The organism is Microvirga massiliensis, from assembly GCF_001006805.1.
Lineage (GTDB): Bacteria > Pseudomonadota > Alphaproteobacteria > Rhizobiales > Beijerinckiaceae > Microvirga > Microvirga massiliensis.
Genome location: NZ_LN811359.1, coordinates 103,080 through 157,847 on the forward strand (window position 1 = coordinate 103,080; position 54,768 = coordinate 157,847).

Sequence of the window (54,768 nt, forward strand, 5' to 3'; positions counted from 1 at the left end):
GCCTACGCCGATCATCTGAACGGCAAGCTCGTCCTTTGGCTTGGCAACGGGAGCTGAGCTTTGTTGAGGCTTCAGGATTACATTCATTGTATGTGCCGCCCATTCAAGTCTTTGACGTCATTATCAGCATCAAGCCGACAGGCTTGGCGCTTTAAGTAGAAACGTGATCGACAACACATCTCAACCCGACGCTCTCTGCAGTCGTACTGACGTACTTATTGCGCCAAGTGGAGAGCGCGCAGTATCAGTCGTCAGCAGTCCCATGGACGTCGATTCTACGGCCCGTCGTTCATTTGGCATCCGTAACCGCCCAAAACACCTATCTTAGGTGATTTTTCCAAGTGAGGCACGCCCCGAGGGGCGTATTCCTCACGAGGCGAAATGGCGAATCCTCAGGGAAGTGCCGCGACCTCTAGTTCAGTTCCCATTTTGCTCGAAGCGCGGAGATTCGGCCAGACAAATGCTGCGCTTCTAACCAGTTGTTGAGGAAGTTAAGGAGGTGATACTCGCCGGGCCGGACGGAGTATGCACGGCGGGCCTGGTTGATCTCGCGATCCGGCTCCAGAAGACGGACAGGGGCCTCAGGATTCGTTCGAATGAAGCGTCGGGCGCTGTTGGAGTCAGCAACGTTGGCCTCTGCTCGCTTGTTAGCGACTTCCAGGACAGGGGCTACCTGGTTGTCGGTCGTCAAAACCCGGACCTTTGCATTGGGGAAGCGCGCCCGCGCCGTCCGTTCGTTTGTCGTCCCCCCCAAAACCGAGAACGTAACATTGGCTTGATTCAAGTCCTCGTGCTTCTGATAGGGGGAGTCTCGGTGAACTAGAATCAACTCGCCAGACGTGATGTAGGTTGTTGTGAAAACCACGGACTGAGCACGCTCGGGCGAGGCGTAGGTCGACGCCATGAGAACGTCGTACTGATTGGAAAGGAGACCATTGATGATGGTCGCCCACGAGGCGTCGACCATCTGAAGCTTCACTCCGAGTGACTGAGCGAGATCATTGGCCATGTCGACGTTAAATCCCTCCCACGCGTTCGTGGCAGGATTCTTAATTGCAAAGGGCGCCGAGTCCGCAATGCCCACGCGCAGGACTCCCTCCGACTTTATGCGCTTGATAGCCTGATCCTGCTGGGCCAAAGCTTCATGCGTGCCAGGACTGAACATCGCTAAAGTCACTATGGCGACGAGTACACTTAGTCTGCGAAACATCACTCTTTTTCCTCTGTTGGACTGCAACTTCACTACTAACGTGCGAGACGCCCTCGACTATGCATCAGATGCCTTGCGAACACGCTGAACGGAAAGATGATCAGAAAGAAGAACACGCCTATGGCGGTGAAGAACTCAAGATAGCGGAACGTCTGCCCACCAAGCGTGAACGCGCTGTGCGCTACTTCCATGACGCCTATAACCGATAGAAGTGTGGACTGCTTGAGGAGTTCAGTTGTATAATTGACGATTGGTGCAAGCATTTGCCTCAGCGCTTGCGGCAGCACGACACACCCCCAGAGCGGGATAGCAGATAAGCCGAGTGCCATTGCACCCTCCCGTTGGCCCTTGGGGACCGCCTGAATTCCTGCCCGAAAGATTTCACCGAGGTTCGCGCCGGCCGCCAATGCGAGTGCGAGCACACCCGTGAGAAGCGCAGAAAGATTGACATTGATGAGTTGAGGAAGGCAAAAGTACACCCAGAAAATGAGGACCATTTCCGGGATATTACGGAAGCAGTTCACATAGGCACGGCCCACGATAGCGGCCCACCGCTTCTCTGAAAGGTTGAGCGAAGCGATTAGCAACCCAATCACCGCTCCCAGCCCGAGCACGATTAAGACTATCCAAAAGGTGTTCAAGAGCCCCAGGAGAAGATCCGGCCAATAGCGACTAAGCACCGTCCAGTCAAAGAACATCACGAGATCCTATCGTTCGGCATGACGAAGACGTTTTTCCAGACGCCTCGCTAGTAGGTCTAAGGAGATCCCAATGGCAAAGTAGACCAAGGCTGCGAACGTGAATATCTCGATTGTTCTGAATGTGTAATTGCTGATGCGGTTTACGACCTGCAGGAACTCGCCGATCGACAGGACCGACACGATGGTTGTGCCTTTCAGAACGCTGACTGTCATGTTGACGAGGGGCGGAATCATTATCTTGAGGGCCTGCGGAAGAACGACCAGTCGAAAGCACAGCCACTTCGTTAGACCAATCGCCTCGCTCGCCTCCCACTGACTGCGCGGAACAGCGGCGATGCCGGCCCTCACGATCTCGGTAAAGTATGCGCCCGCGCTGAGTGTAAGTGTGAGCAGACCACTTTGACTTGGCGTCATGGGTACTCCAGTTAGCGTCGGCAGCGCGAAGTGCACCCACATAAGCTGGATGAGCAGTGGGGTATTTCGGAACGTCTCGACATACGCTGTTACCAGCCACACCATAGGGCGGCCCGCAATGCGCTCCGAAACTGCTAGGATCACTCCAAGGATGATGCCCGCCGTTGACGCAGCCGCCGTGAGCCAGAGCGTGATAAAGAGCGCATCGAGCAACGCGGACCGATAGGTCCAAATGATCTCCAGATGCAGGTTGTTAAGAACGCTCATCTGCTGAGATCTTTCACGCGAGGTAGCGGAATACACCGACAGCCGACGCAAGCACGGCTCGGGCGGTGGGGCCGCCGAATGCGCAAAGATCAGCCCCAGCAGTGAGATTATCAGGGCCGGGTATGGCGGTCTCTGGGGATCGAGGATGTCGGCTTGCCCACCCGCACCTTATAGATCGCGGCAAGCCCTGCAACTGTATTTGAATGAATCGCGCATTCAAAGTGCCCATTTGGCGCTGCCCCTCTTGTACCGTCACCGGCTTCGGCCAAGCTGACCACTTTCGAGTGCTATTGTCGAGCGCTCCGATTGGGCGAGTTCGCATGTCGCGAACTCTCCCGTGATCTCGCTCGTCCGACTATGTCGCCGTCTCATACCAGGTCAAGATCCTCCAGCTTCCAGCCAATGCTGGAGAACTCCCGCCCACAAATTGTGTCCGCCAGATGGGTAAGCGCATCTAGAGTGGGTGTGACCACCCCTTTTACGCGCCCGAGTTCCGCGATTATGGCAAATCCATACCGGACATTCTCCACGGTGTAGCGGTGGAACAACCGATCCGGGCCAGTCAGCAGGGCGAACCCGTCGTACCCGCCACTCGTGTCTCTAAAATTTGCCCCTTCGACGCTCGTCGGATGCTCGTATACCTCCTCAGGGTAAGGAGCTATATCGACGCCCCAGGCGCGGCCGACTTCGATGAATTCGTAGTGTGCGGCTCGAACGGTCCGGCGCACTCCGCTCGTCATGCCATCCCTGAACAGCGCGAAGTTTCCCTGCATCGCCTCGATCGCACCAACGTTGAGAAGCGGCCCGATTCCGAGAACAAGCATGCTTGAGTTGCGCAGCGCAACCTCGATTGCACTCTTCACGATCGTGATGTTCGGAAAAGTGGACTGTAATGGTTGGAGGCTCTCCCTTGTGCTCTCATGCGGGATCCCCGTCGCAAACATCTTTAGGGCACGAAAGGCGATCCTAACTTGTCTCTCCCCAATTCTCCGACAGCCGTAGGGAAGAGTATTGACCTCCGCGATCTTTGCGTCCTCTGCGGCCATTCCCGCCTGACGGGCTAACTTCTTGAACCGTAGGGAGCCAAGTCGCCCCGCCCACAGGACAATCGTGCAGTCGGGCCCGAGCCTCGGCAGCAGCATTCGAAAGTAGACCTCTTGCGCCGATACCGGCACTACGAGGTGAATGAGATTGGCGCCTTCCAGAGCCTCATCCAGGTCGTCGCCGACTTTCCGGAGAATCGCCGTTTGCTCCCTGCCCTGGGCATCGACAAGGGTCAGCCGAGGCGTCCTCTGCAGTTCCGAGATCGAAAAGCTGAAATCGGGGTGCTCATAAAGACGAACATCGTGCCCCTGCAGCGCGAGGTCGCCCGCGAGTGCAAGCCCACCATTACCGGCCCCCAGAACGGCACTCGACGAGCCGGCGCGAGATGAAACCGTCATGTCTATGCAACCCCCCTTTTGTCCTGCCAGGCTTCGCCTCGCGATGTGGCCGCGCCCTTGCTCTTGGACATGTCCGCCACAATCGAGTGCGCGTTCGCTATGACGTGCGCTCGCACGATCCGTTCTGCCTCTTCGGTTTGCTGGTTGCGCAGCGGCTCAAGAAAGCGCCAGTGCTCGTGACCGGCGAGCTCCGGGTCGCCATGGGCCACACTGTACATGAGCAGGTAGGGCTTGACCCGGGTCCTGAGCCTGCTGATCTGGGCACAGAGCTCCTGGCGCCCGCTTATCCCGCACAGATAATCGTGCACGGCATCATGCCGCTCAATCCATCGGGTGCGATCCGACTTGGCCCTCTCCATTTGCTGAACGAGGAAATCGAGCTCCTCGATATGCGATTTCGTCGCGCGCGTCGCCGCAATTCCGGCTGCCAATCCTTCGAGAACCGAACGGATCTCGAAGAGCTCGAGAATATCTTCAAGCGAAAGATTGGTGACCGTCGCACCACGGTTGAGACGAATGGTTACCAAGCCCTCCGAATCGAGTTGACGCAACGCGTCACGCACTGGCATGCGGCTGATGTCGAGTTGCTGTGCGATCGACTCGGTCTTGAGCCAAGATCCAGCCGTGAACTTCCCCGAAAGAATACCTTCCCGGATAAAGTTGTAAGCCAGCTGCTGCGGTGTCGCGTCATCTCTATACATGATTTCTTCAACTTGCTTTTGGCGGCCTGGCCATCCTCAACGTGCGAATAGGCGACCCAGCCGAACGACTTTGTCTGTGTTTCCGATCTTGTTCAGCGCGGACCAGAAGAGCGTCTGGTTCTGGGTCAAGATCGGGATCCCAAGCTCTTGTTCCAGTGGCTCGATCGACTCGAATGTCGGCACGTCCGTCGACAGGATGAGCAGAGCCTCAGCCCCGCTCAGATCGAGATTGTCGACGGCGCCCCGGAGCTGCTCCGGCGTGATCATTGGCGTTTTCAACATGTCCATGAAGTCGAATGTCGTGTCCGCCGTCATCTTGAACCCGTGGCGCGCAAAGAAAGGTCCGGCGAGTGCCTGCAGGTTCTGCGGGTAGGGAGAGATCATCGCAAACTTCTTGATCCCGAGGTGGCGGAGGGCATCGTGCAACGCGGTCCAGCCGGTGACGCAAGGGACCTTGTATTGGGCTGTGATCTCCCGAGTGCGTCGGTCGTTCCAATCCGGCTCCATGATGAAGCTGACCACCATGTCGGCGATCATGATGACGTCCACGACCGTTGCCATGAGCTCGGCGGCGGAGCGGCTGATCTCCGCTTCCATTCCCTTGAGAGCGTCGGCCGTGACGTCGCCCTTCAACATCAGACGACTTGCATAGAGCGCGGATCCTGCAGGCATCCGACTCCAAAGCTCCGGCTCGAGAGTTGAGTTATTGCCTGGAACCATCACGCCGAGACGGTGCTTGATCGAGTACATTGTTCTACCCCCTGAGATAATTAGGCTTCGAGATTGAATATAGGCGCGGTGATCCCGTCCTTGGACAGAAGCGTTCCGGCGAGATAGAGGTCCTGCACGGCATTCCCCAAGGACTTGAACACCGTGATCTCGGATGAGTCCCTTCGCGCGGGAATGTCTCCAGCGAACATTGATCCAATCTCGCCTCTGATACGGTCCCTCGAGAGCACGCCGCTTTGGAGGGGAATGCGGATGTCGCCGGCCCGCTCCAGACCTGCGCTCATCGAGTCGAGGTAGAAGATGGCGCGCCCGGCCACCTGATCGTCGATCTCCCGCCATTCCGGGCGAAATGCGCCAGCAATATTGATATGAACACCCGGCCGAACCTTGCTCCCGTCGAAGACCGGCTCAGTAGCCGATGTTACAGTCGTGATCACGTCGGCCACGGAAGCCGCCTCGTCCGGGCTAACATCGTGGTCGATCTGCATTTCGGCGAATGCTCTGTCGTTACGCAGTCTGGCTGCCAGCGCTTCGACCCGGGCTGACGTGCGGCCGACAAGGATCACGCGCTCGAAATTCCGCACCCGACATAGGAGCCGAACCGAGGGCTCAGCCAGCTTGCCGGCTCCATAGACCGCGAGCGTTCGCACCTGCTTGGGCGCCAGCGCATCGGTGGCGGCTGCAAGTCCCGCAGCGGTCCGGAAATCGGTAAACCAGTCGGATGAGAGAAGCCCGACCGGAGTTACGCTCTGCGCGTCGATCACGAGGATCATGGAAACGGTGTGCAACCCGCTTGGATGACTTTCATCGGGACGGTTTGCGATCAGCTTGAACCCCAAATATTTGTCGGCCACGAGACCGGGCATTATGAAGAAGACACCCCCGCCGGGAAGCGGAATTTCCGTACGGAGCGGCACGGTGGCTGATCCGGAGGACAACAGGCGGAACGCCTCAGCCGAGGCACGAATGGCCTCATCAGGATCGATCAGATTGCGAACTTCACTTTCTGACAGCAGTTTCATCAAACACCTTGCCCCGCTTCAAACAACTTGCCCACCGCCCTGGCCATGACACGGCATCCGCGGATAATATCCGCATCACTCGTATTCTCAGCGATGTCGTGACTCCGCCCGCCGATGCTCGGCACGAACAACATGATTGAAGGGATGGCACGTGCCATGACCATGGCATCGTGACCTGCTCCGCTCGGCATCACCATGAATTCTTCTCCGAGTTCGTCGGCGGCATCTCGGAGGAGAGATTGCAGGTGAGCGTCCATGCTCACCGGATCCACCCCGCCAATCGATTCGACCGTGAAATCGATTCCCGAGGCCTGACCTGCGGTGCGCACCGCCTGACGGACTTCCGCCTCAATGCGCCTCAGCACGGCAGGCTCAAGATCGCGAAACTCGAACACCAGAGAGGCTTCTGCCGGAACGACGTTTGCCGCACCTGGCCGGAATTCGACGACGCCGATGTTCCAGACCGATTCAGGCTCCGCCCAGCGAGGCATCCCGTCCAGCAGGACCAAGCTGAGCCTCAGCAGCGCGGCACCGGCATCGCGGCGCATGTTCATCGGCGTCGTGCCGGCATGATCGGCTTGGCCACGCGCCGAAATCCGGAATCGGCGAATACCGACGATGCCCGTCACAATGCCAATCCCCTGGCCTGACGCTTCGAGCCGTGGGCCCTGTTCGATATGCGCTTCCAAAAACGCCGCGTACCTCCCGGCGTCGAGTCTTACCTCAGCGGGAGGAAGGTCTGCATCGCGCAGCACATCACGCAGGCGTCGGCCATCGGCGCTGACGGCCGTCTCGACGTCCGCCTGTTTCAGGGTGCCGCAGAACGACTTGCTTCCGAGACAGGGCACAAAAGTGCCCTCTTCGTCTTGGAACGACACCACATCGACCGGACCGACCCCCGCCGCGGTAGCGGCTCGGGCGATCTCAAGCCCGTAGATGACGCCCAACGCACCATCGAGCCATCCACCTTTTGGAACGGAATCGGTATGCGAGCCGATCAGCACGGCCCGACCTGCTCCAGGAGCCCGGCCATAGACTGTCCCGAACCGATCGAGCCGTGCCTCCAGTCCGGCTTCCTCCAGGCGCATGCTCAGCCAACGACGGGCGGCAAGATCCGGTTCGGACAATGCAGTCCGATCGACGCCGGTCGAATACTTGCCAAACTCGGCCAGCCGGCGCAAATCCTGCAGGAGCCGATTTCCATCGATTTCAATCATGAATTGGACATTCCTTGTCTGATAGCGCTGGCGGACCGCTCGCACTCGATCAGGAGGCAGGTGCCGTCAGGCCCAGCAGTTTGCCGACCGTAGCGTTCCAGGCGTTGACGCATTCCGCTCCGCATGTCTTCGCCCATCGTGGCAGAATGGTCTTTTTCAGTGCGTCACGCCTGGAAGCCGTGTCGGTCTCGGTCACCTCGACCACCTTCATGCGCCCGGGCGGACCAAGCGGGCATTCGCCCCGGCCAGTGAGGCAAGCCAGCCCGACTTCAGATTCTTTCGCGTGAGCGGCAAGCAGCTTATCTTTGAGCCTCTGGAACTCTTCGGTCAGGAAGGCCTGCAGTTCGGGCGACATCTTCCGCCAGTCACGAAGGTTGGCAAAATAACCGACGATCTGCCAGTTGACCGGAAGAGGATATAGGTAGTTTGCGGCTTCGTGCCAGCCGGTTTTGTATCCGGCGGAGGTGCTCGTCAGCCCACAATCGACCACACCGGTCTGCAGTGCGGTCTGAACCTCGCCGAAGGCGATGTTGACGTCGTTGCCACCATAGTGCTGAACGAAATCGGCCTGCGTCGTGTTCGACACCCGCACTTTGCGTCCCTTTAGATCCGCAAGGCTCTTGAGCTCATTCCTGCAATAGAGGACCTGCGGAGGAAGGGGATAAAGGGCCAGCACCTTGATCCCATAATTCTTCTCGTAAAACTTCGAGAACTCCGGCTGGAATGTTGCAATCACCTTCTGCGCATCCTCAAACGAATCGGATAGCAGAGCGAGATCCAGACCGGAGTTTATTTTCACGTCTCCGGTGTTGTAGGAGAGGATCATGTTGCTGATCGGTGCGACGCCCTGGCGGAGGAGATGGAACATCTCGGGCCCCTTGAGACCCATTTCATTCCAGGGCGTGATCTCGACGGTCACTTTTCCACTGGAATCCGCCGGAAGCTGCTTCGACCAGAAGTCGACTTCAACATCTTTCCAAGAAGGCTGAGCACTGTTAGCGCCGATGATCTTCAGTTTGGTTTGTGGAAGATCAAGCGCCATGGCCGGAACGGACACAAAAGTCGATATGAGAAGCAGGGATAGCATACGTTTCATGACTTTCTCCCTTTGATAAAGCTATTCCAGGCTCTTTACATTCTGAGGTCGCTGTACAGGTGCGGCAGCCATAACGCGATGCTGGGGAAGGCGATCAGCAGACCGATGAGGATGATCATCGCGGCAAGGAGCGGGACCGACCCGCGAATGACATCCATAATAGGGCCGGGACCACGCACCGTCTGGATGACGTAAAGATTGATTCCAACCGGTGGCGTGATCATCGCCGCCTCGAGCAGGATCGTGAACACGACGCCGAACCAGATCGGATCATAGCCGGCATGCGTGATGATCGGCAGAACGATCGGAGTGGTCGCGACCACCATGGTCAGCGTTTCCATGAAACAGCCGAGGAAAAGATAGAACGCGACGATCAGTATAATGAGCTGCAGGGGCGACAGCTCCCACATCTGGACAACCGCGGTCACCTTCGTCGTGAAACCGGTGCTCACCAGCACGAAGTTCAGGATGAACGCCGCAATCACGATGAGGCCGATCATCCCGGTTACGGCCATGGTCCGGATGCAGGCCGTCGCGAGCACGTCCCAGTTGAGCCTGCGCCGGGACGCGGCGAGGATCAGCGATGCGATCAGGCCCAGAGAGGCCGCCTCGGTCGGTGTGGTGAAGCCGACATAGATTGAGCCGACGACAATCAGAAACAACCCGATTGGAGGAACGAGAAATCGCAGTTCATGGACAGCATCCCGCCAGACGAACCGCTCTTTCTTGCCGCTCAGTTCCGGTCGAGCAACGCAAAGGCCGAGAACGACAAGTGAAAAACTGCTTGCGAGAAGAATGCCAGGGATCAGCGCCGCCAAATAAAGCAGGACGACCGAGCTCTCCGAGACGACCGCATAGACGATCATGGGAATGCTGGGCGGGATCAGGATGCCGAGCGTGCCACCGGCCGCCAAGGTGCCCAGGAAGAGAGATGGGCTATACTGCTTCTCACGGATGAGCGGCACCGACATCGTGCCAATCGTCGCCGCAGTGGCGACGCTCGAGCCGGAAGTGGCTGCGAACATGGCGCAAGATGCGATGTTGCTGTGCATCAAGCCGCCGGGAAGCCAGCTCAGCCACTTGCCGAGTGCTCGGTACATATCCTGAGATACGCCGGACAGCAGAAGCAACTCGCCCATGAGAATGAACATGGGCACTGCAGTGAGAATGAAATCCGAGCTTGCCGACCAGGCCACCTGCCCCAACGCGTTGATCAGCGGAAAGGGGCTGAAGAACTCGGATAGCACGTAGGTGATGGTGCCGAGCGAAACGGCCACAGCGATTCCGCCCGACAGAAGGACAATCATCAGGAGCAGGACAGTAAGTACCATGATGCGCGCCCCTCAGATTTCCGTTTGATCGAGATCAATGCCGATCTCGGCGTGGATACGGGCGAACTTCCGGCGAACAAGGTCCCCCAGCACCCGAACCGTGAGAGCAAGAGCGCAGAAGGCGAACCAAAGAAGCCCGGCTGCCCACACGCCTTGAGGGATGACCAGCGGCACCGCCAGGCTGGAAGTCGAGCTGGCCCCGATCTCCCAACTGCTTATCGCGGCGATCGTGCCATGGTACGCGAGAGCCAGCGCCAAGAGGAGCATCAGCAGTAGGTTCACGACATCGAAGACAGTCTGCACCCAGAGTGGGAACATCCGATAGATGGCATCGATCCGGATGTGCTTGCGGTCGAGGAGCGCGTAGCCAAACGAAAAGGCCATGGCTGCCGCGAAGGCATAGGTCGTCAGCTCGAAACTTCGGAAGGGGACGATGCTGAACAGATTGCGGACGATCACGTCGAGCGAAACGAGAGCCGCGCTCCCGAGCATCACCAGCCCGCCCAGCAGCGCGAAAGCTCGCGAGATCCTGAAGACGCCCCCGGGGTTTCCGGTCATTGTCGGCTCGTCGGGCGTCATGGCGTTCATCCGATAGCACCTCTGAGCCGCCTCAGGGCCTCCCTGAAGCGAGAATCCTCGACCGTGAAGGCGACCCGAATGAACCCGTCGCTTTGCGGCCCGAACGTGATGCCGGGAACCGCGGCAACGCTCTGCTCCTGCAGGAGGCGCTTCGCGAAAGCGAGCGATCTCTCGCCCGACGCTCCAATAGCGATGAAGCCGTAAAACGCACCCTGCGGGACGACCGGGAGAGCACTGCTGTCGTCGAATACCTCGACCAGGATATCGCGTCGGCGCCGGTAGATGTCGCAGAAGCGACCGATAACGGACTGATCGCCGGCCAGAGCCGCCTCGGCCGCTGCTTGGCTCGGAGCAGATGGACAGGAGGTCACCGGTTCCTGAATTGCGCCGGCCACGGCGGCGACCGTCGGCGGACAGACGAGATAGCCAAGCCGCCAGCCCGTCATCGCATATGATTTGGAGAACCCTGAAACCACAATGACTCGGTCATCCGGAGCCACCTCGAGGGCACTGACATGCTCGCCCTCGAAGACGAAGTCCTCGTAGACCTCATCGCTGATGAGATAGAGGCCATGCCGCACCGCAAGGCGGCCGATCTCCTCCATGATCTTGCGTGGGAAGACGGCGCCAGTCGGGTTTCCTGGCGTGCTGATGACGATGGCTTTGGTTCTTGGCCCGATCAGACGTTCCATGGCCGCCGGGTCGGGCAGGAAGCCCTGCCCGGCCGGCTGGGCATAACGGACCGCCCGTGCACCGGAGAGATGCACGATGCTCTCATAATTGGGCCAGCCAGGATCCGGCAGCAAAACCTCGTCACCCGGATCCACGACGGCGAAGATGGCCGAGAAGAGAGCTCCGATGGCCCCGGTCGTGACAGCGACGCGGTCGGGCTCCACGCCACGCCCGAACTTGGCACCAACCCGACCCGCGATGGCCGCGCGCAGGCGCTGAGTTCCGGAATTCGGAGTATAGCGGGTCGCGCCCGCCCGCACGGCGCGGAAGGCTTCGTCGACGATCCAGTCAGGAGTGCCGAATTCCGGCTCTCCGACTTCAAGATGAAAGACGTCGCTTCTCCCGGCGGCCAACATCATGATTTCTCGGATTGCTGATCGCGGCATTGTCGTGGCGCGATCAGCGAGGGGCCGAACTCGCGCGATGTCCAGAACTGTCATCTTCATGCTCCCCGATGCGTCAGGCTTGGAACAGGCGTCCCAAGCTCTTCAAGCGGGCCGTGTTCTTGCACAACCGCAAGCCATGCCAGAGCAAGGTCTGGTTCGAGGTCAGGACGGGAAGTCCCGTTTCGTCCTCGAGGGCAGCAATGACCGAGAAAGTGGGCAGGTCGGTTGCCAGAAGGACGATCGCCTCTGCCTTCGCGAGCGACATATCGGCCACGAGGGCACGGACGGCGTCAGGCTTCACCTTTGGCACATCCGTCATGGCAAGAATGTTGAGAGTGGCATCGGCCGTGACCGAAAAGCCAGCCTTCTCGAAGAACGGACGGCAAGTCGCGTGGATGCCGTTCGGATAGGGCGTGCCCAGCGCGAAGGACCTCACACCCAGTTGCTGGAGAGCAGCACGCAGAGCCGTCCAGCAGGTATAAACCGGGACCCCTGCTTGTGCCGAGATCTCTCGAGCCCGACGGTCGTTCCAGTCGGCGTCCATGATGAAGGTGGTGACCATGTCCGCATAGGCGATGACGTCAACAACCGTTGCTGTCAGTTCATCCACCGCGCGCTCGACATTGGTCTCCATGAGCTTGACCGCTTGCGCGGTCAGATCGCCCCGCGCCAGGATTCGGGTCGCGTAGGCTGCCGTATCCTCAGGCATTTGCGACCAGATCTCTGGCTCAAGGGTCGAGTTGTTGGCAGGGACGATGATCCCCAGCCGACCATTGCGACCAAACATTCGCTCACTCCCGTCTTCAGCTGCTTCGTTCAATGCCTGCGGCATCACCGATTGGCGTCGAAGGCCGCCTTGGCCTCGGTCGGATTGCAGAAGCGAGCCCCGTTCTTCGCGACGTGATCCATGAAGCGCCGGAACCGCTCGAGCACGTCCGGACGCCCCATCGAGCTCGAGTGGAAGAGCAGGTGGACGAATTGCGGCTGTCCGCTTGCCGCCGCCCGGCCACGGATCGTTGCCCAAACCCGCTTCAGGTCCTCGAGGGTGGATTCGTCCGTATAGAGTTGGTTCACGGGCTCTGAGCCGATCCCATCGACGCCGAGCGGAATCTCGAGGACCTTCGAGGTCTCGCCGTTTCTGGGCGCAGCCAAGTGGTTGGCCCGATTCAGGTAGAAGGCCGAGAATGGTGCGCCTGTCCACACGGCGTCCCATGCCGGCTGGTTGAAGCCTGGAGCTGCGGAGAAATCAATAAGGACGTCCAGGGACTCCAGGAAGGGCGTGAGATAACTCATATAAGCAAAGTGACCGCCACGGTACGAGGTTGCCTCGATGCCGGCAGCGTTCAGATCAGCGTTCCGATCCAGGATCATCCGCTTCATGTGATCCTGTTCGGCGTTGCGGGTTCCCTTGCCTGCGATCTCCTCGTGCGTGTGAAGGCAGATCTCGCCACCGGCCGCAATGGCCCGGCGATAGTGGCTAAGGAATGGCTCCTCGTAAAAGGCGCGACGGCAATAGGTGCCACTGTGTACCGAATAGACGACCTTTCCGTCGGACAAGTTGCGGAATTCGTCGACGCAGCGGTCGACCTCCTCGGCACACTGCTCGACTGGTGGCGGTTCAGCCAAGTATCCTTTCTTCGCATCCATCGGTGCGAACTGAACCCAGTTCACATCGACGAGCGGAACCAAATACACAAACTCACCCATTGTTTCCTCCAAAGGATCTAATTGTCAGATTGCGCCGCGCTCACGCGCCGTGGCGGCCGGACAGTTGTCCACCATCGACCAGAAGTGTCGTGCCAGTGACGAACGACGCCTCATCGGAAGCCAGGAACAACGCTGCCGCGACGACCTCTTCCGCCCGCCCCGGACGCCCGAGAGGCTGGGTCTTGATGATTGCGGCTCGCGCTTCCGGCGGCACGGTCGAATTCATCGGCGTATCAATGAAGCCGGGACAAACGGCATTCACGCGGATCCCGTGGGGTGCGTAGTCGAGCGCAATCTGCTTGGTGAGATTGTGCACTGCACCCTTCGCAGCGCAGTAGGCCGGATAATCGGGCCTTCCATAGAAGCCAAACGTGCCGCCCGTGTTGACGATAGCACCACGCCCGCGGCTCATCATGTGCGGCAGCACGTACTTGCAGCCCAGAAAGACGCTCTTGAGGTTGGTTGCCAGCACCAGATCCCAGTCTTCCTCGGAGAGGTCTGTGGCCCGGGCGGGGCGATTAATTCCCGCATGGTTATAAAGGATATCGATCTGCCCGAATCCTTCGACGCCAACATGAATCATCTTTTGAACATCGGCCGACTTGGACACATCGACTTCGACCGAGATGGCTGAGCCGCCGTTCTTCTTGATCGCTTCGACGGTGGCTGCGGCAGACGATGGATTGCGGTCGGCGACCACGATCCGGGCTCCCTCACGGGCAAACGTCTCCGCCGCGGTCCGTCCGATTCCCGACCCCGCTCCGGTAATGACGGCAACCTTGTCCTTTAGTCTCACAACGGCACCCCGCGCTTGTGTGCTGACACGTATTTTTGTATCCATTTATCCGAGAAGCCGTCAAGGGAGGTAGGAGCATGATCTCGCAGTTCGCCGGGGCCCAGGGACCGCACCGGCATTTCGATCTCGTCGTTGCTGGTGGCACGGTGATCACAGCCTCTCACAGGGAGCGCCTCACCATCGGGATTCGTGACGGCCAAGTGACTGCATTGCTGGATCCGAAGGTCGACTGGCAGGCGAATCACGTGATCGACGCCAGAGGCTTGTTCGTTTTGCCGGGAGCCGTTGACGCGCACGTCCACTTCCGCGAGCCAGGTCTCGTCAGAAAGGAGGGCTTCGTTTCCGGGACGCGAGCGGCGGCAGCCGGCGGCGTGACCACGGTCATGGTGATGCCCACTGATCAACCCTGGACGTTCACCCCGCAAGATTTCAAGGAAAAGCGCACCCTGCTTTCCGGGCAGGCCCACGTTGATGTTGCGCTGCAGGCGGCACTCGCAGGCGATTTGAGCAACATCGATTCGGTAGAGGAGCTCGTCGCGGCGGGAGCGATTTCGTTCGAGCTCTTCCTGGGGGATGTCCCACCTGCCTACGTGATCGGCGACAACGGAAAATTGCTCGAGGCCTTCGCCCGGGTCACAGCCGCCGGCTCCGTGGTCGGCGTCAGCCCAGCTGACGACGGCGTGATTGGCCTGCGCATGCAGCGCATTTCCAGAGAAGGAGGACGCGATCTCGCAGCCTTCTTCAGGTCCCGTCCTCCAGAGAGCGAGGTGATGGGCGTCGCACGTGCCTGCGTGATGGCCGAGGCCACGGGCGCCAGGGTTCATTTGCGCCAGATGAGCACCCGCCCTGCAATCGCGCTCCTGCGCGATTTCCGCAGGCGGGCAAACGGCCTCTCGGCAGAGGTGACACCGCACAACCTGCTCTTCTCGGACACGAGCGTCGCGGCGCTCGGACCCTATGCTAAGGTTGCTCCGCCTCTGCGCGAGGAGGACCACCGAATCGCAGCATGGGAAGGTCTTGCCGACGGCACCCTCGACATCGTAGCCACCGATCACGCGCCGCACCTCGAGAGCGAGAAGGAGGCCGGGCGCGACGACATCTGGAAGGCACCGGGCGGCTTCCCCGGCGTGCAGACGCTCGTTCCTCTAATGCTGAATTCGGCAGCTGCCGGCGATCTGAGCTATCAGGACGTGGTGCGCTTGGTCAGCGAGAATCCTGCCAGGCTGTTCGGCTTATTTCCCAGAAAGGGCACTATCGCGGTGGGAGCCGATGCGGATCTCATCATCGTAGATCCACAGCGAGAATCCATCATCCGCAATGAGGACCAGCACAGCAGGGCCCGCGTGACGCCATTTGCCGGCCGTCGGGTCCGCGGTGCCGTGACCACGACGCTGCTGCGCGGGTCCGTCATCATGCAGGACGGCGTAGTAGCGGATACGGCCAGCGGTCAATTCGTTGCACCTGACCGGGGCCAGTCTCAACATTGCTGACTTACGCTGGTGATGATCCTGCCCCGGCAAGCGCCCTCCCCAACATGAGCGACCTGACCTCAACGGTATTGCGGCCCGATCAGGAGCGATCCAGGATGAATCAAACCTGGTCTCAGTGACAGTGGTGATCATGGCTGCCTCCTCCCTTGGCTCGACGGAAGTGCCCCGGACCGAAGCGATGACTACGGCGGAGTCTGGATTCGTCGAGCTCGACGATGTTTCACTCCGATATGGCGGCACAGCAGGCGTCCTCGCGCTCGAGAACGTATCGCTGAAGGTTGCACAGGGAGAGTTCGTCGCCGTAGTCGGGCCGTCTGGCTGCGGAAAGTCAACGCTCATGAAAGTGATGAGCGGCCTCTGGCCTCCGTCCAGAGGCCGAGCGATCGTGGCTGGCCACGTCGTGACGAGACCCCTCTCGATCGTCGGGATGGCCTTTCAAAACGCAAGCCTGCTCCCCTGGCGTACGACCCTCAACAATGTCATGCTGCCCCTCGAGATAGTCCAGCCGCATCGCAGCGCGATAAAACGCCGGCGCGAGGAATACGAGAGCAAAGCTCGCGAACTGCTTCACATCGTCGGTCTTGAGGAATTCGCGAGCCACTTGCCTTGGCAGCTTTCAGGAGGAATGCAGCAGAGAGCCTCTCTCTGTCGCGCGCTCGTCCACGAGCCAGCGCTCTTGATGCTCGATGAGCCGTTCGGCGCGCTCGACATGTTTACGCGTGAGGAGCTTTGGAGTGTCTTGCAAGACGTGTGGATGGCACGGCGTCCAACAGTCATCTTGGTCACCCATGACATTCGCGAAGCCGTGTTCCTGGCCGACAGGGTGTTCGTGATGAGCGCTCGGCCCGGTCGAATCGTTGCCGAGCAGGTCGTTCCATTACCACGGCCGCGCACATTAGAGGACACATTCAATCCCGAGTTCACTGCGCTGGTTCATGACCTGCGTGAGCATATCGGTCACGCAAGATCGCAGGGGCGCGAATTGCCATGAGATACCCTCTCGGCTCTGCAGATCATCGCCGCAGGCAGGCAATCGTAAGGCAACCCAGCACAAGCGGGATTGCTGGCCACCTACGGCTTGGGATGCGAGCGCCGCGTCTCTTGCACTTGCCGAAACTCGAATTCCTTATCGATGACGAAGGTGGGAGGGACGTAAGCCCCACTTCCGGAGGCACAGCAGCATGTATCTAGAGCTACAATTGGGAGGGAGCAGACCAATGATAAGACACATACTCCACCGTTTCGCTGCAGTCGCGGCCGGCGTCGTGCTAGCCCTGAGCGCAGTGTCCGGCGCAACCGCTCAGCAGAAGAACGTCCGCTTTGTTCTGGACTGGGCGTTCCAAGGTCACCAAGCGCCGTTCACGATCCCTGTCGACGACGGCACGTTCGCAAAACTCGGGCTCAATATAACAGTGGATCGTGGCATCGGCTCCGGCGACACGGTCGCTAAGGTCGCAAGCGGCGCCTATGACATTGGCCTCGCCGATGTCTACTCGATGGTTCGCTTTAACGCGGCCAATCCCACCAAGAAACTCATCGGCGTCATGATGGTGCACGACAAGTCGGGCCTGTCGGCTGCGTCCATGAAGTCAAGCGGCCTGAACGCGCCAAAGGACCTCAACGGCAAACGGATGGCGTCACCCGTGGGCGATGCTAGCAGACAGTTATTCCCGCTCTTCGCGGAAGTGAACGGCATTGACCAAAGTTCGATCGTCTGGAGCAATGTGAGTCCCGAACTTCGGGAGCCGATGCTGGTCCGCGGTGAGGTGGATGCCGTCGCCGGACACGTGACGACCGTTTTGAGCAACATTCGCGCCATGGGTGCCGATCCCGCGAATGTGCTCGTCATGCCATATGCGGACTATGGTGTACCGCTCTACGGACATGTTCTTTGTGTAAGCCCTGAATACGCTGAGAAGAACCCGGAGATCGTTAGGAACTTCATTCGTGGAGTTGTTCACGGCTTCAATGTTATGCTGAAGGATCCTGATGCGGCTATAGCGTCCATCAAAAAGCGCGACCCTCTCATCAATGATGAGATCGAGAAAGGGCGTATCAAGCTCTCGAACGACGTGATGTTCATAACCCCGAACGTGCTCGAGAACGGGATGAGCAACGTGGATATGACCCGCCTCTCGGAAACGCTCGTCAGAGTAGCGCAGCCGTTCGAGATGAGAACGCCTGCAAAAGCAGATGACGTCTATACCCCGAAGTATCTGCCACCTCGAGAAGAATTGAAGATCAAGCGCTGATCTCGATCTGGAAAGCTGACGGCTGAACGCCCTCGTCGGAATGGCGAGGGCGTTTCATACTTGCCGAGGACCGGGTTTGTGCACGGGATTCGTTGATCTTGGCTAAGCCGTGCAATAGCGGTCCTCAAGACTTGGTACGGAGTTCTGCCGTGACTTCTCCACACCAAGAGTCTCGATTCAACGCTGGATCACACCCAGCGTACTCCCGCCATCGACCGGGATTACCGTGCCGGTGACCCAGGCCGCCCGTGGAGATATAAGATAGGCCACGAACTCGGCGACGTCCTCGGGCTCACCTACCCGCCCAAGTGGATATTCCCGCCCACGGGCCGCTAGCAACTGACCGTAGGCGACTGGGTCCATCCCGGCACTAAGCCAAATCTCGCTACGCACCAGAGAGGGAGCGATCGCACAGACTCGCACGCCTTCCGGGCCCAGTTCGAAAGCAAGGGAGCGCGTAAGGCTCTCGATCGCTCCCTTGGTGGCTGAGTACACGCTGGTGCCGCTGCTTGGCCGGGTGGCAAGGCCGCTGCTGAAGTTGATCACGACTCCCTTTGCCTGCTTGACCATCGACAGCATCGCCCGAGTCACGAGAATCGTGCCAAGCAGATTGACGTCGATGAGTCTCCGGATCTCCTCGACAGGGCCCTGGTCGATCGGAAAGCTGGCGATCGTGCCTGCGCAATTTACGAGCGCATCCACATGGCCGAATACATCTTGCACGCGAGCGCGCGCTACCTCGACGGCTTCTTCGTCAGACACGTCGCAGGAGAGTGCAAGGATGTCGGGGGCACCAGCAGGAGCGAACGTATCGCCACGGCGCGAAAGGGCTGCCACTCGGAAGCCGTTCCTACGCAAGACCTCAACAATGGCCCGCCCGATACCGGCACTGCCGCCGGTGACCACGGCCGTACGCGAGACGCGTCCAATGGAACTCATCTTTCCTCCCGTTGATCTGGCCGGGACGAACATCCGTCGGTTTGCTCTCACCTGTCAATTCGCCAGTCGAAAGAGGTCTCGCCGTCAAGCGACAGTGATCAGACGTTGCATACCGGCGTGAGATTGCCATCAGAAGATGACTTGCCAGAAGGCAGGTCCTATTGGATTGTCGTAGCAGCAGGTGGCCTGGTCGCGAACCGGGATCCAACTCCGGGTGCCGAGGGCGATTCCGCTCTCATTGAAAGCACCGCTGGGATCGTTGGCTGCAGAAGGAGGCACCCCGTGACTCGTACGAAGGCGCTGGCATACCAATTCAGCCCATGGATTGCGGCGATTGGCCTCTTCGTCGTCTGGGAGTTGACCTGCCGCCTTTTTCGCATCCCTGAATTCACCCTCCCCGCGCCGAGCGCTACCCTCCACGCCCTGATCGCGTACTGGCCCGGGATCTGGCCGAACGCACGGCATACGCTCCTGACAACTCTGGCCGGCTTTCTCCTTGCAACCGGATTTGGCCTCGTTCTCGGCGCCGTGGTCGGAGCCTCACCTTTGCTCTATCGAGCACTCAATCCCATTCTGATTGGCTTCAATTCGGTACCGAAAGTCGCCGTCGTACCAGTACTGGTGATCTGGTTCGGCATCGGCACGATCCCGGCTGTGATTACCGCTTTTCTCGTGGCCTTCTTCCCCATCATGGTCAACGTTGCCACGGGGATTGTCACGATGGAGCCGGAACTTGCCGATGTGCTACGTTCGCTCGGCGCGAGCAAGTTCGACATCCTCAGAAAGGTGGGCATCCCACGCTCCATGCCGTACTTCTTCGCTTCGTTGAAGGTCGCGATCACATTGGCATTCGTCGGCTCTGTGGTTTCCGAGACTGTCGCGAGCAACGAGGGGATAGGCTACCTTATGCTGTCTGCCAGTTCGAGCTTCCGGGTTCCGCTCGTCTTCGCGGGCTTGCTCGTCATCGCCGCTATGGGAATCGCAATGTATTGGGCCGCCGCGGTTGTTGAAGCAAGGCTTACGCGCTGGGCGACGCATCGCCACACCGAACACCTGACCTACGGCGGTTGAATCTCACCAGGTCGGGTTACTCCCAAGCCAGTCCATGCACCGCATGCGAGGTTGCGGCCGCCATAGTAGGCGCGCGACGACGGGCACCGGATTAAGCCGGTAGCGGTAAGAACTACAGCACGAAGAGCTTCGCGGCCGAAATGCTCACGGCCTACGGTTACGCTGTGTGCGAGTCTAGTTCTGCGCCGCGTTAAAGCCACTCGATCAGCGGCCGCAGCGGGTCGAAGAAAAAGTCATACGACCACAAAAAAGGCTTGCAACTTCGCTCTCATGTGACAGGATGCAGCTAGCACGGCAGGACTGCCGTTCTACATCGGGGCATTTGAGGCCCCCGACGCGCGCCAAGAGCGCAGTCGGGGGCTTTTATTTTGCGGTCTGGTGTTCAGCAGTCCAGACCGTGCAGGGAAGTCGTGTCAATGAACACGGAGAACTTGACCCGCGTTGCCTGCGTTCAGATGGAGCCTGTGTTCGGGGCAACCGAGGCAAACGTCAAGAAAACCCTCGCGTTGATAGAGGCTGCGGCAGATCAAGGCGCAACTCTGGTCGTCCTTCCCGAGCTCATCAATACGGGCTATGTCTTCAAAACCCGCGCTGAAGCATTCGAACTCGCCGAGCCGGTACCTTCTGGCCCCAGCTCGACCGCTTGGATGGATGTTGCCAGGCGAAAACATATTTATGTCGTCGCCGGCATTGCCGAGCGCGATGGCAATTCCCTCTTTAACTCTGCAGTCATCATCGGCCCACAGGGGCACATCGGCACTTACCGAAAGATGCACCTCTGGAACGCCGAAAACCTGTTCTTTGAGCCTGGAAATCTAGGCTTTCCCGTGTTCCCGACCCCGATCGGGCGGATCGGCGTCGCGATTTGCTACGATGGCTGGTTTCCCGAGACGTACCGGCTCATCGCCCTCCAAGGGGCGGACATCGTCTGCGTTCCAACCAACTGGGTACCCATTCCTGGGCAGCATGAGGGCCGCGAGGCCATGGCGAATATCTTGGCCATGGCCGCAGCGCACACGAACTCGATGTTCATCGCGTGCGCGGACCGAGTCGGAACCGAAAGGGGCCAACCGTTCGAGGGTCAAAGCTTGATCGTGAGCTACAGTGGCTGGCCTATTGCCGGACCAGCAACCCGCGACACGGAAGAAATCCTCATCGCTGAGCTCGACCTTGGTGAGGCACGGCGAAAACGCAATTGGAACGACTTCAATCACGTCCTGCGGGATCGTCGCACCGACGCTTACGCGGATCTGCTCGGCTCGACCCTGACGCGCGGCTGGCGCGGTTAAACAATCCAGCCTCTATAGAGAGGAAACATCAATGGCGTTCCGCACTAATCTTCTGACCAGCAGTGTCTTCATTGCACTCCTCGCAGGCCCAGCCTTTGCTGCAGGCAACACCGTGACGATCGGCATCCCGATCGGGCTAAGTGGAGCGAACAGCGTCGTGGCTCCATCCGTCCTACAGGCTACGGAACTCGCGATCGAAGAGATCAATGCAGAGGGCGGCGTACTGGGAAAGAAGTTGGTCATGGAGGTGGCTGATGATGCTTCCGGCGCGGCTGGCGCGCAGAAGGCATATGATGCGCTGGCGTTTCAAAAGAAGGTCGACGCTGTGATTGCCATGGAGACCTCAGCGGCGCGCAACGCCGGCCTCCCGATCATCACGCGCTCAAAAACGCCCATGATCTACACCTCATTCTACGAGGGAAAATCCTGCAACAAATACATGTATGTCAATGCGTGGGTCCCCGAACAGCAAGTCGCCCCCATAGTGGATTACTTCATGGACGCACTCAACGGAAAAACCTTTTTCCTGGTTGGCAGCGATTACGCATTCGGGCGCGGGATGCTGGCCTTTACGAAGGCATACATCGAGAAGCGCGGCGGAAAGGTCGTTGGTGACGAGTACAACCCAATCGACGCGACCGATTGGACGGCCATCATCAGCAAGATCCGCTCGACCAACCCGGACGCGATCATTACGTCCACGGCAGCCGGAGCTCCAAACGTTACTTTGACGAAGCAGCTTCGAAGCGCTGGCATTAAGGCCCACTATGGCAATTATGCCCTCGACGAAGGCACCGCTCAGAACATGGGCTCTGAGGCAAAGGACATCTACCTCGTCGGTTCTTATTTTACGGGAATCGACTCGGCCGAAAACAGGTCATTCCTCGCTTCTATGAAGAAGAAATTCGGCCCCGACATGAAAACGCCCAATGAACTTTCAGTTCCTCAATATGACGCCGTCCATTTGTATGCCCTTGCTGTCAAGCAAGCGGGCAGCACCGCGGCAGACGCCGTGACCAAGGCGCTCGCCGAGGTCAGCTTCAAGGGCCCCCGTGGCAAGATCCAGATGTCCAAGCAGCACCATGCTCCGCTGACGATGTACATCGCGCAAGTTTCTGAAGATGGCAGTGTGAAAATCATCCGGAGCTTTCAGGATTTAGATCCTGGAGAGCAATGCCCCAAGCTGTGATCGGCACATACCAAGACAACTAGCCGCAGGATACGCCTGCGGCCAATATCGGACTGTTGCAAAGCAGAGCCCGCATGACATCCCAGATTCTTGATATCGTCAGCACGGCAGCGATCTTGTTCATCGTTTCAACCGGGCTCCTCCTGGTGTTCGGCGTCATGAAGATCATCAATTTCGCCCACGGGGCGCTTCTGACCGTCGGCGGCTATGCTGGTGTCATTACGACCGCGCTCGGGTACAATCCCTGGGTCGCGGTCGCCATCGCCGCGCTCTTCGGTGGCGCCCTCGGCTTGGTGATCGAGCGCTTTTTCGTGCGCCCGCTCTATTCACGGCCTTTGGATGCAATTCTAGCCACCTGGGGCCTAGGGATCATCATAGGCCAGTTGATAACGCTCGTGTTCGATCGTGGCGTTCATTTTGCCGAGCCGCCGGTCACGGGCGTCGTGAGTGTGCTTGGAGAGTCGTATTCCATCTACCGCCTTATCCTGATTGGGGTCGCGATTCTGCTTGGCGGGTGTCTTACCCTGCTCATGCAGGGAACGAGGCTGGGTCTTTCGACGCGAGCCGTGATCATGAACGAGGACCTAGCGCGTGGCCTCGGCATCAACAGTGGGCTTGTGCGCTTCCTGACTTTTACGTTGGGCTCAGCACTCGCCGCCGCAGCAGGGGCCCTCATAACCCCGCTGGCTAGCGTCGATCCAAACATGGGCGTACCATGGTTGATGAACGCCTTCATGCTCGTCCTTGTCTCGGGATCAGCGCTCGGGAGCCTCGCCGCAGCCAGCATTGTACTGGGAGGCGCACAGGTCCTCGTCAGCTCGTACGTCAGCCCAGTGCTGGGCGGCTTAACTATCGCTGTCCTCGCAGCAGTGATCCTGCGCATACGACCTGAAGGATTCTCACGTGATTAACGGTGCAGAAACATTGATCCAGGGGACGACCGTCGCTCGACCTGGCAGCGTCAAAGGCTCGTTCATGGGTGTAGCGGTTATCACTGGCCTTGCTCTCCTGGTCGTCTTCGTAGCGCCCTTTGTGCTCGATACTTACTCCGTCAACGTGCTGATCCGGTCCTTGCTTTATGCTGCTGTCGCACTGACCGTTGACATTCTCTGGGGCTACCTAGGCATTCTTACGTTCGGCCAGTCCGCATTCTTCGCCGCCGGCGCTTATGCAGCAGGTCTTGTTTTCACTCACATTGGGTTCAGTCCAGGGAACGTCGTCCTGGCCCTTGCAGGCGGCATTGGCGCGGCGATACTCATGGCCAGCGTCGTCAGTGTATTGGCCTTCTGGCACGGCGCCACGGCGTTGTATGCGTCCGTCCTCAGTCTTGTGCTCCCGATCGTCGTAACGCAGCTCCTGTTTTCCGGTGGTACTTTTACGGGCTCGAGCAGCGGCCTTTCGGGATTCGAGACCTTCGATATCTCTATTGAAGCTTGGTTCTGGATTGCGGGCACCTTCCTTGTCCTCCTGACAGCAGCGACATGGATCTACGTTCAAAGCGATGCAGGACGCCTGCTTGTTGCGATCCGCGACAATGAGCAGCGTTGCAGGTATCTTGGCCTTGACACGTCGCGCATGAAGTCGCGCGTCTTTCTCGCATCGGCTGCTGTAGGTGCGGTCGCGGGCTTCCTCTATGCGGGTTACACAGTCGTGGTCGCCCCTGAACTGGCCGGCTATGCTTTCGGGACAGAGCTCGTGATCTGGACGGCTCTCGGCGGTCGTGGAACCCTGCTGGGGCCGGTATTCGGCACGATACTGATCGACTACGAAAGTGCCCAACTTCAAGGTGACTACCCCTTCGTTTGGAAGCTGGTCATCGGCATCGTCTTCGTCGCAGTCATTGTCGCTCTGCCCCGTGGGCTGTTTCCGATATTCGCCGATGCCGCGCGTTGGGCTCGCTCGAAGCTAGGGCTTGCCCGCCCGGCAAGCCGCACTACCGCCACGCTCGTTCAAAAGAGCCGTGATCCCAGTGCTAGACCCGAGGCCGGGGCTTACCCTGCACTTCAGGTCAATGGCGTCGCCAAGCACTTTGGCAGCCTCTCGGTACTCACCGACATCAACTTCTCCGCATATGCCGGCGAGTTGGTGAGCCTTGTCGGTCCCAATGGCGCTGGAAAGACGACGCTGATGAAATGTATTGCCGATGGATCGGAAAGGTCTGCCGGCTCCATCATGATCAACGGACACGATATCGACAGGTTTACACCGGATAAGTGTGTGCACCTGGGTGTTGGGCGCAAGTTCCAGACGGCCAACATCTTCGAGACCCTCACGGTGGCAGAGTGCCTTCAGGTGGCTCGGGCGCGTCTTGATCATCTCTCTTTCTGGAGCCGCTCGCCAGTGGTGGCCCTTCCGGAGCCTGCGCTCCACGTGATCCGGGCAACAGGCCTTGATGCGGACCTTGCTACGCCTGCCAAGCTACTATCCCACGGCAAAAAGCAAGCCCTGGAACTCGCAATGGTCTTGGCACTCGAGCCTCGAGTAATTCTCCTTGACGAGCCAACTGCCGGCCTAACCAAACCTGAAAGGACTCTTATCGGCAGCATCCTGACTGAGCTGGCACGCCGAGATGGCCTTTGCGTCCTTCTTGTTGAGCACGATCTCGATTTCGTTCGCGAGATTTCCTCAAGAGTCATTGTCCTGCACCAGGGGCATATCGTACTCGACGGATCCGTCGACGAGGTCGTGAATTCCGAACTCGTCGCTGCCGTCTACGCCGGATCGGGTCATGCTCAGTCCGCGGAGGCCGCGCTATGAGTGATCATCCCCTGACTATATCGAGTTTGCGCAGCGGCTATGGGGAGGCCATAGTCTTACGTGGCATCAATCTCACGATCGCACCAAGCCACATCCTCGCCGTGGTCGGCAAGAATGGAATGGGGAAGAGCACGCTGCTGAAATCGATCATGGGATACCTGCCCAAATCGGCCGGCGCGGTGAAGATCCGGGGGCACGAGGTCACGGGTTGGGCGCCCCACCGGATTGCAAGGCTCGGTGTCGGCTATGTCGCCCAGGAGAAGGCCCTTTTCCAGGATCTTACGGTCGAGCAGAATATCAGGCTGGCCCTGCGACCGGGCACAGAGTGGCGTACTGCTATTGAGTGTGTTGAGCGCACCTTTCCGTTCCTCATGACGAGGCTGACGCAGCGTGCTGGGACGCTCAGCGGCGGTGAGCAGAAGATGCTGCTGACAGCACGAGCAATTGCCTCTGGGGCAAAGGTTCTTCTGATCGACGAAATTACGGAGGGCCTCCAGCCCTCCGTAATTGAGCGTTTGGCCTCGGTGATTCGGGCGGAATGTGAGCGATCTCGGCTTGCAGTATTGCTGATCGAGCAGAACATCCCATTCACTCTCAGCGTCGCAGATCGCTATTCAATCATGGATCGTGGCGAGATTGCTTACACTGGCTCTGCAAAGGAAGCCGGTGCCGCCCGCAACGTCACAAAGTTCCTCAGCGTCTGACTGCAAACCGGACGAGCGGAGACGCAAGCACCATGTATCTGACTCCGAAAGAGCTGGATCGCCTTCTCGTATTCCTTGCGGCGGAACTGGGCCGGCGTCGAAAGGAAAAGGGCCTTAAACTCAATCTTCCTGAAGCACGCGCCATCATTGCAGATGAGATTTGCGAAGGAGCAAGAGAGGGAAAGTCGGTTGCCGAGCTCATGTCGCTGGGACGATCTATCCTGACGACGGACGAAGTCCTGCCTGGGGTTGCCGACCTCATGGACACGCTGATGGTCGAGCCGATGTTTCCGGACGGGCAAAAGCTGGTTTGCGTTCACGACCCCATTGCCCCAGGTGTTATGCCGGTCGAAACCCAACCTCCGGGGCGCTATCAACTGGCACCGGATGATGTCGTCATTAATCAAGGATCCGAGGTAACCTCAGTGCGCGTGCGCAATCTGGGAGACCGACCGATCCAGGTTGGATCCCATTTTCACTTCTTCGAAGTCAATCCAGACTTGGAATTCGACCGTCCAAAGACTTTCGGTTTCCGACTCGACATTCCGGCAGGGACCACGGTCCGGTTCGAGCCCGGGGATGAGAAGGACGTGGATCTTGTCGCTTTCGGCGGTGAGCGGCGCATTGAGGGATTGAACCGCCTCACCGACGGGCTCCTGGATGATCCCCAGGTGCGCGCCACGGCAATCAGGCGAGCCGCAGCGCAGGGCTTCCGAGGAGTATAACCGATGGCGCGCACCCTGCCTCGGCAACAATATGTCCAGCTCTACGGCCCGACTGTTGGCGACCGGGTACGACTCGGTGACACGGAACTCTGGGCTGAGGTCGAGCGCGACCTCCTTGTTCCGGGTGAAGAACTCGTCTTCGGGGCAGGCAAGACGATGCGGGTCGGCACTGGCTGCGATGGTGTGCTCACAGCGGCGGACGGCGTTCTCGATCTCGTCATTACCAACGCCACGATCATGGATGCCGTGCTCGGCATCGTGAAGGCGGATATCGGCATCAAGGGAGGCCGCATCGTCGGCATCGGTAAGGCCGGAGACCCTCGCATCATGAGCGGCGTCTCCGAAAACCTCATCGTCGGCGTAAACACGGATGTTCGTGCGGGCGAGGGACTCATTGCGACGGCAGGAGGCATAGATTGCCACGTTCACTTCATCGACCCGGGGCAGTGTGCTGAGGCCCTTGCGAGCGGGGTCACGACACTCATGGGAGGTGGACTTGGCGCGACCACGGTGCCGATCGCGTCGACTGGCACTGTAAACCTGGGCCTTATGCTTCAGGCCGCAGAGAGCTTCCCCCTTAATTTTGGGTTCTTCGGGAAGGCTGCCGCGGATCGTCCCGAGCCATTGATCGAGCAGATCGAGGCAGGGGCCGCTGGGCTGAAGATCCACGAGGATTGGGGTGCGACGACGGCTGCGATCGACAGCGCTCTCTGCGCAGCCGACGAGACCGGGGTCCAGATCCAGGTGCACACCGATACCCTCAATGAATTCGGCTTCCTTGAGCAAAGCCTCAAGGCTGTGGGTGACCGCACGATTCATGCCTATCACGTGGAGGGCGCTGGCGGCGGTCATGCGCCGGACATCATACGGGTATGCGGGTGTCCCAATGTGCTGCCATCATCGACGAACCCGACGAACCCTTACACGGTCAATACGTTCGACGAGCATTTCGATATGGCCATGACGAGCCATCACCTCAATCCTCGTCTGCCGGAGGATGTCGCATTCGCAGAGTCGCGAATCCGGCAGGAGACGATTGCGGCCGAGGACGTCCTGCACGACATCGGCGCCATCAGCGCGATTGGGTCGGACTCGCAAGGCATGGGTCGGATTGGGGAAACGATCGCCCGGACCTGGCAGACCGCGTCCCATATGCGTGCGACGCGGGGGCCGTTACCGGAGGACCGAGGAAGCGGCAACGACAACGCCCGCATCAAGCGATATCTGGCGAAATATACCACTAATGTCGCGCGTATCTTCGGCATCGACGGCGAAGTCGGCTCGCTTGAGCCTGGGAAGCTTGCGGACATCGTGCTCTGGAAGCCTGGGATGTTCGGTATCAAGCCCGAGGTCGTCCTGAAGGCCGGCTTTCCGGTCTGGGCGGTGATGGGCGAGGCAAACGCTTCCCTCCTTGTCTGCGAGCCGCTCATGTACCGGCCGCAATGGGGTGCATTCGGCCGGGCACGCCAGGCACTGTCTCTCCGATTCATGGCGCAGAGGGCGATCGACAAAGGCCTGCCGCAACGCCTTGGCTTGACAGCCCGATGTGTCCCGATCCGAGGCACCCGCGGGCTTTCGAAGCACGACATGCTCTGGAATGACGCGCTTCCTCGCATTGAGGTCGATCCCGAGACCTATCAGGTCGAGATTGATGGCGAGCCGTGCCGGTCCGAGCCCGCGACACGAGTGCCCCTTGGTCCCCTCTATACCCTGAAGTGACATGAACCCTCGCGCAATACGAATTGGCATCGGCGGCCCGGTTGGGTCCGGCAAGACACGGCTCGTTGAACGGCTGCTGCCGCTTGTTCACGCAGCAGGCCTCAGGCCAGCAGTTATCACGAACGACCTCGTGACCCTCGAGGACGCCCTGCGCGTGAAAGCGAGCGGTCTGATCGACCCGGAGCTCGTTATCGGCGTGGAAACCGGGGCCTGTCCCCATACAGCAATCCGCGAGGATCCCTCGGTCAATATCGAGGCGGCGGATCGCCTCGAGGAAGAGCATCCCTTGGATCTCATTCTCATCGAGAGTGGCGGCGATAACCTCGCCGCGACTTTCTCAAGCGAGCTCGTAGACCACTGGATCTTCGTGATCGACTGCGCGGCCGGAGACGATATTCCTCGAAAGCGTGGTCTTGGTACTCTCCAGGCGGATCTGCTGGTCGTGAACAAGATCGACCTTGCACCTCATGTTGGAGCTGATCTTGATAGAATCCGCGCCGATGTGGCCGCCATTCGGCCGGATCGCCCATCAGTCTTCACGAATCTGCGCAGTGATGCCGGTGCTCAGGAGGTGTTCAGGCACTTGCGTGAAGCCGTTCTCTTCGACCGCGCGGCTCCATGACGTTACCCCCGACGAGAGCGGGTGGGCTCCTCGATTTACGTTTCGCTACAGACCACGGCGGCGTGACACGCCTTGCCGAGAGGCACCAGCGCTTCCCGCTCCACGTGACGGCCGCCATGTACTTGGATCCAGGACTGCCCGACATGGCCTTTGCCTATGTGCAGAATCCGAGCGGCGCGCTTTTCGGAGACGACAGGCTACGGATTTCAGTTACGTTGGAAGAGGGAGCCCGCGTGCATCTGACGACCACCTCTGCGACGAAAATCCATCGGACTGCATCCGGGCCTGCGCGGCAGACGACTGACATCCGCCTGGGCCCTGGCTCGTTCCTCGAATATCTCCCTGACCCGATTATCCCGCAAGGCGGCTCGGCATACGAGCAAGACACAATCGTTCGAGTCGATCCGAACTCTGTTGCGATTCTCGGCGAGATCATCGCTCCCGGCCGGCTCGCTCGAGATGAAGTTTTTGAGTTCGACAGCCTGTTTCTCCGAACTCGGATCGAGCTTGGAGGTGAGGAAATCTGCACCGATGTACTGGATTTGAAGCCAAGTCACGGCTTTCCGGGCAGGCGTGGGATTTTCGGGGGGCATCGTTACGTCGCGACATTCTACGTCATTTGCCCCAGCGCCAACGCGATATCCATGGCGGACCGGCTCGACATTATCGCGAGAGACGGGGCGGAAACCTTCAGTGCAGCGGCTGAACTGCCGGATGGGATCGGGGCGTTCGTCCGGATCCTCGCTGCGAATTCCAGTACCGCTCGCCATACGATGAATTGTCTCTGGAACACGGCCAGAGGTGAGCTCCTGGGCCATTCAGCGGTCGCTATTAGAAAATGAGGCTTGAGATGATCCTGTCGACGGAAATCCTGGGGCAAGCAGAGGAGAGCCGCTTTGCCGACCGGAAGGTTGAAGTTGTCAGCCTAGACGCCCATGACGCGACAAAACGAAAGCTTCGGCGGACCACCGACACTGGGACGGACATTGGCATCGACGTCGCGCCAGGCACCTATCTAAGCCATGGAGCCGTACTGGCTGACGATGGGACGCGAATCATCGTCGTTGAACGCCGACCCGAGCGCGTCATGATCGCGCGGCTAAAGCAAGAGCTCGGCCCGGTCATGCTCGTCCACCTCGCTGCGCGAATCGGCCACGCTTTCGGCAACCAGCATGTGCCTATCGAGGTCGACGGCTACGAAATCCGCGTTCCCCTCACGACCTCCGAAGAGGTCGCCAAGCGGACCGTAGGGGACCTTCATCTCCACGACATCGAGATCGCCTTTGCCGAGGTTCGGCTTGCCCTCCATCACCCGTTGGCCCGGTCTCATGCTCATGCCTGAGTGTTCAGCTGGCCTGATGTCGCTACACGGCCTTCTTGCTGCCCTTCAGCTGGCAGACAGCGCCTTGCCGATCGGGCGCTATGCTCATGCGGGTGGACTGGAGGAGATATTCCGACGGGAAGGGCGGCTCGCTCCCGAGCTGATTGCTGAGATGATCGAGGCCGCCATGCTGCATTCCGTGGCTCCTACGGACGGCGTGGCTTTGGCACATGCTCATGATGCTCAACTCGCAGGAGACCTCGACAGGCTTCTCGTTCTCGACGGGCATCTCTTCGGCCGTAAGCTCACAACCGCGTCTCGCAATGCATCGACGACCTGCGGCAGGCAGCTTGCCAGCTTGGCTCCCAAGCTCACGGAGGCTGCCCCTTTGGTCCCATATTGCCAGATGATCAAGGGACGGCGGACACCCGGCAACCTCGCCGTGATCTCAGGTGCAGTCTCCGCAGCCATGCGGGTTCCGCGCACCGAGGCGGTTCTCATTGAGATTCGAAGCGCGGCGACAATGATGCTGTCGGCCGCAGTCCGCCTTGGCCGCCTCACGGCAACGACAGCTCAGGTCATCTTGAGACGCATCGAGCCAGTACTCCTCGCCGCAACCGAGCGGGCGCTCAGCCTTCCGTTGGAGCGCATGGGCTCGAGCACCTTTGAAATGGAGGTTGCCATGATGCGCCAGCAACGCTCCGATGCGCGCCTATTCGCGACATGAGCAGATCGCGGCAACGGACCCTCGATCCGAACCTCATATGGCTCGCCTCAGCGTTGTGTCAGATCGATCTCTGCTGTGTGAGCCAAGATGTCCTCGGCAAGGCTCGCCATCGAGACGCGGCGCTCCATAGCCTCTCGGCGAATGATATGGTAGCACTCCTGCACATCTCTTCCGCTCGCTTCAGCCAGCGCGCTGGCGGCTCGCTCCACGAGACGCCGCGAGCGAAGCGTCTCCTCGAGCTTTGCGATCTTCGCCTGCTGCCGCGCCTCGAACTCGAAATGAGAGCGAGCCAGAACCAGTGTCGAGAGAATGCCGAAAGGACGAATTGGCTTCGTGATAATACCTTGCACGTCAGCCCCGAGCAAGGTTCTTACCACTGTCGGGCTTTCATATTCGATGACGGCAATCACGGGTACTTTGCTGCTGCGGGGCTTCCAACAACCTGTCTCGTCGAAATAACAGAAGACAGCCTCCACGTCCGACGGCCACTCGTCCGGCACGGGCCAGTCCGCACCAACGCGGCAGCCAATGCGCTGAATGTGCCGGACAAGCTCATCACAGCTTATGTCCCTTGGGTGATAAACCATGATCCGGAGGGACCGGAGCTTGCGGATCAATGCCTCGCCGGACATCTTGACCTCCGGTTCGAGTCAGCCAGAGACAGCTTGCAAAGCCACGTAATCGACGAGATACGGATCCGGCTTCAACAGCTCATCGGACTCCTGCAGCACCGCGAACTGCCGACCATGGCTCACCACGCCAATTCGCGGGCGCAAATACGTGTGATTGTTGTCAGGATCGATGACAACCCGTCCTTGCGGCGCGTCGAAGCTGAGACCAAGAGCTTCCGACCGCAACCTGTCGGGATCGAGGGTGCCTGCCCGTTCCAGGGCTTTCGCGAATATGTGAACCGTGAAGTAGGCACTCTCAGCGCAACTGTCGACAGGGCGATTTCGTCCGAAACGACTGCAATAGCGCTCGACGAACTTGCGGTTAGCTTCGGTCTCGAGAGTCTCGAAGTAGGGCGAACAGACAATGTGACCCGGCGACGGCTCAAGAGCCGAGGCGGCCAGGTGGACCTCGTTGGTCGTCAGAGCCGCAATGGGCACCTCCCTGGCGTTGAGCTCTGTCGCGGAATAGGCGTCGTAAAGCAGCGGGGTTGTCGGTCCGACGACCGTGGAGAAGATGACGTCCGGTTGCTCGCGCATAGCTTCTGCCATGATTGCCCCGAAGGCGGCTGGTGGTGCGTCCAACGGCAGATAATGTTCGCCGAGGACTGCGCCGCCGACATCTGCGAGCAATTCTCGAACAATCCGGTTCGATTCGCGCGGGAACAGGTAGTCCGACCCTACCAGAAAGAACCTGCGCCCATAGTGCTGAAACAGGAAGGCCGCGAGGTAGACGTGGAGCTGGTTCGGAGCTGGGCCGGTATAAATCACATTCGGCGAGTACTCGAAGCCCTCGTAGCAGACCGAGTACCACAGAAGGCCACCGCGGCGCTCGATCCACGGCAACACAGCCTTTCGGCTAAACGATGCCGAGCAGCCGAAGATGTTCGTGGCTCCATCATCCATAATGAGGCGGCCCGCCAAGCTTGCGTACTCGGCTGGATCAGACCGCGGATCATAGATGATTGGCATGATCGGCGTGCCGATTACGCCTCCCGCCGCATTGATCTCGTCAATGGCGAGCAAGGTGCCCTGAAGCTGGGAGATTTCGGAGACCGACGTCATTCCAGAGCCCGAGTACAGAACGCCAACCGGCCAGCTTTTCATGGAACACCCATCCACTTGCACCTGAGTGAGCCAATATTGCGCTTGCCGACAAGTGTAGTGCAAGCGTCCGCCGCGGGCGGCAGGAAAATTTCGCGATCGTCACCGCTTGAGCCCTCGTGGCGAACCTCCGGCGATTTGCAGATCCAGATCATGGAAGGAGCATATGATGAGCGCTAACGCACCGCGTTCAGGTGGCAAACTTCGTATCGGGCTTGACTGGGAGGTCGACGTCATTGACCCGCCCGCTTCGTTTGGGGGGTGGAATACCGGGAGAGTTGTCCAGCAGATGTTCGAGAGCTTGGTTGAAGACGATCTCTCGGACGAAGCGTCACCTGTCTCTCGCCTCATCCCGGCTTTGGCGGAGGACTTCGAAGTGTCCGCCGATGGGCGAAGATATCTGTTCCGACTTCGCCAGGGAGTACGTTTCCACGATGGAACGCCATTTGACGCGGAGGCCGCGAAGTTCAATTTGGAGCGCATGTGGAACCCGGCGGCCCCGCAGTTTTCGGGTGTAGCGGCTGACTACAATCGGATCGGCGTTGAAGCCATTTCCGAGCTTCGAGTGCGCGACATGCATGAACTCGAAGTCGAGTTGAAAGAGCCTTTTCCTGAGTTCCTTCGCTACATGACGCAGGAAGATGCACCGGGCGCGCAGGTCTTCATAAGTCCCACGGCGCTTAGCAAGTTCGGGAATGATGGCATTGGCGATCGTGCTCCGGGCACCGGCCCCTTCCGTTTCGGGCGACGTTTTGCGACGGATCATGGTAGTGGAGTCGACCTGGTTCGTAATGATGATTACTGGGGTGGCACACCTTACCTCGACGGCCTTCAGTTCGTACCGCTGCCAGACATGGATGAGCGGACGCGGGCCCTCGTTGATGGTGAGATCGACCTCGCCTACGGCCTCGATGGCGCTGATCTTGCAGAGCTGGCTGACAGAGGTTTCGTGGTCCGGTCAGGACCCGTCCCATACGTCTGGTATTTCATCTTTAACATGGACGATCCGTACCTATCGGATCGTCGGGTACGCCACGCGATCGCCCACGGGTTCAACCGGCAGCGGTTGAGCGACACGCTCTTCGGAGGACAGACCCGACCTGCCTCCGGAATGCTACCCCCTGCCTCACCGTCCTTCGATCCGGATTTCGAGGATCCGTACCTGTATGATCCCGAAAAGGCGCGCGCGTTGCTCGCCGAGGCAGGTGTCCCGGGGGACTGGACGCTCAAGATCACGTTCGCAGTGGCCGGTTCGGCACAGCTGCGGCCCCTCGAGATCTGTCGGCATCTTGCTTCGGATCTCGGCAAGGTCGGATTGAAGGTTGAGTTGGCCCCACATGCGGATTGGATTGCCTATTGCAACGAATGGCGCAGCGGGATGCCTGGCGACATTGGAATGTCGGAGATGAGCTGGGGCATGTCCTGCGACGTCTGGCTCGATCAGGTCCTGCACTCGCGCAACCTGTCCCCGAAAGGTTTCAACGCCGGACACTTCGCTGATCCCAACGTGGACAACCTTCTTGATCGGGCTCGAACTGAGCTCAATGAGGAGGCCCGAATTGGCCTCTATCGTTCAGCACATGCGAGGATCATGGAAGAATTACCGGTTTTGCCGGTCGTGACAGTCCATTCCGGCACGGTCGTTCATCACCCACGTGTTCGTGGGTTCAAATATCCCAAGCAGAACTGGCACTGCTTTCATCGCGTTTGGTTCTCGGACAACTAATTGGCCCCGTCACCTAGACTTCACTATACCCCTGTCAGCACCAGGAGTGAGTAATGATCCGGATCGGCAAAATCTGCCTCGCAATAATCGCCACAACCTTTGCTCCGTCATTGGCCTTTGCCCATCCGAGCCTTCACCATGCCGATAGCCTCACGGCTGGGCTCGTCCATCCTCTCGGTGGTTCCGATCATCTCCTCGCCATGGTCGGCGTCGGCCTGTGGGCAGCGCAACTCGGTGGCCGCGCTTTATGGATGCTCCCGCTGGCCTTCATGTCCGCTCTCATGGCTGGCGGCACCGTTGGCATGCTCGGTGTGCCTGCGCTATTCGTTGAACCCGGCATCCTGGGGTCTCTTCTGGCGATCGGATTGGCGGTGGCGCTCGCTTGGCGTGTCCATGCAGCGGCCGGTTTCGCGCTGGTGGCCGCGTTCGCTTTTTTTCACGGCCATGCGCACGGATCCGAGATGCCGGAAGGTGCCTCCACGCTCACCTATGCCTCTGGCTTCCTGTTTGCGACTGGCTTGCTCCATCTGGCCGGTATCGTAATAGGTTTCGGCAACCGCTATTTAGGTCGGCCGATGCTGACTCGAGTGGCGGGCGCGGCGATCTCGGTCACCGGCATGATCCTGATGCTCACCTGAGGCAATCTTTCGATGGTGGTCGGCCGCTAAGGGTATCAGTTATGTGCGTCAAGTTCAGCAATTTGGGTCTGGCGTGCTGAGGCCTGAGCGGCGCGGCGTCCGGTGTTGCGCGCCCGTTCAGGCCGTCCGTCAGGCGGCCTCGCCGAGAACGCGCAGCGCCTGTTTCTTGTGCTCCTTGAGATGCTCCATGTTGAGATAGCGGGTCGCTTCCAGCCAGCCCTCATGGGGCTCCACGGCCAGTGCCCGCATGAGGCGTAGACAACTTGCGGCATTCGGGAAGATCCGCACCACCTGCGTGCGCCGCTTCAGCTCCTGGTTGAGCCGCTCCAGCATGTTGGCGCTCTTGAGGTGCTTGTGATGGGCGAGCAGCAGCCGATCATAGCTCAGCGTCTCCTCGACATGCTCCTCCGCCCAGTCGCAAGCCGGGGAGAGCCTCGGGTGAGCCCGCTCAGGCCGTGCAGCACTATCGCGATCTCACCTGAAGCGATTTCGGTCTGGATCTGAATCCTTTGAGGTGGACTGAGCGTTGATCAGGTATCTGGCCCGGGAGGGCAGCATGCCCCAACCTTATTCTCCCGATCTGCGTGAGCGTGTTCTCGCCGCTGGCGAGCGCGGCGATGGGCGCTAAGTTGAGATTGCCCGCCGCTTCCAAGTCGGTCCGGCCACCGTGTCGAACTGGCGCCGTCAGGCCCGTGAGGAGGGCCGACGTCAGCCACGCGCAGCGGGCCCGTCTGTAAGCCCACTCACTCAGCAGCTTGCAAGCTGTCGCGCTCCACCAACCGCGCCTCGATCAGAGCCCGGCTGAGGCGATCTATTTCACGCCGGGGCAACCTGACCAACGGCGGACGCACAAAGGCCTTCTCCAGCCGCCCTAGGAGAACAAGCGCCTCCTTCATCCGATTGTGCATGTCCAAGAAGGGCGGAGCATAGAAGGCTTGGGTGAGCGGGTAGATGCGCTCGTTGATCGCCCGCGCCTCTCTCAGATCGCACCTCTGGATCGCCTCGAACAACGCAACATGAAGATCGGGAATCACACTTCCCGCGCCGGAGAGCAAGCCATTCGCCCCCATCGTGAGCGATGCCATCAGCCAGGCGCTGTGGGTCGTCAGCACATTCACCGGCCGGCTCAGGCTCTGAAATGTCCGATGTGCTTCTCATGAAGCATGGCATCATTCGACCAGTCCTTGATGGCCCTGATGCTGGGTACCGCGTCAAACAGGCTCAGCAGTGTCTCGAAGGGATATCCGAGACCACCCGCCATCGGGTACTGGAAGCAGATCAATGGCAGATCGGTCGCATCCGCGATGTGCTTGAAATGGCTCAGCGCCATGTCGGGACGGAGCTGACCTCCCATCGCCATGCTCTGCGGCGGGAACACGAGGAGAGCCGACGCACCCGTCCGAGCAGCCATTCGAGCAATACGTGCGGCCTCTAGGCTTCCGTCCGCATAAACGCCGCAGATCACCGGAACCCGGTCCCCGACTTCATCCACCGAGAAGGCAAGAACTCGCTCCTGTTCCTCAAACGAGCAGGCATGCACCTCGGAAGCATGCCCATTCACGGTGATGGCCGAGACTCCCGGAACCAGGGCACAATCACGCAGATGCTTACGCGAAGCATGCTCATCGATCGAGAGATCCTCGTCAAACCCAAGCAGCGTGGCCGGTATGACGCCCTGAGGCACGAAATCGGCAAAACGGCGCATCCTTTCCTCCTCTCCATCCACTAGGCTCAACCTTCGTTGACAACCACCTCTGACCTCGTCCCGGCTGGTCCTCACTGGACGCGTTTGCCACAAGCGCCAGAAATCTATTTTCCCCACAGCGCCGGTCCGGAACAGCGGTGCACGACCAGCGGATCCGCTCCATCGTTTGGTCACTCAACTCCAAACCACGAGGATCTCAAGTGGCCCCATTCTCACGACTCGCGCCGGTTGCCACGCATTCACCATCAGCCGCATGATCACACGGCAACCGACCTGCGCCAATCCAGATGAGGGCATTCGCACCTGCTCGTGATGAAAGCAGCCGTACCTGTCCTGGTGCGGCACCGTTCAACTCCTCTCTGCTCGCGCCCCGGAGCGGGGCGCGAGCAGAAACCAGAGGTATGCAAGCGTCTCCAAAACCAGCATCACCCCCATGGCTGCCCGGTAAGCCGCTGGAGCGAAAGCCCCGCCGGGGAGAGGGGGCCAAAGTTCAATGATTGCCCCAATGCCGGCCTGAGCTGCGAACGTGACCATGAAGAAGAGCAGATTCTGGGCCGTGTTGGCCCGACCCACCAGATGAGCCGGAAAATGCATCGCGATCAGCGGGTAGCAGAGCACGGCGCTATTGCCGAGCAGCCCCATTCCGGCCAGCACTACCCAGGCGCCTTCTCGCGATCCGATCACAAGCGGAAGCTGAGAAAGCAGAAACAGCAGAACGCAGACTGATATCACCGTGTGCAGCCCAACTCCCACCCGATTTGCAACCTGTGCAACGACCCCTGTCAGCAGAAACCCGGCCGTCATGAGAACAGCCATCAAGAAAAGGCCGCGAACGCTGCCCTCCGTCGAGAACCCGGCCACATCGCGCAGCCAGGAGCCCGCCCATAATCCCTGAAACGCGAGCCCGACGCCCATCGTCACCGTAGCGAGCGGCGCCACCCGCCAGAACACGGGATCGCGCAGGATGCTGCCTAACCCATCGCCCGTCCCGGCCGACGCGTCCTGCCGCCGATAGGTTGTGAGTGGTCGCGCACGTTCGGCAACGGCGGTGTACACGACCACGGCCCCGGTGATGGCCGCGAAGATCAGAAACACTCCGCGCCAGTCCGTGATGCCGAGCAGAAACTGAATCGGGCTCGTAGCAACCATCGCGCCAATGCCGCCGGCCGCGAGGACGCACGAATTCATGAAAGGCCATTGATGCGGCGGGTACGACAGGACAATTGCGCTGAACGCAACCATGAGCCCGCCGGCGGCTCCGGCCCCTATAAGAAGCCGCCCCAGCACGAGCAGGTCCATTCTTTCGGCGAGCGCGAATATCATGGATCCAAGGGCGGCTATCGCGAGCAGCACGACCTGCGACCGGAACGGGCCGAAACGATCCAGGAAAATGCCCAAGGGCAGCTGACAAACGGCAGACGCCAGGAAATACACGCCCGTCAGCAAGCCGAGATCGGTAGCGCTCAAACCAAGATCGCTGATGAGCGCTGGGGCGATGACGGCGTTGACCGAGCGGAACAGATTCGAGAGGAGAAATCCGAGTGCGACGGGCGCAAGGACGGTCGCGAACAAGCGCATCTTCAAAGCCCTTGCCGCAACACTCGGCTCGCACTGCGGCATGAGGGGTGTTGGCACACAACGCCGAACGGGGATTGCCGCCTCGCGTCGGGCTCAGGCCGTTGATGACGTTGCATGGCATCGGCGGCGTGAAATCGCTCCTCCAGCCTCTGATTTGCCCGTGCGATGTAGGCTGTTGCGCTCGGCCGCTGAGATCTATGCGCCACCTGCGAGTTCCGCTCGAGGCGTTCGTGCGCCCTGCGCTCGTGTTGCACCACCAAGGCGCTAACACGGCGCCTCTTACACAGGGATCTCATGGAAACCCGGACCTGTCGTCATGCAGGAAGGCCTCGGGCGAGTCTCGCCGCGTTCCGCCCGGCCCTCCGTCCCGACGTGAAGGCCCAGCCCAGATGATGGCCATGCCCCTCGAGCAACAGACCGCCCTGCCCTGTGGAACCGGCAGCAAAGAGGCCGGGGATGACCCGACCGTCCTCCCTCGTGACCTCGTGCTCCGTTGTGACGGCCACTCCCCCGTCGGTCAGCACCACCCAGTTCCGTACAGGGCCCAGCGCAACAAACGGGCCTTCCTCGAGAGGAGGGCGCGATCTGCCGGTGCGACCGGCGCCGTTGTACGTCCTGACAGTTGCCTCAAGAGCAGCTGCGGGAACACCTATGCTTTTCGCCAGTTCACCAAGGGTGTTGCCTTCATGATAGATGTCGCGACGGTTCCGCCTGTAGTCAGGCAGGTAGGCGTAGGCGACACCGGGCGCCGTGGAGATGAAATTGGGCCACGCTGAGAACAGCGTCGACAATCTCCTGTCGAGTAAGATGTACGCCGCTTTGTCGGGTTGGCCAGGAACGTCGAGCGCCGGTTGACGAAGCTCGTCGGTAAAGCGCTCGCCACGCTTGTTCACGAGAATGGCCCCCTCCCGAAACAGGGAAGGCTCAGGCGCCAAATACGTTGTAACAAACGACAGGATGAAGGGCCGCAACACAGCGGGCGGGGCCCATCGCATGCCAGCCTTCATCAAGGTTGTCAGCGCCTTCCACGGTGGCAGCCGCAGGACCAGGCTTGTGCTCGGCGGCGCTACGAACCGAAGCTGCGCATACATGATCTCGGCATTGCGAACCACCCCTCCGATGCGCCGTGCCATCAAGTGGCCATCTCCGGTATTCGAGGAATTGATTGCGTCGACTTCCGCTAGCTCCGGCCTGCCTTCGCGCTTCAGTTCCCGGCCGGCGCTGAAGTCGCCGGATGCGAGCACAATTGCGCCACTCCGCACCAGGGTGCTTCGACCATCGATCATGGCTTTCACACCGGCGGCACGCTCCTTCTCGATCAGAATGTCTGCGACCTCAGCGCCAAGGCGGATATCGACCCCGAGCTGGCGCGCGCGCCGCACAAGATAGTAGATATAGGCGCGGGAGTTCGGAAGGATGTTATGCATTCGCGGCTTGCGGTGCGGCGGCTCCGGCATTGGTCCGAAAAAGCTGACACCAAGCGACTCAAGCCAAGCGACCGTATCGGGCACATTGTCTACGAGGACCCTGCGAAGTGCGAGGTTGTCTTTCGGCGCCAGTTCTCCTGCGAACTTCGCCATATCCTCGAAGTGCTCGTCAGGACTGTCTTGAATGCCGGCTTTCTTCTGCAAGGCGGTCCGAGTTGCCGTGATCGAGCCGATCGAGAGGCGCGTGGTTCCCCCGAGATGCGTGTTTTTCTCGAGCAACACGACCCTCGCCTTGTTCTCTGCTGCAGCGATGGCAGCGGCCAACCCGCTACCGCCGCCGCCGACGACAATGACATCAGCGGTCAATAGGTGATCATTCGCAGAACGAGCAGCATTCTCCATCGTCATTCCTTTCCATACGGACCCGCGTCACAGTCGCCCTATTGGGAGTTACTTGCCCTCGAGCGCTGAAGCACATGTCGCGAAAACCGGAGTCCCCCGGGCTGGATCCGGCACTGCCGGCCCACTGCCGATGACGCAAGGCCATCCACCCACTACGTCACGCCGCCGTCCGCAAGGATGGTCCTTCCCGTGATCCAACCCGCATCCGACGAGGCAAGGAAAGTCACGATGCCGGCAATGTCGTCGGGAGTGCCTATTCGACCGAGTGGCGTAGAGGCCCGAATGGCCTCGCCGCGTTCGCGCAGAATCGCACTGGTCATGTCCGTCTCGATCACGCCTGGCGCGACAGCATTGACCGTAATTCCTTTTGGACCCAGCTCCTTGCTGAAGGCGTGCGCCAGCGTAGCCACCGCCGCCTTCGAGGCCGCGTAGACAGCGGTCGTCGCCAATGGGCTGAGGGCTAGACGTGACGCGAAGTAGATGATCCGCCCGCCGGGTGACGGCATGTAGGGCACGACCGCCTGTGTCAGCAGGATGGTCCCGAGCACGTTGACGTCGAGAACCTCCCTGACGAACGCGGCGTCGATCGTCCCCAGAGGTCGGTACGGGTTGATCCCCGCACTGTTCACGAGGATGTCGATTCGGCCGAACTCCGCGACGGCATCCCGGACCATCAGGTCGATAGCCTCCGGTTGCGAGACGTCCGCCATGAACGCTTTCGTCCTGCCGCGGGCAGCGGCAAGGTCGGCGACCAGGGCCTCGGCCTCATGGCTGCGCGTGCGGTATCCGATGGCGACGTGAGCACCGAGCCCGGCGAACTTCCGTACGACTGCGGCGCCAATGCCGCGGGATCCCCCCACGACCAGGACAACCTTCCCCTCAAACGGATTCGTTTCAGTCATTCGTGGAAGTTCCCGCTCCCGTCGTTCTTATCTTGCAGCCCACCTTGGGGCGTCGGATCGGGACCCGTCGAGCCATCGCGTCTGTTCCAGCCCGACGTGTTCTCATCGAGGTGACTTCGAGGGCCTCGCACATCAGAACCCTGAATGCCCCCGAGCGCCGCACATTGAAGAGCTTGCGTCGCTTCTTTGTGGCTGACCGTCACAACTATGCAGCCATGCTAGCCCGTTCCCGCGCCGCGGCCTCCCCTGCGAGGAGCCCGAAAACCAAGGCCTTGCTGAGGCCGCCGGTATAGCCGGCCGGCCCGCCGCCTTCGAGACCGCCCGTCGATGATCCGGCAGCATACAGACCCTGAATCGGTCGGTCGGCATGGTCGAGCACGCGCGCCTCTCCGTCGATCGCAATCCCGCCCATCGTGTACGAAATGCCGGCGCAGACCCGGAATGCGTGGAAGGGAGCCTTCGTGATCGGCTGGGGCGGTCCAAAGCGGCGCGTCCGCTCCGGCCAGATCCGGCATGTCGCGTCCCGAAGAAAGGCGTTATGACCGTCGACCGTTTCTTGCAGTGCAGCGCCCGGAAGGCCGAGAGCCTCTGCGAGGCTTCCCAAATCCGGACGCGAGATCAGCTGGCCGCCCGCCTCGACTGCGTTCGGATTGGGGGGAAGGATGTATTCGCGCGCCGCTCCGTTCCAGATCGCGTCATCGAAAACGACAGTCGCGGTGTCCGGTTCATCGAGCGCCGCGATGGCGTTGGCCATGAAGATCCCACCGAGCCCCTCATCGGCGAACCGACGGCCGAACCGATCGACCACAATGCCGGCGGACGTGAGCAGGTCGAGAATCGGGTAGGGCCATAGTTCCTGGCTCTCGAGGGCCTCTCGGCATTGGACGTGCCCATAGAAGCGGTCGAGCCCAACGAGCTTGGCCCCAACCTCCTCGGCCATCATCAAGCCGTCCCCGCGGCCGGTCCCTGCATTCCGCACGCACAGCTTTTCAGGCTTCGGGGAGATGTAGCGGCGCACGAGCTCTGCATTTGCCTGGAAACCGCCATCCGCGAGAATAACGGCGCCGGTCGCCAGGTGTACGTCGCGCCCAGCAACGTTGACGTCGAGGCCGACGCAGCGCCCGTTCTCCATCCGCAGTCGCCTCGCGCGAGCATCGGTGACCATCTCACCGCCCAGCTGCTTGAGGTGTTCGGCGAGCGTCCTGAGCAGGACGTCCCCTCCGCGCCCCTGCCAGTGGAGGCCGGGACGGCGGGCTCCGGGCGGCGCGAGGACGCGATTCATCCAATCAGCCGCGCCGCCCCTGATGAACCGGACGCCCCTTTCGGACAGCCAAGCGGTTCCACGCCCAATGGTGGTGGCGATCGCACTTGTCAGCCGCGCGTCGGCAGTCCCGTCCGTTGCGGCCTCGATTCCCTCGCGGAGCTCACTCGCGTTCGCCGTAACGGGATGAAACGCAACGTGGAAGAACCCCATCGCGTAGCGCGAATTACAGAGGTAGCGGTCGCCTGACCCCGCCTCAAGCAAGAGGACCCGCAGCTTGAGCTCGGCGGCCCGGTTCGCCGCCGCCAGACCGGCGAGGCCACCCCCTACCACAATTGCGTCATAACGGCTTTCGAGCGATCTCGTCATATTCGGCCTCACTGGGGCAGCAGCGTCTCTGCAATGATCTGAACGAGCTCGACAAACACCCGCAGAACACAAAACGTGATCAAAGCCGTAATGGCCGCCCCTATTGGCAGCCACAGGCCGAACCCGAATGCCAGTCCGAGTAGACCGGCGAGAAAAATCACGACCGGAACTCCCAACGCGAGGCGTGGCCCGTGCTGTACGACAAAGCGGACGGCTGGGTATGGTCGATTCATGTGTGCACTTCCCAGTTCGACTACGGATGAGCCGGGGCGTGGCCGAGATAGGCATTCCGGACCGCATCGTCCGCGCGCAACCGTCTCGCAGGCCCCTCGGCGACAACGCGACCGACCGAGAGGACATAGGCATAATCGGCCAATTCCAGCGCTGCCTCAGCCCGCTGCTCCACGAGAAGCATTGTCAGCCCGCTCGCTCTTAATGTCTGAAGGACTTCAAAGATGCGCTCGATCACGAGCGGTGCCAGCCCGAGCGATGGCTCATCCAGCAGGAGAAGCTGCGGGTCGGCCATGAGCGCGCGACCGATTGCAACCATCTGCTGTTCCCCGCCGCTCAAAGTGACCGTGCGCTGGTTCGCGCGTTCATGCAGCCGCGGGAACAGCTCGTGCACGAAATCAAGGCGCTCTCTGAAGCTGTGGGGCTGCCGCCGGCGTTGCCTCTGGAACCCCAGCTCGAGATTCTCCCGCACAGTCAACGGGCCGAAGAGCTGTCGCCCTTCGGGAACTTGAACAATACCCAAGTCGACAACGTCCGGTGCGGACAGGCGAGCCAGGTCGTGTTCTCCAAACGTCATTGACCCCGCACGAACCGCGATCAGGCGGGAGATCGTGTTGATGAGCGTTGATTTTCCGGCGCCGTTGGCCCCGATCACGGTGACGATCTGCTTCTCGTCTACGATCAAGGAGACGCCATGCAGAACCTCGACCGCGCCATAGCCCGCGGCAAGCCCGTCAACCTTCAGCATTGAGGTGTTTCCTACCGAGGTAAGCTTCGATGACCAGTGGGTCTCTCTGGATTTCAGAAGGGATGCCCTCGGCTATTTTGGCGCCGTGATCGATCACAACGATCCGGTCGCACAAGGTCATGACGAAGTTCATATCGTGCTCGACGACGATAATGGTCATTCCCCTGTCGTTCAGGGTCTTCAACATCCTGAAAAGGTCGGTTGTTTCTGCTCGATTGAGACCAGCCGCCGGCTCGTCCAGCAACAGAAGCGCGGGTTCGGCAATGAGCGCCCGAGCAATTTCGACAAGCCGCTGCTGCCCATGCGGCAGGTGGGCCGCAACATCATCCGCGCGCTCGCGTAGGCCGACAAAAGCCAGGGCCTCCAAAGCGCGTCGCCTCGCCTCCCGCTCCCGACGGAACACCGCCGGGAAGGTCAAGGCCGCGAATAGGAGGCCGCGCGTTACGGCGGAATGTGCTCCCAGCATGACATTCTCGACAACGCTCATGTCGCCGAACAGGCGCACGATCTGAAACGTCCGTGCCATTCCAAGGGCAATGCGTTCGTGCGCCGGTACACTGGTGACCCCACGCCCGCGAAAGACCACGTCACCCGCGCTGAGTGGTGCCAGCCCGGTGATGAGATTGAACAGGGTGGACTTGCCCGCCCCGTTCGGGCCAATGACGCCGATGATCTCACCTTTGGCAACCTCGAAGGAGACATCCTCGACGGCTCGAAGCCCCCCAAAGGCCTTTGTTGCTCCCGAGACGCAAAAGAACTCCGGCAAGCCCGTGATGGTCGCATCGTTCATCATCGTGCTCCGCTCCTGGCGGGCCGTATCGCAGCCGATGCCTGGGGTCGCGGCGGGTCGGGGCACACCGCTCTTTTCTCGATCAGGCCAGCAAGGCCCTTGGGGACGAAGATCAGGAAGATCAGAAGCCCGGCGCCGTAGAGAAGCGTCTCGTATTCGTGGAACTGCGTCAGAAACTGAGGGGCCAGTACCACGAATGCTGCGCCCAGAACCGGACCGACGCGGCTGCGGAGCCCCCCCACGACCGCGATGGTGAGCAGATTGATGTTGACCGTCAGTGCGGAGTAACTCGGGTCCACCTGGCGGCTGACGAGCGCGTAGGTAGCGCCGGCAAGACCCGCAAACACAGCGGCCAGAACGAACACCCGCAACTTGTAGGCAGTCACGTTGACGCCCAGCGAGCGGGCCGCGGTCTCATCGCCCCTGATGGCCTGGAAGGCCCGCCCCGCGAACGTTGAGAGGAGAAAGGAGTGGATCAGGTATGCAATTGCCGTGAGGCCGAACACGAGATAGTAAATCTCGGTGCGGGCGAGACGCCAATCCCCGATGGCGATCGGCGGAACGCGGACACCCGCGCTCCCACCGGTCACATCGAACCAGCGAAGGGCAAGTCCCTCGATGATGAGGCCGAACATCAGTGTCGCCATCGCGAGGTAGTGACTGCGAAGTCGTAAGAGCGGCAACCCGATTACTGCGGCAAGCAGCGCGCAAATGATAAGGGCGGCTGGGAAAGCCACCACAAGCGGGGCCCCAAGCTTCGTTTGGAGCAAAGCGAGCGCATAAGCGGCGATCGCGAAGAAGCCCTGCTGGCCAAGCGAGAGCTGGCCGGCGAGACCGAACAGGAGATTAAACCCGAGCCCGAGAATCGCATACACCCAGACCAGCATCGCAATGCGCAGCTGGAAGCTACTCTGCAGAAGCAGAGGCAGAGTCAGCCCGATCGCGAGCAGGATGAGCCCGATGATGGTGTCTCGATGTTGGAGAAGTCGCGTCATCGTTGCACCGCCTCGAATTCTCCCAGGAGGCCGTATGGCTTCACGAGCAGCACGATCAGAATGAGGGCAAAGATGATGGGCTCGGCGTACAGGCTATTCGCATATCCGCCGACGAGTGCCTCGAGAATTCCAATGAGGAGCCCTCCGGCCGCAGCCGCAAAGGGGCTTCCCAGGCCACCCAGGATGGCGGCCATGAAACCTTTGACCGACAGAAGCACGCCCATGGACGCTTGGCCGCCCAGGAGAGGGCCGATCAGAATGCCAGCCACGACGCTTACGGCGGCGCTAAAGAGAAAGCAAAACCGGACGATCCGCTCGGAACGGATACCCATGAGGCGAGCAACCGTCGGGTTGACCCCAACGGCCCTGACGGTCAGCCCGAAATTCGTCTTGAAGAGAATCCACCAGGTCAGCACAATGAGAAGGGCAAATGCAGCGATGATCGCGATCTGCTGCGCGGTCGTCGTGACAACGCCAAGGCTTATCGGGTCAAGCGAAAACAGGTTCGGCACGAACAGCTGATTGGGCCCCCACGCGACCAATGCAGCGCCGGCAATCACCACAGCAGCCGCGAACGTTCCGATCATCACTGTGAGCGGATCCGCGCGCCGCACCAGAGGGACATATACGAAACGCTCGAGAAGGAACGCGACCGCAGCCCCGAGCACAACAGAGGCAAGGACAGATATGGGCGTGGGCAGCCCCAGGGCCACCAGAAAGAACACGGTTGACATGGCGCCGATCATCACGAACTCGCCCTGCGCGAAGTTGATGATGCGGCTACTCACGTAAATCAGGGACAGGGAGAGTCCGACGAGGCCGTAGACGCTCCCGTTCGTCATCCCGGACAGCATAAGGACGACCAGCTTTTCCACGTACCTATCCTCGATGGGTGTGGGGGCCGGCACGGTTCCGACCGTGCCGGCGGATCCGAACTACCGCTTGGGGCCGACCTTGCTGGTGTCTGCCTTCACGAGGCCCATGTTCCGGACCTCCATCCACACAAACCAGTCTCGGTTCGGCGGCCCTTGATGCTGGTTCGGGCCGAACTGATAAGCGGTCCCTGGCTTGCCCTGCAGCCCCTCGAAGCGGCCAATCCGCTCCATGTTCACGCGCACGGCATCACGCGCTCCTTCCAGATCACCCTTCTCGAGCGCAGCCTGCACCTCGTCGGTTGCGGCCACCTGGAGGGCAACTTTCGCCGCGTCGTAGGCCATCGCGATGTACATCGTCGGAGGGCGCTCGCCAAACCGCTCGCCGAACGTCTTGAAGAAGGCCTGAACCTCGGGGCGCTCGGTATCGACGGTGTTGGTCACGAGAGCTCCGTCACCCGTCTCGCCCGCCATCTTGCGGAGGGTTTCGTACAGCGCGATACGCGCCACGATCCGGACGGCGTCGACATCGAGTTGGTGCAGCGCACGCAGGACGCGCCCGCCGTCTGCCGGATACGGCCAAATGACCACAATCTCCGGCTTGGCATCACGAATTTTGACCACCTGCGGAGACAGGTCCGTGGCATTTGTGTCGTAGGTCTCGTGGGCGACGACCTCCACGCCGCGCTCCTTCAGGGCTTTTTCAACAGCACTGCCGCCGTCGATGCCGTAGGGGAGCGAGTTGTTGATGACAGCAGCCTTCTTGAACCCGCGTTCGGCGATGAAGTCCGCAACCGCAGCCGCGTCCTGGCTGTTCGCCGGTCCGAAGCGAAAATGAAAGGGCGTCGACGGATTGGTGAAGCTGTCGGTTGCCGCCGAGAGCGTGAAATAGGGTACCTCGAGCTCGTTGATGACCGGAATCGTGGCCGCGACGGGAACGGCAGGGTTTCCGCCGATCAGGATGAGGCCCTCGTCGTCTTCCGCAAAGCGCGTCGCGAAGGTTGCGGTCAATTGAGGATCCTGCTTCCCGTCGTAGACCACAAGGCGAACCTTGCGTCCTCGGATTCCGCCCTTCTGATTGACCTCGTCGATCGCAATTTGAACCGCGTGGAGGGCGTCGTTGCCCGACTCGGCCGCAACTCCGGACATGTCATCGAGGAAGCCGAGAACCACCTCACCTGCCGCATATCCGGTGCTGGGCAGGTAAGCGAGACCAACGCCCAGCACGAGCTTGAGAAGAAGACGTCGCAAATTGTATTTCATTGCTCCCTCCTGATGCGTTTTTACGCTCAATGTCATTGTTCCCTCCCGTTTGATGTTGGCTTTGCCGCCGGAGCTCTCACCCTGGCCCAACCTGCGCGTGCGGCGCCTCGTTGTCGGGTCGTGGCTGACCGGGTGCTTGCGCGCGCAGCCTCTGCGTCAGCTCGAGGTCCAATGTGCCGTCCGCGTTGACCTCCACGCGATATATGTTCCGCGCCGTCTCGCGGCTCACGTAACCTTGCCGTACGTCGTATGCGACTCGCGCGGGATCACGGTCCTCGGGCGGACCAAAACCACCTCCGCCTCCGGCTCGCAGGATGAGTGCATCACCCGGCCTCAGCCTTTGGTTGCGTACCTTGGCGTTGCCGGCATCGTTCTGTTCCTTGCCGTCTATGCGGACCGTCACTTGGTTTCCGAGTCCCGGCCGTCCCTCGGCGAGTCCCCACGGTGGGCAGTGCATGCGCTCTGCCTGCACGTCGACGGTGACCGGCGCGCGCGCCCGAACCACCACTTCGGTGCCCAGACCGCCCCGAAAGCGGCCCGCTCCGCCCGAGTCGGTCCGGAGGGCATGTCGCTCGATCAGGATCGGATACTTGGCCTCAAGTTGCTCGCAGGGGCTGTTGTGCGTGTCACCGTCGTTCGAGCACACAACGCCGTTCATCCCGTCCTCATTCAACTTGGCTCCCCACCCGCCCCCGGTCGGGCCGACGAAGCCTATGAAAAAGCGCCCGTCCTTTGGGGATATGCCATGGATCAAAGCAATCACGAGATCTGCATGGTGCGCCGCTATGGTCCGATCCGGAATGGCCTGCGCCAGGGCCTTGAACACGGTATCGACGACCGTCATCGGAAAAGTCATCCACCACCGCATCGCGGCCGGCTTCACGGCGCTGACGACCGTGCCCTCCGGTACAATGACCTTCAGCGAGCGGAAGCTTCCTTCGTTGATCGGATAGTCGGTGGGAGAGGTGAGGCATTTGTAAGCGACCTGAGCGCATGAGTAGCCAGTGCTCGGACCTGAGTTGAAAAAGCCCCGGACTTGCGGGCTGACTTCTGACAGGTCGATGGTCATCTCGTCGCCCCGTTTGATGACCCGGACCTTGATGGGAACCGGCTTGCCGACCTCGAAGCCGTCGTCGTCCATGAAGGATTCAGCCTCGTAGACCCCGTCCGGGATTGTGCGCGTTCTCGCTCGGGCCGCGGCTTCCGACTGATCCATAATGTTGCGAATCGAATCGAGAACCGCCTGGCGGCCGTAGCGCCGCAGCAACTCAGCGAACCGTCGAGCACCGGTCGTCACAGCCACGATCTGAGCCCGGAGGTCGCCTATCGCGCGCTCTGGCAGGCGCACATTCATCTTGATGATGTCGACGAGATCCTCGTTGACCACGCCTGCCTTCTGGTACTTCATGATTGGGATCTGAAGGCCCTCGGAATAGATGTCGGTTGTCACCCCTCCGAGAGTGCCGCCCACATCAGGCCAGTGAGCCATACAGCACGCCCATGCACAGAGTTCCCCCTCGTCAAAGATGGGCAGGCTGAATGTGAAGTGATTGAGGTGGCTTCCGGTTATGTAGGCATCGTTGGTGACCAGAATGTCTCCGGGCTCCAGCCCCTTCGTTCCGTAGCGCGCGAGCTTCGCCTTGATGGTGTTCGACATCCCGCGGATGAAGCTCGGAAGTCCGATCCCGATCGAAACCGTCTCTCCCTCTGCCGTGAAGAGGCCGACCGTGAAATCGAGCGCCTCGTAAATGATCATGTTGTAGGCAGTGCGCATGAGGTTTGTTTTCATTTCCTCAGTGACTGCCATGACGCCGTTGCGCACGATCTCGGTGAGCACGGCATCAGTGTGACTCCCTGGACCCGCAGCTCGAGAGTCTGACGCGCGGTCGATTGAGCCGCTCAATCCCTTGGTCACAGCTGCCCTCCCCTGATTTGGATCACCAGATTCCCGAGATCATCAACTTCCAGTCGGTCACCGGGAAGCAAGACGGTCGTTGATGCATGCTCTTCGATCAGTGCTGGGCCATCAATGCAGTTGCCTGCGGATAAAGCTTGGCGGGCATAAGTCGGTGTTGCAATCGCTCTGCCAGCTTCCGTGAAATACACGGGGCGCGTCCCACGCTCTGCATCTTTGGACGGCTGCCTGCCGCCGCGACGGATTTTCTCGAACGGGGGCTTGCTCATCACGCCGGTGACCGTAGCCCGGAGACTGACGATCTCGGCCCGCTCACCGGGCGCGCAAGTGCCATACCGCCGTTGATGAACCTCGTCGAAGTGGCTCTTGATGACCGCACGTTCGCGTCTCCGGAGCACGTCCGGAGCAAAGTCGACAGTCACCGGATGCTCCTGCCCGACGTACCGCATGTCAGCAGCGAAGCCAACGGTCACGCTCGAGGGATGGATGTCGCTGTGGCTCAGAGCAGCCTTTCCCTGCGCCACCAGACCGTCGAAAACATGTTCGATTTCCTCGAAGAGAACGTCGTCCAGTTGACGGAACCACGTTCGAACGAAGTCATAGCGCAGATCCGAGTGCAGCATTCCGAAAGCGCAGAAGTGCCCGGGCGCGCGAGGAACAATGAGGCTGCTCATGCCGATCTCGCGGGCGATGGCTGAGGCGTGCAGTGGGCCAGCACCGCCATAAGCGATCAAGGCGAAGGCAGCGGCGTCGAGTCCACGCTCGGTCGAGACGCCTTTGACGGCATAGGACATCTTTGTGACGGCAACGCGCAGAATTCCGTCGGCAGCATCGAGCACGTTCATCCCGAGAGGCTCGGCGACGTGCTCCCGGATCGCTCGCTCGGCGGCTTCCACATCGAGTGTGATTTCCCCGCCCAGAAAGCGGTCAGCTCCGAGCCGCCCCAGAACGAGGTTGGCGTCCGTGACCGTAGGCTGTGTTCCCCCTCTTCCATAGCAGGCGGGCCCGGGCTCGGCCCCGGCGCTGCGTGGGCCGACGCGCAGCGCGCCGCTCGCGTCGACCGCGGCGATGCTGCCGCCGCCGGTTCCGACCTCGAACACGTCGACCAGCGGAATTTGAATCGGAAGACCCTGGTTATACCCGCCGACGAGGGCGGTCGTCGTCGTCAGCACATGGCCGTCGTTGACGACCCCGGCCTTTGCGGTGGTACCGCCCATATCGAAGGCAACCGCGTCTTGCACCCCGAGTTCGCGACAAAGAGCCTGTGCGCCAATCACCCCAGCCGCGGGGCCGGACTCGAGCATGCGCACACACTGCACCTGCGCCTGCTGGGCCTCATACAGCCCGCCGGTCGATTGGACGAGGAGGAAGGGCCCCTTGAATCCCGAGGCTTTGATATGGCGGTCGATCCCGGCAATATACTGGCTGACCCGAGGGCCAATATAAGCGTTCGCCACGGTGGTGGAGCATCGTTCAAATTCGCGGTACTCTTGGGAAAGCTCATGAGAAGCCGTGACGAACGCATGCGGCAAGCGCTGCTTCACGATCTCCTTGACTGTAATCTCGTGCTCAGGGTTGGCGTAGCAGTGGAGGAGCAGGATCGCGACAGCCTCGATCTTCAGGGCAACCAAGCGGTCGCAGATGGCGTGCACACCGGCGACGTCGAGAGGCGTGAGAACGTCTCCTTCCGCAGTGACCCGCTCTCTCACCTCGAAGCGCAGGGATCGCTCGACCAGAGGCACATGCTTTTGGAAGAACAGGTTGTACGCGTCAGGTCTGTTGATGCGGCCAATCTCGTAGATGTCGCGAAAGCCTTCGGTCACAAGGAGTGCTGTCGAGGCGCCGCTGCGTTCCAGCAGCGTGTTGATCGCGACGGTTGACCCATGAAGAAACAGCCCGGCATCGGCATACCTGGTTCCTGCCTTTTCCACCCCCTGGGAAATGCCATCGACGAGATGACTGGGGGTGCTCAGGGTCTTCCCGAGCAGCAATCGTCCGGTTTTCTCATCGAAGGCGGCGACATCAGTGAAAGTGCCGCCGATGTCAGCTGCGAGCCGAGTGCTCTCGGTGTGCCTCATTTGTTTTCACCTCGTAGCGGATTGCGCACCAGGCGCACTTGTTCCGCGCAGCGCCGGCTGCTGCTTACTCGTCGACAACGCTGTTGCGAAGGACTCCGAAGCCCTCGAGTTCCACCTCGCAGATATCGCCCGGCTTCATCCACAGTGGCGGCTTGCGAGCAAGCCCAACCCCCGACGGAGTACCCGTGACGATGATATCGCCGGGCGCCAGCGTAAAGGCTTCACTCAGGGACGAGACGAGGGTTGCGACGTCAAAGATGAGATCGTCGGTCGAGGCGTCTTGGACAATCTGGCCGTTGAGGCGGGTCTGGAGACGAAGGCCGGCGCACCCGGGCGGAAGCTCATCGGCTGTCATCACATAGGGCCCGAAGGCGCCGGTGCGATCGAAGTTCTTCCCGAGCGTCCACTGAGTCGTCCGCAGTTGGTAATCGCGAATCGAAGCGTCGTTGAAAAGGGAGTAGCCGACAACGTGATCGAGCGCGGCCTCCTTCGGTATGTCGCGTCCGCCGCGGCCAATGACGGCAACAAACTCGCCTTCATAGTCCAGTTGGTGAGACACCCGCGGACGGACGATTGGTGAACCGTGGCCGATGAGGCTTGACGGGAATCGGCTGAAGACGGCCGGATAGCTCGGGACCTCGAAACCACTCTCAGCCGAGTGTTCGGCATAGTTCAATCCGATGCAGATGATCTTGCCCGGTAATGGGAGGGGCGGAAGAAGTTCGACAGCGTCGAGATCGATATCATGACCCGAGAGCAGGCGCCTCGCAGCTTCGGCCAGGCCGACATGTCCGTCGGCGAGGCATTCCAACAGGTCGCCGGGGCACTTTTCATCATCAACGTAGCGGCCCCGGAACGGCCCATTGGCCTCCGCAGCTGCGAGTCCGTCGCGGCCGTTCTGTTTGAAGCAGGCAAAGCGCATGCTGATCCTCCCATCGAGCTTATTGAACCCTGTATGGAACGCTGAAATCAATCCGTCAACATAAAATCTATTTTTCGGCTTGGGATAGATTTTTCTGACGAGCCGGTTATAAAGGGGCATGGACCAGCACGTTCCCGGCTCAAGTCTTACTCACACCGCCTACGAGCAGTTGCGTACCGATCTGCTCGCGGGACGGCTGCAGCCGGGCGAGAAGCTCAAGATTTCTGACCTGTGCGCGTCCCTTTCAGTCGGCCTCAGCGCCGTTCGGGAGGCGCTTTCGCGGCTCACCTCTGAAGGCTTGGTTGTCGCGGCTCCGCAGAGGGGGTTTCGCGTAGCCCCCGTTTCGGCGAAGGATCTGCTCGACCTCACGGAGGCCCGCGTCGAGATTGAAGGTCTTTGCCTAAAACAGTCCATAGGCAACGCCAACCTCGCGTGGGAGACCGGCATCGTGGCAGCGTTCCACCGCCTGAGCCGAACGCCCGAAAGGGTGCCGGAAGACCCCGTGAGGATCAACGAAGCCTGGGCGTCCGCTCACGCAGCGTACCATCAGGCACTGGTCAGTGCGTGCGACAATTCCTGGTTATTGCGGGTTCGCGATCTGCTTTATGCTCAGAGTGAGCGTTATCGACGCCTCTCCGCGCCGTTTTCAGAAGAAAAGCGTGATACGGAGGCAGAGCACCGCAAACTAATGGACGCTGTACTCGCGCGCGATGCTGATCAAGGCTACGAACTGATGGCGAGCCATTTTCGGCTTACTACGCACCTTTTGCTCAATGGGCGTCTTTTTAAAGCACTTGACGGTGACATGGGAGCCGCCGAACCGAAGCTGAAAAAGCGGCCCGCGCAGCGCCATCCACTCTAGCTGGCAACTGCATCTGAGAGGTCAAGGCAATGGAGCTCGATGCACTCTTTGGCGAACAGGCCTCGCCGCAAATCGACCCTTCTGCGGAAGCCGCGACGCTCCTCACCATCTGGAGGCAACTCGAGCGTGCGCATGTCCCCATCGCGTTCGGGTGCTCCTGTGGAGGCAGCATTGGGCATGTGCGGGTTCAGGATTGCGAGCAGGATATCTTGGAGTACCTGTACGAGAAGCACGCTCAAGCGGGCACTGTCCCTGCACTCGCAAAGCTGCAGAATCTAGCGGGGTGCGAGCAACGAAGAACCGGTAGCATCACGGCCCTGCTGGAAGCCGTTGCAGAAGATGAAAGCGGCTGCAACGTTGACTTTAAGATACAGCTGCTCCGTGACTTGCGCCGAAGCATCGACTCCCTGTCAGCTGCATCGGTGGGCCCATTGCGACGGGTCGCTCAGGAACTGTAAGGCTCGGCACCTTGTTGGGTTTGAGTTGACCGGCCGCAGCATCTTCTTGGCAAATGGTTTCAGCTGAACGGACATTGTCTCCCTCGTGGTCGTCTCTCGAATACGATACGACGCGGCTGCCGCCGTTGTACCACTGGGAGCCTTGTGTGATGTCAGCTCGATCGGACGAGGAGGAAGGTCGAACGGCGCCGAATTCAGCCCCGTGAAGATACGGATTTCCTCCTGAAGGTGCTGCTGGTGGACAATGCCACTCGGCCCGCGAAAGATGCACTGTCCCACAGTGAATTTCGTGGCGTCGAAGCCTGAAGCGAGGCCATGATTCCCAAACGATTTAAGACCAGCGCGAATAACAGCAACGCGGCGCACACATACGCGAGGGTTTCCAGTCGCGGCATCAGGCTGATCAGGTAACCCATGAGAGGCGGGACAATCAGGAGGGCGGCGAACACGAAGGCGGAGAGTATGGTGCAGGTCAGGAAGGCGGGCGTGTCAGGACGATTACGCGCGGCTCAGGCCAGGATCGAGCCGTCGGAAGCCCTCCAAAGAATTTCTCGGCGACGGTTCAGAACCCCGTGACGTCGTCGAAGCCGACAGGATAACGCTCGCGACAGCACGATACAGCCGGCCACAATAATCAGCCTCCCTCTCCGCTTCGAGCCGCCGGCGAGCAGCCCACCGCCAGGAACCGCGGCGAGAGAGATTCAAACTGGAAGGCTCGC

At 60.4% G+C, this 54,768-nt stretch carries 52 protein-coding genes and 1 pseudogene; 19 read left to right on the top strand and 34 right to left on the bottom strand.

The features are described from left to right. Positions 1-412 precede the first annotated feature (412 nt). The 15 genes from BN1233_RS26575 to BN1233_RS26645 form a co-directional block, all read right to left on the bottom strand. A complete protein-coding gene (locus tag BN1233_RS26575; protein WP_046866669.1) occupies positions 413-1,210 on the bottom strand; it encodes a transporter substrate-binding domain-containing protein in 798 nt (265 codons plus the stop codon). A gap of 35 nt (positions 1,211-1,245) precedes the next feature. Beyond that, complete coding sequence (locus tag BN1233_RS26580) at positions 1,246-1,908, bottom strand: amino acid ABC transporter permease (protein WP_046866670.1); 663 nt, start codon at positions 1,906-1,908, stop codon at positions 1,246-1,248. Positions 1,909-1,917: 9 nt separating this feature from the next. Then, positions 1,918-2,592 carry an amino acid ABC transporter permease gene (locus BN1233_RS26585; protein WP_046866671.1) on the bottom strand — a complete coding sequence of 225 codons (675 nt, stop codon included), beginning with the start codon at positions 2,590-2,592 and terminating at the stop codon, positions 1,918-1,920. Between the two features lie 368 nt (positions 2,593-2,960). Beyond that, positions 2,961-4,034 carry an NAD/NADP-dependent octopine/nopaline dehydrogenase family protein gene (locus tag BN1233_RS26590; protein WP_046866672.1) on the bottom strand — a complete coding sequence of 358 codons (1,074 nt, stop codon included), beginning with the start codon at positions 4,032-4,034 and terminating at the stop codon, positions 2,961-2,963. 2 nt (positions 4,035-4,036) lie between these two features. After that, positions 4,037-4,735 carry a GntR family transcriptional regulator gene (locus BN1233_RS26595; protein ID WP_048710344.1) on the bottom strand — a complete coding sequence of 233 codons (699 nt, stop codon included), beginning with the start codon at positions 4,733-4,735 and terminating at the stop codon, positions 4,037-4,039. 36 nt (positions 4,736-4,771) lie between these two features. Next, complete coding sequence (locus BN1233_RS26600) at positions 4,772-5,485, bottom strand: maleate cis-trans isomerase family protein (protein WP_046866673.1); 714 nt, start codon at positions 5,483-5,485, stop codon at positions 4,772-4,774. Between the two features lie 20 nt (positions 5,486-5,505). Further along, positions 5,506-6,486: an ornithine cyclodeaminase family protein gene (locus BN1233_RS26605; RefSeq protein ID WP_046866674.1), complete on the bottom strand. Its 981-nt coding sequence runs from the start codon at positions 6,484-6,486 to the stop codon at positions 5,506-5,508. Next, on the bottom strand, positions 6,486-7,703 hold the full coding sequence (locus BN1233_RS26610; RefSeq protein ID WP_046866675.1) for a hydantoinase/carbamoylase family amidase: 1,218 nt from the start codon (positions 7,701-7,703) through the stop codon (positions 6,486-6,488). The genes BN1233_RS26605 and BN1233_RS26610 overlap by 1 nt, the downstream gene beginning before the upstream one ends. Before the next feature lie 49 nt (positions 7,704-7,752). Continuing rightward, positions 7,753-8,799 (bottom strand): TRAP transporter substrate-binding protein, encoded by a 1,047-nt coding sequence (locus BN1233_RS26615; RefSeq protein ID WP_046866676.1) that lies wholly within the window; start codon positions 8,797-8,799, stop codon positions 7,753-7,755. Between the two features lie 35 nt (positions 8,800-8,834). Beyond that, complete coding sequence (locus BN1233_RS26620; RefSeq protein WP_046866677.1) at positions 8,835-10,130, bottom strand: TRAP transporter large permease; 1,296 nt, start codon at positions 10,128-10,130, stop codon at positions 8,835-8,837. A 12-nt stretch (positions 10,131-10,142) separates the two neighbouring features. Continuing rightward, complete coding sequence (locus tag BN1233_RS26625) at positions 10,143-10,709, bottom strand: TRAP transporter small permease subunit (RefSeq protein ID WP_187144377.1); 567 nt, start codon at positions 10,707-10,709, stop codon at positions 10,143-10,145. 5 nt (positions 10,710-10,714) lie between these two features. Then, positions 10,715-11,881, bottom strand: coding sequence for a pyridoxal phosphate-dependent aminotransferase (locus tag BN1233_RS26630; RefSeq protein ID WP_046866679.1), 1,167 nt, complete (start codon positions 11,879-11,881; stop codon positions 10,715-10,717). A gap of 19 nt (positions 11,882-11,900) precedes the next feature. Next, entirely contained in the window at positions 11,901-12,614 is a 714-nt protein-coding gene (locus BN1233_RS26635) for a maleate cis-trans isomerase family protein (protein ID WP_046866680.1), read from the bottom strand. A 44-nt stretch (positions 12,615-12,658) separates the two neighbouring features. Beyond that, entirely contained in the window at positions 12,659-13,534 is an 876-nt protein-coding gene (locus BN1233_RS26640) for a hypothetical protein (protein ID WP_046866681.1), read from the bottom strand. Positions 13,535-13,574: 40 nt separating this feature from the next. Then, positions 13,575-14,375: an SDR family NAD(P)-dependent oxidoreductase gene (locus tag BN1233_RS26645; protein ID WP_046866682.1), complete on the bottom strand. Its 801-nt coding sequence runs from the start codon at positions 14,373-14,375 to the stop codon at positions 13,575-13,577. 32 nt (positions 14,376-14,407) lie between these two features. Between BN1233_RS26645 and BN1233_RS26650 the strand changes: the two genes are divergently transcribed. The 3 genes from BN1233_RS26650 to BN1233_RS26660 all read left to right on the top strand — a co-directional run bounded on the left by BN1233_RS26650 (position 14,408) and on the right by BN1233_RS26660 (position 18,072). After that, positions 14,408-15,820 (top strand): dihydroorotase, encoded by a 1,413-nt coding sequence (locus tag BN1233_RS26650; protein ID WP_046866683.1) that lies wholly within the window; start codon positions 14,408-14,410, stop codon positions 15,818-15,820. A 178-nt stretch (positions 15,821-15,998) separates the two neighbouring features. Then, positions 15,999-16,811 (top strand): ABC transporter ATP-binding protein, encoded by an 813-nt coding sequence (locus BN1233_RS26655; RefSeq protein ID WP_082145692.1) that lies wholly within the window; start codon positions 15,999-16,001, stop codon positions 16,809-16,811. Positions 16,812-17,103: 292 nt separating this feature from the next. Continuing rightward, entirely contained in the window at positions 17,104-18,072 is a 969-nt protein-coding gene (locus tag BN1233_RS26660; protein WP_187144378.1) for an ABC transporter substrate-binding protein, read from the top strand. Between the two features lie 177 nt (positions 18,073-18,249). Here BN1233_RS26660 and BN1233_RS26665 read toward each other — a convergent pair whose 3' ends face one another. Then, positions 18,250-19,011 (bottom strand): SDR family NAD(P)-dependent oxidoreductase, encoded by a 762-nt coding sequence (locus tag BN1233_RS26665; RefSeq protein WP_052763946.1) that lies wholly within the window; start codon positions 19,009-19,011, stop codon positions 18,250-18,252. A 282-nt stretch (positions 19,012-19,293) separates the two neighbouring features. Here BN1233_RS26665 and BN1233_RS26670 point away from each other — a divergent pair, with 282 nt between their 5' ends. From BN1233_RS26670 to BN1233_RS26725, 12 genes are all read left to right on the top strand, one after another. Next, positions 19,294-20,082 carry an ABC transporter permease gene (locus BN1233_RS26670; RefSeq protein WP_046866687.1) on the top strand — a complete coding sequence of 263 codons (789 nt, stop codon included), beginning with the start codon at positions 19,294-19,296 and terminating at the stop codon, positions 20,080-20,082. A gap of 416 nt (positions 20,083-20,498) precedes the next feature. Further along, a complete protein-coding gene (locus tag BN1233_RS26675) occupies positions 20,499-21,371 on the top strand; it encodes a nitrilase family protein (protein ID WP_046866688.1) in 873 nt (290 codons plus the stop codon). A gap of 31 nt (positions 21,372-21,402) precedes the next feature. Further along, positions 21,403-22,560, top strand: a complete 1,158-nt coding sequence (locus BN1233_RS26680) for a substrate-binding protein (protein ID WP_046866689.1) — start codon at positions 21,403-21,405, stop codon at positions 22,558-22,560. 74 nt (positions 22,561-22,634) lie between these two features. Continuing rightward, a complete protein-coding gene (locus BN1233_RS26685; RefSeq protein ID WP_046866690.1) occupies positions 22,635-23,471 on the top strand; it encodes a branched-chain amino acid ABC transporter permease in 837 nt (278 codons plus the stop codon). A gap of 64 nt (positions 23,472-23,535) precedes the next feature. After that, positions 23,536-25,317: an ABC transporter permease subunit gene (locus BN1233_RS26690; protein WP_046866910.1), complete on the top strand. Its 1,782-nt coding sequence runs from the start codon at positions 23,536-23,538 to the stop codon at positions 25,315-25,317. Continuing rightward, positions 25,314-26,021, top strand: a complete 708-nt coding sequence (locus BN1233_RS26695; protein ID WP_046866691.1) for a branched-chain amino acid ABC transporter ATP-binding protein — start codon at positions 25,314-25,316, stop codon at positions 26,019-26,021. Before BN1233_RS26690 ends, BN1233_RS26695 begins: the two co-directional genes overlap by 4 nt. A 32-nt stretch (positions 26,022-26,053) precedes the next feature. Continuing rightward, entirely contained in the window at positions 26,054-26,746 is a 693-nt protein-coding gene (ureB, locus tag BN1233_RS26700; protein ID WP_046866692.1) for an urease subunit beta, read from the top strand. Positions 26,747-26,749: 3 nt separating this feature from the next. Next, positions 26,750-28,465 (top strand): urease subunit alpha, encoded by a 1,716-nt coding sequence (gene ureC / locus BN1233_RS26705; RefSeq protein WP_046866693.1) that lies wholly within the window; start codon positions 26,750-26,752, stop codon positions 28,463-28,465. A 1-nt stretch (position 28,466) separates the two neighbouring features. Beyond that, positions 28,467-29,087 carry an urease accessory protein UreG gene (gene ureG / locus BN1233_RS26710; protein ID WP_046866694.1) on the top strand — a complete coding sequence of 207 codons (621 nt, stop codon included), beginning with the start codon at positions 28,467-28,469 and terminating at the stop codon, positions 29,085-29,087. Then, positions 29,084-29,929 (top strand): urease accessory protein UreD, encoded by an 846-nt coding sequence (locus BN1233_RS26715; RefSeq protein ID WP_046866695.1) that lies wholly within the window; start codon positions 29,084-29,086, stop codon positions 29,927-29,929. The genes ureG and BN1233_RS26715 overlap by 4 nt, the downstream gene beginning before the upstream one ends. Before the next feature lie 8 nt (positions 29,930-29,937). Continuing rightward, entirely contained in the window at positions 29,938-30,429 is a 492-nt protein-coding gene (locus BN1233_RS26720; protein ID WP_046866696.1) for an urease accessory protein UreE, read from the top strand. A gap of 16 nt (positions 30,430-30,445) precedes the next feature. After that, positions 30,446-31,135 carry an urease accessory protein UreF gene (locus BN1233_RS26725; RefSeq protein WP_048710339.1) on the top strand — a complete coding sequence of 230 codons (690 nt, stop codon included), beginning with the start codon at positions 30,446-30,448 and terminating at the stop codon, positions 31,133-31,135. Between the two features lie 47 nt (positions 31,136-31,182). Here BN1233_RS26725 and BN1233_RS26730 read toward each other — a convergent pair whose 3' ends face one another. Both BN1233_RS26730 and BN1233_RS26735 read right to left on the bottom strand, forming a co-directional pair. Next, positions 31,183-31,767, bottom strand: a complete 585-nt coding sequence (locus BN1233_RS26730) for an ANTAR domain-containing response regulator (RefSeq protein ID WP_046866697.1) — start codon at positions 31,765-31,767, stop codon at positions 31,183-31,185. Between the two features lie 18 nt (positions 31,768-31,785). Continuing rightward, complete coding sequence (locus BN1233_RS26735; RefSeq protein ID WP_046866698.1) at positions 31,786-32,910, bottom strand: transporter substrate-binding domain-containing protein; 1,125 nt, start codon at positions 32,908-32,910, stop codon at positions 31,786-31,788. A gap of 286 nt (positions 32,911-33,196) precedes the next feature. On the opposite strand from BN1233_RS26735, the gene BN1233_RS26740 reads away from it, so the two are divergent. Next, entirely contained in the window at positions 33,197-34,633 is a 1,437-nt protein-coding gene (locus BN1233_RS26740) for an ABC transporter substrate-binding protein (protein WP_244889843.1), read from the top strand. Between the two features lie 53 nt (positions 34,634-34,686). Further along, positions 34,687-35,271 carry a HupE/UreJ family protein gene (locus tag BN1233_RS26745; protein WP_046866700.1) on the top strand — a complete coding sequence of 195 codons (585 nt, stop codon included), beginning with the start codon at positions 34,687-34,689 and terminating at the stop codon, positions 35,269-35,271. Positions 35,272-35,400: 129 nt separating this feature from the next. Here BN1233_RS26745 and BN1233_RS26750 read toward each other — a convergent pair. The 16 genes and pseudogenes from BN1233_RS26750 to BN1233_RS26820 all read right to left on the bottom strand — a co-directional run. Further along, positions 35,401-35,712: pseudogene (locus BN1233_RS26750) on the bottom strand (transposase); the annotation flags it as partial. 302 nt (positions 35,713-36,014) lie between these two features. Next, positions 36,015-36,389: a dihydrodipicolinate synthase family protein gene (locus BN1233_RS50610; RefSeq protein WP_197094655.1), complete on the bottom strand. Its 375-nt coding sequence runs from the start codon at positions 36,387-36,389 to the stop codon at positions 36,015-36,017. A gap of 8 nt (positions 36,390-36,397) precedes the next feature. Then, positions 36,398-36,976: a dihydrodipicolinate synthase family protein gene (locus tag BN1233_RS50615; RefSeq protein ID WP_197094654.1), complete on the bottom strand. Its 579-nt coding sequence runs from the start codon at positions 36,974-36,976 to the stop codon at positions 36,398-36,400. Positions 36,977-37,324: 348 nt separating this feature from the next. Then, the gene (locus BN1233_RS26760) at positions 37,325-38,548 is read right to left on the bottom strand and encodes an MFS transporter (protein ID WP_187144379.1); all 1,224 of its coding nucleotides are present in this window, start codon (positions 38,546-38,548) and stop codon (positions 37,325-37,327) included. Between the two features lie 320 nt (positions 38,549-38,868). Next, positions 38,869-40,389: an FAD-dependent oxidoreductase gene (locus BN1233_RS26765; RefSeq protein ID WP_342341671.1), complete on the bottom strand. Its 1,521-nt coding sequence runs from the start codon at positions 40,387-40,389 to the stop codon at positions 38,869-38,871. A 146-nt stretch (positions 40,390-40,535) separates the two neighbouring features. Then, positions 40,536-41,285 (bottom strand): SDR family NAD(P)-dependent oxidoreductase, encoded by a 750-nt coding sequence (locus tag BN1233_RS26770; protein ID WP_046866704.1) that lies wholly within the window; start codon positions 41,283-41,285, stop codon positions 40,536-40,538. A 205-nt stretch (positions 41,286-41,490) separates the two neighbouring features. Next, positions 41,491-42,915: an FAD-dependent oxidoreductase gene (locus BN1233_RS26775; RefSeq protein ID WP_046866705.1), complete on the bottom strand. Its 1,425-nt coding sequence runs from the start codon at positions 42,913-42,915 to the stop codon at positions 41,491-41,493. Positions 42,916-42,923: 8 nt separating this feature from the next. Continuing rightward, a complete protein-coding gene (locus BN1233_RS26780; protein WP_046866706.1) occupies positions 42,924-43,148 on the bottom strand; it encodes a hypothetical protein in 225 nt (74 codons plus the stop codon). Between the two features lie 20 nt (positions 43,149-43,168). Then, entirely contained in the window at positions 43,169-43,894 is a 726-nt protein-coding gene (locus tag BN1233_RS26785) for an ABC transporter ATP-binding protein (RefSeq protein WP_046866707.1), read from the bottom strand. Next, complete coding sequence (locus BN1233_RS26790) at positions 43,881-44,687, bottom strand: ABC transporter ATP-binding protein (protein WP_244471049.1); 807 nt, start codon at positions 44,685-44,687, stop codon at positions 43,881-43,883. Before BN1233_RS26790 ends, BN1233_RS26785 begins: the two co-directional genes overlap by 14 nt. Then, positions 44,684-45,679: a branched-chain amino acid ABC transporter permease gene (locus BN1233_RS26795; protein WP_048710332.1), complete on the bottom strand. Its 996-nt coding sequence runs from the start codon at positions 45,677-45,679 to the stop codon at positions 44,684-44,686. The genes BN1233_RS26790 and BN1233_RS26795 overlap by 4 nt, the downstream gene beginning before the upstream one ends. Next, a complete protein-coding gene (locus BN1233_RS26800) occupies positions 45,676-46,554 on the bottom strand; it encodes a branched-chain amino acid ABC transporter permease (protein ID WP_046866709.1) in 879 nt (292 codons plus the stop codon). Before BN1233_RS26800 ends, BN1233_RS26795 begins: the two co-directional genes overlap by 4 nt. A 60-nt stretch (positions 46,555-46,614) precedes the next feature. Further along, positions 46,615-47,814, bottom strand: a complete 1,200-nt coding sequence (locus tag BN1233_RS26805; RefSeq protein ID WP_046866710.1) for an ABC transporter substrate-binding protein — start codon at positions 47,812-47,814, stop codon at positions 46,615-46,617. Between the two features lie 76 nt (positions 47,815-47,890). After that, positions 47,891-49,651: a hydantoinase B/oxoprolinase family protein gene (locus BN1233_RS26810; RefSeq protein WP_063776767.1), complete on the bottom strand. Its 1,761-nt coding sequence runs from the start codon at positions 49,649-49,651 to the stop codon at positions 47,891-47,893. 74 nt (positions 49,652-49,725) lie between these two features. Continuing rightward, positions 49,726-51,807 (bottom strand): hydantoinase/oxoprolinase family protein, encoded by a 2,082-nt coding sequence (locus BN1233_RS26815; RefSeq protein ID WP_046866711.1) that lies wholly within the window; start codon positions 51,805-51,807, stop codon positions 49,726-49,728. A 64-nt stretch (positions 51,808-51,871) separates the two neighbouring features. Continuing rightward, on the bottom strand, positions 51,872-52,729 hold the full coding sequence (locus BN1233_RS26820; protein WP_046866712.1) for a fumarylacetoacetate hydrolase family protein: 858 nt from the start codon (positions 52,727-52,729) through the stop codon (positions 51,872-51,874). 118 nt (positions 52,730-52,847) lie between these two features. Between BN1233_RS26820 and BN1233_RS26825 the strand changes: the two genes are divergently transcribed. Both BN1233_RS26825 and BN1233_RS26830 read left to right on the top strand, forming a co-directional pair. Further along, positions 52,848-53,591, top strand: coding sequence for a GntR family transcriptional regulator (locus BN1233_RS26825; protein ID WP_063776766.1), 744 nt, complete (start codon positions 52,848-52,850; stop codon positions 53,589-53,591). 29 nt (positions 53,592-53,620) lie between these two features. Further along, positions 53,621-54,049, top strand: coding sequence for a hypothetical protein (locus tag BN1233_RS26830; protein WP_046866713.1), 429 nt, complete (start codon positions 53,621-53,623; stop codon positions 54,047-54,049). The last annotated feature ends 719 nt before the right edge of the window (positions 54,050-54,768 follow it).

What these genes read in the sequence shown, in the direction of transcription:
- BN1233_RS26575 (WP_046866669.1), bottom strand. Translation starts at nt 1,210, where the DNA reads ATGTTTCGCAGACTAAGTGTACTCGTCGCCATAGTGACTTTAGCGATG.
- BN1233_RS26580 (WP_046866670.1), bottom strand. Translation starts at nt 1,908, where the DNA reads ATGTTCTTTGACTGGACGGTGCTTAGTCGCTATTGGCCGGATCTTCTC.
- BN1233_RS26585 (WP_046866671.1), bottom strand. Translation starts at nt 2,592, where the DNA reads ATGAGCGTTCTTAACAACCTGCATCTGGAGATCATTTGGACCTATCGG.
- BN1233_RS26590 (WP_046866672.1), bottom strand. Translation starts at nt 4,034, where the DNA reads ATGACGGTTTCATCTCGCGCCGGCTCGTCGAGTGCCGTTCTGGGGGCC.
- BN1233_RS26595 (WP_048710344.1), bottom strand. Translation starts at nt 4,735, where the DNA reads ATGTATAGAGATGACGCGACACCGCAGCAGCTGGCTTACAACTTTATC.
- BN1233_RS26600 (WP_046866673.1), bottom strand. Translation starts at nt 5,485, where the DNA reads ATGTACTCGATCAAGCACCGTCTCGGCGTGATGGTTCCAGGCAATAAC.
- BN1233_RS26605 (WP_046866674.1), bottom strand. Translation starts at nt 6,486, where the DNA reads ATGAAACTGCTGTCAGAAAGTGAAGTTCGCAATCTGATCGATCCTGAT.
- BN1233_RS26610 (WP_046866675.1), bottom strand. Translation starts at nt 7,703, where the DNA reads ATGATTGAAATCGATGGAAATCGGCTCCTGCAGGATTTGCGCCGGCTG.
- BN1233_RS26615 (WP_046866676.1), bottom strand. Translation starts at nt 8,799, where the DNA reads ATGAAACGTATGCTATCCCTGCTTCTCATATCGACTTTTGTGTCCGTT.
- BN1233_RS26620 (WP_046866677.1), bottom strand. Translation starts at nt 10,130, where the DNA reads ATGGTACTTACTGTCCTGCTCCTGATGATTGTCCTTCTGTCGGGCGGA.
- BN1233_RS26625 (WP_187144377.1), bottom strand. Translation starts at nt 10,709, where the DNA reads ATGACGCCCGACGAGCCGACAATGACCGGAAACCCCGGGGGCGTCTTC.
- BN1233_RS26630 (WP_046866679.1), bottom strand. Translation starts at nt 11,881, where the DNA reads ATGACAGTTCTGGACATCGCGCGAGTTCGGCCCCTCGCTGATCGCGCC.
- BN1233_RS26635 (WP_046866680.1), bottom strand. Translation starts at nt 12,614, where the DNA reads ATGTTTGGTCGCAATGGTCGGCTGGGGATCATCGTCCCTGCCAACAAC.
- BN1233_RS26640 (WP_046866681.1), bottom strand. Translation starts at nt 13,534, where the DNA reads ATGGGTGAGTTTGTGTATTTGGTTCCGCTCGTCGATGTGAACTGGGTT.
- BN1233_RS26645 (WP_046866682.1), bottom strand. Translation starts at nt 14,375, where the DNA reads ATGGATACAAAAATACGTGTCAGCACACAAGCGCGGGGTGCCGTTGTG.
- BN1233_RS26650 (WP_046866683.1), top strand. Translation starts at nt 14,408, where the DNA reads ATGATCTCGCAGTTCGCCGGGGCCCAGGGACCGCACCGGCATTTCGAT.
- BN1233_RS26655 (WP_082145692.1), top strand. Translation starts at nt 15,999, where the DNA reads ATGACTACGGCGGAGTCTGGATTCGTCGAGCTCGACGATGTTTCACTC.
- BN1233_RS26665 (WP_052763946.1), bottom strand. Translation starts at nt 19,011, where the DNA reads ATGAGTTCCATTGGACGCGTCTCGCGTACGGCCGTGGTCACCGGCGGC.
- BN1233_RS26675 (WP_046866688.1), top strand. Translation starts at nt 20,499, where the DNA reads ATGAACACGGAGAACTTGACCCGCGTTGCCTGCGTTCAGATGGAGCCT.
- BN1233_RS26680 (WP_046866689.1), top strand. Translation starts at nt 21,403, where the DNA reads ATGGCGTTCCGCACTAATCTTCTGACCAGCAGTGTCTTCATTGCACTC.
- BN1233_RS26685 (WP_046866690.1), top strand. Translation starts at nt 22,635, where the DNA reads ATGACATCCCAGATTCTTGATATCGTCAGCACGGCAGCGATCTTGTTC.
- BN1233_RS26690 (WP_046866910.1), top strand. Translation starts at nt 23,536, where the DNA reads ATGGGTGTAGCGGTTATCACTGGCCTTGCTCTCCTGGTCGTCTTCGTA.
- BN1233_RS26695 (WP_046866691.1), top strand. Translation starts at nt 25,314, where the DNA reads ATGAGTGATCATCCCCTGACTATATCGAGTTTGCGCAGCGGCTATGGG.
- ureB (WP_046866692.1), top strand. Translation starts at nt 26,054, where the DNA reads ATGTATCTGACTCCGAAAGAGCTGGATCGCCTTCTCGTATTCCTTGCG.
- ureC (WP_046866693.1), top strand. Translation starts at nt 26,750, where the DNA reads ATGGCGCGCACCCTGCCTCGGCAACAATATGTCCAGCTCTACGGCCCG.
- ureG (WP_046866694.1), top strand. Translation starts at nt 28,467, where the DNA reads ATGAACCCTCGCGCAATACGAATTGGCATCGGCGGCCCGGTTGGGTCC.
- BN1233_RS26715 (WP_046866695.1), top strand. Translation starts at nt 29,084, where the DNA reads ATGACGTTACCCCCGACGAGAGCGGGTGGGCTCCTCGATTTACGTTTC.
- BN1233_RS26720 (WP_046866696.1), top strand. Translation starts at nt 29,938, where the DNA reads ATGATCCTGTCGACGGAAATCCTGGGGCAAGCAGAGGAGAGCCGCTTT.
- BN1233_RS26725 (WP_048710339.1), top strand. Translation starts at nt 30,446, where the DNA reads ATGTCGCTACACGGCCTTCTTGCTGCCCTTCAGCTGGCAGACAGCGCC.
- BN1233_RS26730 (WP_046866697.1), bottom strand. Translation starts at nt 31,767, where the DNA reads ATGTCCGGCGAGGCATTGATCCGCAAGCTCCGGTCCCTCCGGATCATG.
- BN1233_RS26735 (WP_046866698.1), bottom strand. Translation starts at nt 32,910, where the DNA reads ATGAAAAGCTGGCCGGTTGGCGTTCTGTACTCGGGCTCTGGAATGACG.
- BN1233_RS26740 (WP_244889843.1), top strand. Translation starts at nt 33,197, where the DNA reads ATGTTCGAGAGCTTGGTTGAAGACGATCTCTCGGACGAAGCGTCACCT.
- BN1233_RS26745 (WP_046866700.1), top strand. Translation starts at nt 34,687, where the DNA reads ATGATCCGGATCGGCAAAATCTGCCTCGCAATAATCGCCACAACCTTT.
- BN1233_RS50615 (WP_197094654.1), bottom strand. Translation starts at nt 36,976, where the DNA reads ATGCGCCGTTTTGCCGATTTCGTGCCTCAGGGCGTCATACCGGCCACG.
- BN1233_RS26765 (WP_342341671.1), bottom strand. Translation starts at nt 40,389, where the DNA reads ATGACGATGGAGAATGCTGCTCGTTCTGCGAATGATCACCTATTGACC.
- BN1233_RS26770 (WP_046866704.1), bottom strand. Translation starts at nt 41,285, where the DNA reads ATGACTGAAACGAATCCGTTTGAGGGGAAGGTTGTCCTGGTCGTGGGG.
- BN1233_RS26775 (WP_046866705.1), bottom strand. Translation starts at nt 42,915, where the DNA reads ATGACGAGATCGCTCGAAAGCCGTTATGACGCAATTGTGGTAGGGGGT.
- BN1233_RS26780 (WP_046866706.1), bottom strand. Translation starts at nt 43,148, where the DNA reads ATGAATCGACCATACCCAGCCGTCCGCTTTGTCGTACAGCACGGGCCA.
- BN1233_RS26785 (WP_046866707.1), bottom strand. Translation starts at nt 43,894, where the DNA reads ATGCTGAAGGTTGACGGGCTTGCCGCGGGCTATGGCGCGGTCGAGGTT.
- BN1233_RS26790 (WP_244471049.1), bottom strand. Translation starts at nt 44,687, where the DNA reads ATGATGAACGATGCGACCATCACGGGCTTGCCGGAGTTCTTTTGCGTC.
- BN1233_RS26795 (WP_048710332.1), bottom strand. Translation starts at nt 45,679, where the DNA reads ATGACGCGACTTCTCCAACATCGAGACACCATCATCGGGCTCATCCTG.
- BN1233_RS26805 (WP_046866710.1), bottom strand. Translation starts at nt 47,814, where the DNA reads ATGAAATACAATTTGCGACGTCTTCTTCTCAAGCTCGTGCTGGGCGTT.
- BN1233_RS26815 (WP_046866711.1), bottom strand. Translation starts at nt 51,807, where the DNA reads ATGAGGCACACCGAGAGCACTCGGCTCGCAGCTGACATCGGCGGCACT.
- BN1233_RS26820 (WP_046866712.1), bottom strand. Translation starts at nt 52,729, where the DNA reads ATGCGCTTTGCCTGCTTCAAACAGAACGGCCGCGACGGACTCGCAGCT.
- BN1233_RS26825 (WP_063776766.1), top strand. Translation starts at nt 52,848, where the DNA reads ATGGACCAGCACGTTCCCGGCTCAAGTCTTACTCACACCGCCTACGAG.
- BN1233_RS26830 (WP_046866713.1), top strand. Translation starts at nt 53,621, where the DNA reads ATGGAGCTCGATGCACTCTTTGGCGAACAGGCCTCGCCGCAAATCGAC.